Raw genomic sequence first — 56477 nt, 5'->3', positions numbered from 1 at the left:
TCTTGAAGCCGAAGCCGACGAGCATCAGCACCAGCGCGGCGATGACGATCCCCGTCGGGGTCGACAGCGACGACAGCGCGGCGCCGACCTCGGGGATGTTCGTCGAGCCGGTCACCCCGTAGGTGAGGGCGATGCCGTAGAGCAGGATCGCGGAGGAGAAGGCGCCCAGCAGGAAGTACTTGAGCGCGGACTCCTGGGAGACGAGGTCCCGCTTGGCGAAGCCGCTCAGGATGTACAGGGCCAGCGACAGGATCTCGATGGCGATGAAGACCATGATCAGGTCGTTCGCCGACCCGAGGAGGGTCATGCCGGTCGCCGCGAACATCAGCAGCGGGTAGAGCTCGCCGCGGTGGATCTGGCGGTCCTCGAAGTAGGCGAAGCCGATCGGGATCGCCGCCATGCCGGCGAGGCACACGGTGAACCGGGTGAACAGCGCCACGCCGTCCATCGCGACCATGCCGCCGAGGAAGCTGTCGGTGCCGACGAACAGCTGCTGGGGATCGGCGGAGGAGGCGAGGAGCCCGTCGTAGACCGTCCACTGCCAGATGCTGACGCCGAGCGCCGCGGTGAACCCGAGGAAGGCGAGGATCGCCCCGAGCGTGCGGGGCCGGTCCTGCCACAGCCCGGTCAGGGCGAACTGCAGGACGGCGCCCAGCGCGACCAGGCCGGCCAGCAGCGGGACCTGGCTGTCGGGGTCGCCGGAGTTCTGCCAGAACGCGATCCCGCAGCACGCGAGGATCACGCCGCCGATCAGGAACGACGCCTGCAGCTTGTCCTTGCCGGCGGTGTCGAGCAGCAGGGCGAGCAGGCCGACGCCGAAGAGCACCAGCTCGGGGCTCAGCGCCCCCCACGGGAAGTCGGGGATGGTCACGCCCCCGCCGATCTGTGCGAGTAGGACGGTCACTCAGATGCCTCCGAGACGTCGTCACCGGCACCCGCGGCGGCGAGGTCGGCCTCCACCTGGGTCAGGACCTGCTCGACCGACGGGGTGACGCGGTCGTACAGCGGCTTGGGGTACAGCCCGATCACCAGCATGAGGACGAGGAGCGGCGCGACGACGGCCACCTCGCGCGGGGTCAGGTCGGTCATGGTCGCGGCGTGCCCACCGACCGGTCCGTGGAACATCCGCTGGTAGGCCCACAGCAGGTACAGCGCGGCGAAGATCACGCCGAAGGCGGCGGCGACCGCCGCCCACGGCACGGTCTGGTAGGTGCCGATGAGGATCGGGAACTCGCCGACGAAGCCGTTCAGGCCGGGCAGGGCGATGGACGACATGACGGCGAACAGGAACAGCCCGCCGAACACCGGCGTCGACTTCATGAGGCCCGAGTAGTCGGCGATCATCCGCGAGTGCGTCCGCTCGTACATGAACCCGATGAGCAGGAACAGGCACCCGGTGGTCAGGCCGTGGTTGACCATCTGCACCACCGCGCCGCCGGCCGCGGTCGGCTGCAGCGCGAAGATGCCGATCGCCACGAACCCGAGGTGGGCGACGGACGAGTACGCGACGAGCCGCTTGACGTCGGTCTGCACCATGGCGACCAGCGCCCCGTAGAGGACGCCGATGACACCAGCCGCGAGGATCGGGCCGGCGTACAGCTCGGTGGCCTCGGGGAACAGCGGCAGGTTGAAGCGCAGGAAGCCGTAGCCGCCGATCTTCAGCATGACCGCCGCCAGGACCACCGAGCCGACCGTCGGCGCCTCGGTGTGGGCGTCCGGCAGCCAGGTGTGGAGGGGGAAGAGCGGCAACTTGATCGCGAAGGCGATGAAGAAGGTCCAGAACAGCCAGATCTGCTCGGTCCGCGTCAGGTCGAGGGCCATGATCGCGTCGTAGTCGAACGTCCCGCCGGCGGAGAAGCTCAGGTACAGGATCCCGAGCAGCATGAACAGGCCGCCGACCAGCGTGTACAGGAAGAACTTGACCGACGCGTAGCGGCGGTTGGCCCCGCCCCACACGCCGATGAGCGCGTACATCGGGACCAGCATGACCTCGAAGAACACGTAGAAGAGCAGCAGGTCGAGGCCGAGGAACACCCCGATCAGCGCCGACTCGAGGGTCAGCAGCGCCAGGTGGAAGCCCTTGGCCCGCTCGGTCTGCTCCCAGGCCGCGAGGACGACGAGCGGCATGATCACCGCGGTCAGCACCACCAGCAGCAGGCTGATCCCGTCGACGCCGAGGCGGTAGGTGATGCCCCACTGGGGGATCCACTCGACGGACTCCTCCAGCTGGAAGCCGGCCTCGCCGACCTGGAACTGGACGACCAGGACCACGGCCAGCACGAGGGTGACGACGGTCCCGGCGAGGGAGACGAGGCGGAGCTGCGCGGTGTCGCGGGGGCTGAGGAGGGCGAGGACGACCGCGAACGCCGCGGGCACGGCGATCAGCGCGGTCAGCAGTCCGACGTCCACGGTCTACGAACCTCCCAGGTAGGCCGCGGCGACCAGGACGCCGAGGAACGCGGTGCCGGCGAGGATGCCGAGGGCGTAGGACCGGACGTAGCCGGTCTGCGTGCGGCGCAGCAACCCGGCGACGCCGCGGGTCAGGCCGGCGGCGCCGTTGACCAGGCCATCGATCCCCCCGCGGTCGGCGCGGGCGAAGCCCCTGGCGAGCGCACCGCCGCTGCGGACGGTGACGAGCTCGTAGGCCTCGTCGACGTAGAACTTGCGGCGGGCGATGCCGACCAGGCCGGCGCCGGTCCCGACGGTCCCCATGTCGACCGCGCGGTACATGAAGAAGGCCCCGACGACGCCGACCGCGAACGCCGCGAGCGCAGCCGGCACGTGCAGGCCGACCGGGATCCAGGTCTCGACGTGCTCGAACGGCGCGACCGTGCCGGCCAGCCACCCGTGCAGCCAGCCGTCCTCCGGGCTGAGGTTGATCACCCCGCCGACGGCCGACAGCACCGCGAGGACGCCGAGGGGGAGGGTCATCGACAGCGGCGACTCGTGCGGGTGGACGCCGTCCGGCCAGCGCCGGTCGCCCAGGAAGATCAGCATGAACCACCGGGTCATGTAGAAGGCGGTGAGCGCGGCGACCCCGATGCCGAGGATCCAGATCAGCTCCCCGCCGGCGGTCTCGGCCGCCGACGCGAGGATCTCCTCCTTCGAGAAGTAGCCGCTGAGGAACGGGAAGCCGGCGATGGCGAGGACGGCCACGAACGACGTGATCGCCGTGATCGGCAGCTTCCGGGCCAGCCCGCCCATCAGCCGGATGTCGGTCTCGTCGGCCATGGCGTGCATGACCGAGCCGGCGGCCAGGAAGAGCAGGGCCTTGAAGAAGCCGTGGGTCAGCAGGTGGAAGATGCCGGCGGTGTGGTCGCCGACGCCGACGCCGATGAACATGTAGCCGAGTTGGCTGACCGTCGAGTAGGCCAGGATCTTCTTCAGGTCGACCTGCGCGCAGGCGATCGCCGCCGCGACGAACGCGGTCGCGCCGCCCACCCAGGCGACGACCAAGCCGACGTCGAAGGTCGCGGCGGCGGCCTCGAACAGCGGCGACGAGCGGGCGATCAGGTAGACGCCCGCAGTAACCATCGTGGCGGCGTGGATCAGCGCCGAGACCGGCGTCGGGCCGGCCATCGCGTCGGGCAGCCAGACGTACAGCGGGATCTGGGCGCTCTTGCCGGTCGCGCCGACCAGCAGCAGCAGGCAGACGGCGACCAGGGTGCCGCCGGCGGCGGTGCCGACCTGGGGCAGGACCTCGTCGAAGCTCAGCGACCCGAACGTCGCGAACAGGACGAACATCGCGATCATGAACCCGACGTCGCCGATGCGGTTCGTGACGAAGGCCTTCTTCGCCGCGGCGGCGTACTCGCGCTTCTCGAACCAGAAGCCGATCAGCAGGTAGGAGCTGAGCCCGACCAGCTCCCACCCGACGAAGAGGGTGAGGAAGCTCGCGCCCAGGACCAGGACCAGCATCGAGGCGGCGAAGAGGTTGAGGTACGCGAAGAACCGCTCGTACCGCTCGTCGTGGGCCATGTAGCCCAGCGAGTAGATGTGGACCAGCAGCCCCACGCCGGTGACCAGCAACAGCATGACCGCGCTGAGCGGGTCGACCAGCAGCGACCAGTCGACGGTGAACCCGGCGATGTCGAGCCACTGCGCGACCTCGACCACGAAGGTCCGGTCGCCCTCGGGCTGGCCCGACAGGTGGAGGAAGATGAGGACGGCGTGGGTCAGGGCGTAGCCCATCGCGCCGATGGCCAGCCCGGAGGACAGCCGGCCGAGGCGGCGGCCGGCGATCAGCAGGATGCCGGCCATGACCGCCGGCACGACCGGGATGAGCCAGGCCAGGTCGATCGCGGCGACGCCGGCGTCGGTGATGACGTGGCTGAACGGCTCGGCGCCACCCTCGGCGGCCAGGACCAGTGCGGAGGTGCCCATCACGCGCGCAGCCTGTCGGCGTCGTCGGCGTCGATCGAGGCGCGCAGCCTGAAGAGGTTCACGATCAGGGCGAGGCCGACGGTGACCTCGGCGGCGGCGACCACCATCACGAAGAAGCTGAGCACCTGCCCGTCGAGGTTGCCGTTGAGGCGGCTGAACGCGACCAGGGTCAGGTTGACCGCGTTCAGCATGAGCTCGATGCACATGAAGATCACGATCAGGTTCCGGCGGATCAGCACGCCGACCACGCCGATGGAGAACAGAGCGGCGGCCAGCAGCAGGTAGTACCCGGCCGGGATGCCGGCTTCGGGGCTCACGTGGCCTCCTCGTCTGTCGACGTCGGGTCGTCCGCGCCGTCGGGCGCGGGTGTGGTGGTGTGGACCAGCTCGGGGGTCGAGCCCGGGGGCTCGGCCTCGCCGACGTCGACCAGGTCGGCCAGGGAGTCGGTCCGGCGCCCCAGCACCATCGCACCGATCGCGGCGATGACCAGCAGGACGCTGGTCACCTCGAAGGGCCACACGTAGTCGGTGAACAGCAGGCGGCCGATGCCCTGCACGTTCCCGCCTGACTCCGCCGCGTTGACCTCTTCGAGGCCGGCGCACGGCTGGGCGTCCGCCCCCTCCTCCGCGACCGCAGCCGTCACCTGCTCCGAGCGGTTGCAGGCGGAGTCGGTGCCCATGTACGGCCCGGCGATCGTGCCGGTCAGCGCCACGAACAGGCCGGCGCCGAGCAGGATCGCGGCGACCTTCTGCCCGCGCAGTCGCCCTGGCCCCAGCTCGGTCTCGCGGTCCACGCCGAGCAGCATCAGCACGAACAGGAACAGGATCATGATCGCGCCGGCGTAGACGATCACCTGGATCGTCGCGAGGAACTGACCCTCGAGGATCGCGTAGAACACCGCGAACGTGAAGAAGTTCACGACCAGCATCAGCGCGGCGTGGACGGGGTTCTTCAGGATGACGACCGCCAGCGCAGCGGCGAGCGACAGCGGCGCGAGGATCCAGAAGAGCCAGAACTCCGCGGCCCCCGACGAGGTCGTCTGCGCCGCGTCGGCGGCCTGCGCCAGCAGCGCCGCGCTCATCGCCCAACCCCCGTGCTCGCGCACCGGGGTTTCCCCCCGGCCTGTCCAATGACCGCTGACGCGCTCATGCGATGACCTCGTCGTCGCCGTCGTCGCGGGGGTCGACCCCGGCCTCCATCGCGTCCTCCGGCTTGGTCACCGGGTTCGCGGGAGGGTCGGCGGCGAGCAGCCGTCCGTCGCCCGGCTTCTTCCGGCGGGGGTCCGAGCGGTAGCCCTCGGCCTTCGAGACCAGCGGCAGCTGCCCGGCGAAGTTGTGCTCGTAGTACTCGAGACCGCGCGCGGCCACCTCGGCGTCGGTGTGCGGCGTCGGCTGGGCGCCCTCGGGGAGGGGGGCGAGCAGCTGGTCCTTCGTGAAGATCATCGCCTCGCGCGAGTCCTGGCTGAGCTCGTACTCGTTCGACATGGTCAACGCCCTGGTCGGGCACGCCTCGATGCACAGCCCGCAGAAGATGCAGCGCAGGTAGTTGATCTGGTAGTCGACGCCGAAGCGCTCACCCGGGGAGTAGCGGGCGTCCGGGGTGTTGTCGGCACCCTGGACGAAGATCGCATCGGCCGGGCAGGCCCACGCGCACAGCTCGCAGCCGACGCACTTCTCGAGCCCGTCGGGGTGGCGGTTCAGCACGTGCCGTCCGTGGAAGCGCGGCTGGGTGGCGCGCTTCACCTCGGGGTACTGGACGGTGGACACCGGTCTGAACATCGTCTTGAAGGTCAGACCGAAGCCCTTGCGGAGGGCGTTGAACATGATCAGGTCACTCCCGCGGGTCGGGACGTGTCGACGTCGGCATCGTCGTCGGGGAGGTCGTGGGCGTCGTCGGCGCGGCCGGGCTCGGTCACCTGGGAGCCCCCGGGCGCCGTGCCGGGGTCGGTGCGCACCGGCGAGCCGCCGCCCCCACCGCCGCTGCCGCCGCTGCCGGCGGCCGGTTCGACCTCGGCGTCCTCACGGCTCGCGAAGAGGGGGGAGACCAGGTACAGCAGCACCGCGACGCCGATGATGATCGCCGCCCACGTGCCGAGGGTCGGCAGCGGGTCGTCGACGGTGCGGGCCCAGCTGCGGATGACGACCGCGAAGCCGGTCAGGAACACCCAGGCGATGCCGAGGGGCAGCATCACCTTCCAGCCGAGCGTCATCAGCCGGTCGTAGCGGAAGCGCGGCAGGGAGCCGCGCATCCAGATGTAGATGAAGACGAAGACCCAGACCTTCGCGGTGAAGTACACGATCGGCAGCACGATCTGCGCGGTGGTCGCCAGCCAGCCGTCGCCGGCGGGCACCGGCCCGGACGGCCCGCCGAGGAACATCGTGACGATGATGGCGCTCATCGTGATGACGTTCATGAACTCGGCGAGGAAGAACATCGCGAACTTGGCAGCCGAGTACTCGGTGTTGAACCCGCCGACGAGCTCGCCCTCTGCCTCGGGGAGGTCGAAGGGCGGGCGCTGGATCTCCGCGGTCGCCGCGATGAAGAACAGCACGAACGCCGGGAACATGGGCACGAGGTGCCAGGCGGGGATCAGGTTGAGGATCGGGATCGAGTCGGTGATCAGGCTGCCCTGCTGGGCGGCGACGATGTCGCTGACCCGCAGCGAGCCGGTGTAGATGAACACCGCGCCGACCGCGAGGCCCATCGACAGCTCGTAGGAGATCATCTGGGCCGACGACCGGACCCCGCCGAGCAGCGGGTACTTCGAGCCAGACGACCACCCGGCGAGGACGATGCCGTAGACGGCGAGCGACCCCGTGGCGAGGGGCCAGAGCATGCCGATCTCGGGGTCCCAGATCTGCAGGCTGATGTCGCGGCCGGCGAGGGCGAAGTCGCCGCCGATCGGGATCACCGCGAAGGTGACCATCGCGATGATGGCGCTGACGAGCGGGGCGGCGAAGTAGACCGGCTTGTCGACGCCCTTCGGGAGGATGTCCTCCTTGAAGAAGAACTTCGCGCCGTCGGCCAGCGTCTGCAGGATGCCCCAGGGACCGAGCCGGTTCGGGCCGAGGCGCGACTGCATGCGGGCGACGATCCGCCGCTCGGCCCAGATCAGGACCGCCGTGGAGAGGAGGAAGTAGGCCCACCCCACGACGACGACGGCCAGGACGATGAGGAGGTCCCACCCGTCGGTGATGGCATCGACTGGGAGCATCAGGCGTCTCCTGCGGGCACGTCGGGTTCGGGCGGGTGGGGGACGGCGGCGCTGGCGCTGATCGCGACCGGCGGGTTGCCGGGTCCGAGGTCCAGGCGGGTGGAGGTGGGGACGACCACCGTGCCCGGAGCGACCGACGGCGTCAGGTGCAGGTGCAGGTCGACGGCCCCGTCGGGACCCGTGACCGTGACGACCTGGCCGTCGGCCAGCTCCGCACCGGCCAGCGCACCGCCCTGGCCGAGGTCCTGGGGGTTGACCCAGACCCGGTGCGGGGGGGCGCCCGCCGCGAGCTCCTCGGCGCCGGTCAGCATCGTGCCGCCCTGCAGGAGGAACGGCACCGCCACGCTGAGCAGCGGGTGGTCGGCGGTCGGCTCGGCAGAGCGGCGCTGCGGGGCCCCGTCGCCCGAGTCGTCGACACGGGTGGCCGGGCCGCGCTCGTCGGTGGCGGCCATCAGCGGCGCGGCCTCGCGGCGCACGTCGTTGGCGGTCTCCCAGCCCAGGTCGGTGCCCATCGCGCGGGCGACCTGGCGGATGACGTCCCAGTCCTGGAGGGTCTGGCCGACCGCGCCGACGGCCTGCGGCCAGGCCTGGCGCCGTCCCTCCCAGTTGGTGAACGAGCCGACCCGCTCCGGTGGGGCGGCGGCCGGGAACACGATGTCGGCACGGCGGACCGACTCGGTCGGCAACAGGTCGGTCGCGATGACCGTCCCCGCAGCTTCGAGCGCCCGGCGGGCGAGCGCCGGGTCGGCGAAGTCGGTGACGGGGTCGACGCCGATCAGCCAGAGGACCTCGATGGTCCCGTCGGCGACGTCGGCCAGGATGCCGGCGGCGTCGCGGCCAGGGGCGTCGGGCACGCGACCCCACACCTCGGCGACCGGCCCGGGGGCGTCGAGCGGCCGTCCGCCGGGCAGCGTGCCCGGCATGAGGCCGGCCTCGACCGCGCCGCGGGCACCGGGGCGGCGGGGCACCCAGGCGAACCCGGCGCCTAGGCCCTCGGCGAGGTCGCGGGCCGCCGGGAGGGCGCCGGGGCTGGCGCTCAGCCGCTCCCCCGCCAGCACGACGGTGTCGGCGCCGAGCACGTCGGTGATCGGGTCGAGGGCGTCAGCGGACCGGTCGGCGAGCGCGGCCAGGACGTCGGCCTCCCCACCCGGTGCGGTGGGGATCCACTGCCAGGCGATCTCCTCGAGGCGGCCGAGGACCGGCCCCACGACGACGATCTTCTGGCCGCGCCGCCGCCACGCCTTGCGGAGCCGGAGGAACAGCGTCGGCAGCTCCTCGTGGGGCTCGAGCCCGGCGATGACGACCGTCGGCGCCTCCTCGACGCGCTGGTAGGTCACGTCGGTGGTCGCGGCGAGCGTCGGCAGGACCGCCAGGTCGTCGGCGTGCGGATCGGTCCGGAAGTCGACGTGGTCGGTGCCGACCACGTCGCGGGCGAAGCGGCTGACCGCGTACGCGTCCTCGTCGGTCAGGCGTCCGCCGGTCAGGATCGCGACCTTCCCCGGGTCGACCGCGGCGATCGCGTCCGCGGCGCGCTGCACGGCGGTCACCCACGACGCGCGGTGGAGGGCCCCGGTCTCACCCCGGACGAGGGGGTCGGTCAGGCGGTCGGGGCTGTGCACGAACTCGTAGCCGTAGCGGGTCTTGTCGTCGATCCAGGCGTCGTTGACGGCGAGGTTCGTGCGGGCCATGACCCGCTCGATGCGGCCGCGCCGGACGTCGTGGCGGATGTTCGCCCCCGACGCGTCGTGGTAGGCGATGCCGGGGACGCGGCGGAGGTCGAACGGGCGCGCCTTGAACCGGTAGCTGTTCGAGGTCAGCGCGCCGACCGGGCATATCTGGACGACGTTGCCCGAGAAGTAGGAGTCGTACGGCTTGTCCGCGTAGATCGCCACCTGCTCGAGCGCGCTGCGCTCGAACAGCTCGATGAACGGCTCACCGGAGATCTCCTTCGCGAACCGGGTGCAGCGGGCGCAGAGCACGCAGCGCTCGCGATCGAGGGAGATCTTCGCGTTGATCGGCAGCGCCTTGGTGTAGACGCGCTTCTTGTCCCACATCCGGGAGTCGGCGGTGCCGTTCCGGAGCGACTGGTCCTGCAGCGGGCACTCCCCGCCCTTGTCGCACTGCGGGCAGTCGAGGGGGTGGTTGACCAGCAGGAGCTCCATCTGGGACTCCTGGTAGGCCCGCGACAGCTCGCTGACCTCCTGGGTCCGCACGACCATGTCGGGGCGGACCACCTCCGAGCAGGCGGGCGTGGGCTTGCGGGCACCCTCGACCTCCACCAGGCACTGCCGGCAGGCGGCGACCGGGTCGAGCAGCGGGTGGTCGCAGAAGCGCGGGATCACGATGCCGAGCTGCTCGGCCGCGCGGATCACCAGCGTGCCGGGCTCGACGGCGATCTCGGTGCCGTCGATCGTCAGCGTGACCAGGTCCTCTGCACCTTCAGACATGTCCCACCCCCACCATCATCCGCGGTCGGTCGCTCTGGGCGTTGTCGGCGATCGCCGGCGCCCGCGGTTCGAGGTGCTCGGGCAGGCGCCCGTGGGCGATCAGGTGCTCGTACTCGTCCCGGAAGTACTTGAGTGACGAGGCGAGCGGCGACACCGCCCCGTCGGCCAGGGCGCAGAAGCTGCGGCCGAGGATGCTGTCGCACATGTCCGCGAGCGTGTCGAGGTCCTCGGCCATGCCCCGCCCGGCGAGGATGCGCTCGAGGATCTGGCCGACCCAGAACGTCCCCTCGCGGCACGGCGTGCACTTGCCGCACGACTCGTGCTCGTAGAAGCGCATCCAGTTGAGCGTCGCCTCGACCACGGAGGTCTTGTCGCTGAACATCTGCATCGCGCCGGTTCCCATCATCGAGCCGGCCTGGGCGATCGAGTCGAAGTCCATGGGGATGTCGACGTGCTCGTCGGTGAGCAGCGGGGTCGACGACCCGCCCGGGGTCCAGAACCGCAGGGAGCGGCCCGGCAGCATGCCGCCGCAGGCGTCCTCGATGATCTCGCGGGCGGGGGTGCCCATCGGGTACTCGTAGTTCCCCGGCCGCACCACCTCGCCGGAGACGCAGAACAGCTTGGTGCCCGGGGAGCGCTCGGGCCCCCACTGCTTCCACCAGTTCGCGCCGTGCAGCATGATGTGGCCGGCGGCGGCGATCGACTCGACGTTGTTGATCACCGTCGGGCTGGCGTACAGCCCGGCGACGGCGGGGAACGGCGGTCGCAGCCGGGGCTGGCCGCGGCGTCCCTCGAGGGCCTCGAGCAGGGCCGTCTCCTCACCGCAGATGTAGGCACCCGAGCCGTAGTGGAGGGTGATGTGGTGGCTGAAGCCCGAGCCGAGGATGTCCTCGCCGAGGTACCCGTTCGCGTAGGCGGCGGCCAGCGCCTCCTCGATCCGGATGCCGGGGAACAGGTACTCGCCGCGGATGAAGATGAACGAGCGCGGGCTGTTGAGCGCGTAGGCGCTGCAGATGATCCCCTCGATCAGCTGGAACGGGTCGCGCTCCATCAGCTCGCGGTCCTTGAACGTGCCCGGCTCGGACTCGTCGGCGTTGACCACCAGGTAGATCGGCTTGCCGGTGTCCTGGGGGACGAAGCTCCACTTCAGGCCCGTCGGGAAGCCGGCGCCGCCGCGGCCGCGCAGTCCGGAGTCCTTCACCACGTCCCGCATGGCCGCGGGGTCGGAGTCGAGGACCGTGCGCAGCGCCTCCCACCCGCCGGTGCGGGTGTAGCCCTCCAGGGTGTGGGCGTCGGGCTGGTCGTAGCGCTGGGACAGGACCTTCACCTGCGGCATCAGCGGCCCTCCTCGTCGGTGGTGGTGTCGGCGTCGTCGGCGCCCTCCGCCTCGGTCCCCTCGACCGCGGGGTCGCTCCCGCTCGGCGCGGCCTCCTCGGCGACGCGCTCGGCGTCCACGCCCTCTGCGGCCGCGGCCTCCTCGACGGACTCCTGGGTCCCGAGGTCGTCGACGCCGCCGGCGTCCTGCGCGGGCACCTCGTCGGGCTGCTGCCCGTTCCGTCCCGGCGGGGTGAAGGCGACGATCGTCGGGGCGATGCCGGGACCCACGTCGGGCTGCGGCACGGCGCCGTGCTCAGCGGTGGCGAGGCCCAGGCGCTGGCCGGGGCCCTCGGGGTCGATCGGGCCGATGCCGGCCAGGCGGTGCGAGGCCTCGCGCACGCCCGGGGGGATCATGCCGCGGGTCGGCTCGGGGACGTCGCCGGCGCGGATCCGGTCGACGAGCTCGACGGCCTCGTCGACGTCGACCATCTCGTAGTTGATGTAGTCGACGCTGATCAGCGGCGCGCCCTCGCAGTTGCCGAGGCACTCGGCGTGCTCGAGCGTGATCGTGCCGTCCTCGGTCGTCTGGTCGTGTCCGACCCCGAGGTGCTCGCTGACCCGGTCGTAGACCGCCTTGCCGCCGCGCACGGCGCAGGCGAAGTTCGTGCAGATGCTCACCAGGTGGCGGCCCATCGGCTCGCGCTTGTACATCGTGTAGAAGGTCGAGACCGCGGCCACCTCGGCCTTGGTCAGGTCGAGGAGCTCGGCGCACTCGGCGATGCCGTCGTCGGAGACGTAGCCGTCCTGGTGCTGCACCAGGTGCAACAGCGGCAGGAGCGCGCTGCGCTTGACCGGGTAGCGGGCCACCAGGCCTTCGGCCTTCTCTCGATTCTCGGGTGAGAACACGTTGTCGGACTCCTGAGTTCTGAGCGGGTGACGATCACCCGCGACCGTCACCGGTCTGCGCACCTCGCGACCGTCACCGGTCTCTGCGACCTCGCGACCGTCACCGGTCGACGCCACCCATCACCGGGTCGAGGCTCGCCACGGCCGCGATGACGTCGGCGACCAGCAGGCCGCGGGTGATCGCGCCGATCGCGCCGATGTGGATGAAGGATGGGTCCCGGACGCGGACCCGGTAGGGCATGTTGGTCCCGCTCGACGTCACGTGGTACCCGAGCTCCCCGCGGGGGCTCTCGACGGCCTGGTAGGCGGTTCCCCTCGGCACCTCGAACCCCTCGGTCACCAGCTTGAAGTGGTGGATCAGGGCCTCCATCGACTGACCCATGATCTTGCCGATGTACTCCTTCGCGTTCCCCAGGCCGTCGGGGCCGAGGGCCAGCTGGGCGGGCCAGCCGATCTTCTTGTCCTGCACCATCACCGGGCCGCCGGGCAGCCGGTCGAGGGCCTGCTCGACGATGCGGAGCGACTGGCGCATCTCCTCGATGCGGACCAGGTAGCGGCCGTAGCAGTCGCAGGTGTCGGTGGTGGGGACGTCGAAGTCGTACTGCTCGATGCCGCAGTAGGGGTGGGTCTTCCGCAGGTCGTGGGCCAGCCCGGTCGAGCGGAGCACCGGCCCGGTGACGCCGAGGTCGAGGCACTGCTCGCGGGTCAGGATCCCGACGCCGACGTTGCGCTCCTGCCAGATCGGGTTCTCGGTGATCAGGTCCTCGAACTCGCCGATCCGCGTGCGGGTGCCCGCGACGACCTGGCGGGCCCGCTCGACGAAGTCCTCGGGGACGTCCTGGGACACGCCGCCGGGCCGGATGTAGGCGTGGTTCATCCGCAGGCCGGTGACGAACTCGAAGATGTCGAGGATGTCCTCGCGGTCCCGGAACCCGTAGATCATCGCCGAGGTGCTGCCGAGCTCCATGCCGGTGGTCGCCATCGCGATCTGGTGGGAGGCGACGCGGTTCAGCTCGGTCATGATGACCCGGATCGCCTGGGCGCGCTCGGGCACCTGGTCGGTGATGCCGAGGAGCTTCTCGACGGCCAGGCAGTACCCGAGCTCGTTGTGCAGCGGGGACAGGTAGTCCATCCGCGTCACGAACGTGACGCCCTGGGTCCAGGGGCGGTACTCGGTGTTCTTCTCGATCCCGGTGTGCAGGTAGCCGATCACCGGCTGGTTGTCGACGACGGTCTCGCCGTCCATCGTCAGGACCATCCGCAGCACCCCGTGGGTCGAGGGGTGCTGGGGCCCCATGTTGATGACCATGAGGTCGTCCTCGACGGCGTCGGGCAGGTTCTGCCACTCGCCGACCGCGGACACGGTGTACTCCCCGCCGTGGGGCTCGAGGGTGCCGGTGCGCGCCGGCGTGACGTCCTCGGTCTCGTCCGCCCAGCCGCCCGGGGTGTTGGTGTCAGACATGTGCTCGTGCCTCAGTACGTGCGCTCGTCGGGCGGCGGGATCGTCTTGCCCTTGTACATGACCTCCACCCCGCCGAGGGGGTAGTCCTTGCGGTGGGGGTGGCCCACCCAGTCCTCGGGCATGTGGATCCGCGTGAGCCCGGGGTGGTCGTCGAAGATGATCCCCGCCATGTCGTAGACCTCGCGCTCCATGAAGACCGCGGACGACCACAACCCGGCCGCGCTGGGCAGCGACGAGCCCTCGGCGTCCGGCACCCGGACGCGGACCCGGAACCAGTGGTGGAGGGTGGCCGACCGCAGGACGTAGTTGACGTCGAAGCGGCCCTCCGCGACCTCCTCGGTGAACTCCGGCCAGCCGGTCGTCTCCTGCAGGTTCTCCCGGATGAGGCCGCCGGGCCAGTGCACGGCCGACAGGTCGCTCAGAAGCTCGCAGGACACCCGCTCGTCGTCGCGGCAGAACGTCAGGACGTCGAGCAGCGCCTCCGGCGCCACCTCGAGGGTCAGCTCGCCGCGGTGCTCGGTCGCGCGGGTGCCGGGCAGCGCGTCGGTCAGGACCTCGCGGAGCTCCTGGAGCTGCAGCGACAGACCGGACGCCCCGGCGGTGTCCTCGCGACCCTCGGTGTAGGCGCCGCTCAGGCCTTCGCTCTGTCCGGTGGTCTCCGACCCGGTCATCGGGCGTCGTCCCCGTCGAGGACCGCCCACGACGAGCCGGGCTTGCCCTGGGCCTGCAGGCGCTGGCGTTCGAGGACCACGTCCGAGCGGGAGGAGCGGCCGCCGACGACGGCCTCCTTCGGCATGATCCGGTGCAGCGCCGGTGCGGTCATGTCCGGCTCCTCGACGGTCTCGCCGTCGACCCAGCCGGTCCGCTTCCGGAAGTCCGCCATCGACTCGCCCTCGCGCGGGCGCTCGACGAGCTGCTCGTTCCGCATCTTGTCGTGCAGCTTCAGGATCCCGTCGAGCAGCAGCTCGGGGCGCGGGGGGCAGCCGGGGACGTACATGTCGACCGGGACGACGTGGTCGACGCCCTGGACGATCGCGTAGTTGTTGAACATGCCGCCCGAGGACGCGCACACGCCCATGGCGATGACCCACTTCGGGTCCGCCATCTGGTCGTAGAGGTTCCGCAGGACCGGGGCCATCTTCTGGCTGACCCGCCCGGCGACGATCATCAGGTCGGCCTGTCGGGGGGAGGGGCGGAACACCTCCATGCCGAAGCGCGCCATGTCGTAGTTGGCGCCGCCGGTGGTCATCATCTCGATCGCGCAGCACGCCAGGCCGAAGGTCAGCGGCATCGGCGAGCCGGCCCGGGCGTTGCCGATCAGCTTCTCGACCGTGGTCAGCAGGACGCCGTTGGGGAGCTTCGACTCTATTCCCACTCGAGACCCCCCTTCCGCACGACGTAGAAGAACGACTCGAGCAGCAGCGCGAGGAACACGCCCATCACCGCGAGCCCGTACCAGGACAGCTCGCCCAGGACGGTCGCCCACGGGTACACGAAGACGGCCTCCACGTCGAAGATGATGAACAGCATCGCCACCAGGTAGAACTTCACCGGGAAGCGCTGGCCGGCAACCGCCGTCTCGGGGTCGGGCAGGATGCCGGACTCGTAGGCGGCGCTCTTCGTCGGGTTGGGGTTCTTGGGCCCGAGCTTCGCGGAGACCAGGACGCTCGCGACGACGAAGACCGTCGCCACGGCGAAGAGCAGCGCGATGGGCAGGTACTCAACCAGCACTTCTGCGACTCACTTCCTCGGTCGGGATCGGGGCTCACCGGCGCAGTGGGGCCACCAGTCTGCGTGCCCGGGGTCGACCTGCAGCGGAGCCCGTGCAGGGCGGGGCCGCAGCCTAGCAGCCGCCCCTCGCCATGTGAAAGGCTTCACAAGCCCTCCGGGCGGTTCGGACGGGGTGGTGGATCGGTAGCCTCCACGGCGATGGGGCACCCCGCCGACACCTCCGACAGCCCCCAGGACCCCCCTGGTCGCCGCGCCGACGATCCCGCCCTCGCCCGCCCGCTGAGCCTGTGGGACGACGCCGAGGAGCCCCCTCCCCCACCGGACCTCCAGGCGGCCGGGGGACCCCACGGGCCGTACGGTCCGGGTGGGGACATGCCGCTGCCATCCGAGGCCGAGGCCCGGCGCCGCGCCGCACGGGCCGCGTCCCGACCCACCGCACGTGCCGGCCGCGCGGTCCGGCAGCGGGTCAGCGAGCTGTTCGGCGCCGGCGGACCGGCGTTCAGGACCCTCGCGAACGCCCACGCCGCCTCCACCGCCGGGGACACCCTGGTCGCGGTGGCCCTGGCCAACTCGCTGTTCTTCCAGGTGCCGTCGGCGGAGGCGCGCGGCAACGTCGCGCTGTACCTCCTGCTGACCGTCGCGCCGTTCGCGGTGATCGGGCCGCTGCTCGGGCGGGTGTTCGACCGGGCCGGCGCCGAGCGGGCCATCCTGATCGGGTCCTCGCTGATCCGCGTCGTGGCCGCGGCGGCGCTGGTGCCGCTCGCCGACGGCATCTGGCTGTTCCCCCTCGCCTTCACCTTGCTCGTCCTGTCGCGGGTGCACGGCATCAGCCGGTCGGCGCTGCTGCCCCAGGCCCTCACGAACGCCATCGCGCTGGTGACCGCGAACGCGAAGCTGGCCCAGATCAGCGTGATCGGGGGCGCGCTGGCCGCCCCCATCGGCGCGGGGCTGGCGCTGGTGTCCTCCCAGGCGGTGCTGGTGGCCGCCGCCCTCGTCTTCGGCGTGGCCACGTGGCAGTCGATGGCCCTGCCGACGGTGGACGTCACGCCGGAGGACGACGAGGGCGACCCCGAGCCGCCCCCCCTCCCCCTGCGGACCGCGACGCCGCGCACCCAGCGCCTCGCCGACCTCCCGCAGGCCACCCGGGAGGAGGGCGGGGGGGCCGACGTGGAGGTCGAGGGGGTCGACGGGTCCCGACCCGACCCGCGGGTGACCACGCAGCTCCGGTTGGCCCGGTTCGCCACGGCGGTCGTACGGCTGCTCAACGGGTTCCTCGTCCTCCTGCTCGCCTTCGCGTTCCGCGACGTCGAGGCGCCGCTGGCCGACTTCGGCGCGGTGCTGGCGGCCGCGGGCGGCGGGTACGGGCTGGCCGCCCTGGTCGCGCCGGTGCTGGAGCGCGCGCTGCGGGAGGAGCCGATGGTGGTCGCCGCGCTCGCGGTCGAGGCGGCCGCCGCCTTCGTCGCCGGGCAGTTCTTCGGGCTGCCGGCCGCGGCGTTCCTGTCCCTCGCGGCGGGCTACGCCTGGGGCACGGCGAAGTTCGCCTTCGACGGCCTGCTGCAGACGATGGTCGCACCGCGCGACCGCGGCCGGGCGTTCACGCGGTCCGAGACGATCTTCCAGCTCGCGTGGGTCGCCGGCGCGGTGGTGCCGACCGCGCTGACGATCGAGGCCCACATCGGCCTGGTCATCGCCGGCGTGGTCGCGCTGGTCGCCCAGACCCTGTACGTGTCCAGGCTGCTGCAGCGGGTCTGACCGCCGGGGCGGAGCCCCCCGGGACCGCTACCGTGGAGGGGTGTCCACCATCGCCCCGTCGCCGGGGTTGGGGTCGCCTCGCCGTTGGGCGGTGTTCACCGCCGGTCTGTGCTGCCTCATCACCGGCATCGCCCTCACCATGGCCGCCGACCTCGGCGTCGGGTCCTGGCAGGTGCTCGAGACCGGCCTGGTCGAGCTGACCGGCGCGAGCTTCGCCGCCGTCGCCGTCGTCGAGTCGCTCATCGTCCTCGTCGTCGCCTGGGTGTGGCTGGGGCAGCGCCCGTGGATCGCGACCGGCGTGCTCGCCTGCGCGGGCCTCGGCATCGGGGCGCTGCTCGAGGTGCTCGGCACGCCGGAGACCGTCGCCGGCCGGGTGGGCCTGATGGGCGTCGGCATGGCGCTGCTCAGCATCGGCGTCGCGTTCTACCTGGCCTCCGACCTGGGCGCCTCCGCGCAGGACTCGATCTTCGTCGGGCTGTACCGGCGCTACCGGCTCCGCCCCGGCCTCGTCCGCTTCGGGCTCGACGCCGGCCTCGTCGCCGTCGGCGTCGCGATGGGCGGCCAGTTCGGCCTGGGCACCCTCGTGGTGACGCTCGCCCTGCCGCTCGTCATCGAGCCCGCGCTGCGGCTGGGCCACCGCCTGGCCGACACCCCCCTGCCGGAGTCCCTCCGCACCTGATCGGCGTGCCCTGACCCGCGGGCACGATCGGGGCCTTCTTCGCCGTGAGGCGAGAGAGGCCCCGATCGGGGTCCCCGTCGGCGGCCGCCCGTGCGGTCGGTATCGCGCTCGACCACGTCGGGTAGGGCGTGTGCCATGGACGGCGACCCCACCGACCGCGACCGCGATGACGCAGCCCCCGGCGACCACCCGCCGAAGGCCGACCGCCCCGGCGGACCCGGCCAGACGGGCATGAACCCCGTCGGCTCGGGCCAGGAGACCCCTGCGCCGGCCGGCGACGCCCCGCAGGAGGACGAGACCACCCGGGAGCGTCGGTCGCACCTGCGGGAGAAGGGCGGGGAGTAGGCATGCGGACCCAGCACGTCGACGTGGCCGTCCTCGGCGCCGGTTCAGGAGGGGAGCGGCTGGCCACCGAGCTGGCCGGCCGCGACGTCGACGTCGCCGTCGTGGAGCGGCGGCTGGTCGGCGGCGCCTGCCCGTTCGTCGCCTGCATCCCGTCCAAGGCCATGCTGGTGAGCGCCGCCGCGCGGGCGACGGTGGGCGCCGCCGAGGACCTGGGCGCGACGGGCGGCCCGATCGTCCTGCAGCCGGGCGCCGAGGCGTTCCTGCGGGCCGTCCGCCGTCGCGACGAGGCCGCGGCGGGTCACGACGACGGCGACCACGTGAAGAGCCTGCACGACGCCGGGGCGCAGCTCATCCGGGGGGAGGGCCGCGTCACCGGCGCCGGCTCCCTCGAGGTGGTGGGACCGGACGGCACGACGCAGGTGGCCTTCGACCACCTCGTGATCGCGACCGGTTCGCAGGCCGTCGTCCCCGACGTGCCCGGCCTGGCCGACGCCACGCCCTGGACGTATGAGGAGGCGTGGACGGCGCGTCGCCGTCCCCGGTCGATGCTCGTCCTCGGCGGCGGACCGGTCGGGTGCGAGATCGCCCAGGCGTACGCGCGGTTCGGGGCCGACGTCACGCTGGCGGACGCGTCCTCGCTGCTGGGGGGCGCCGAGGAGCCCGAGATCGCCGCCGACCTGCGGCGCGCGCTCGAGGACGACGACGTCACGGTCCTCGAGGGCGTCGACCTCGACCGCGTCGAGCCGGCGGACGGCGGCCACGTCGCGGTGTTCGGTGACCGGCGTGTGGCCGTGGACCAGATCGTCGTGGCGATCGGCACGCGGCCCCGCACCGGCGGGCTCGGGCTCGAGCGCCTGGGCATCGACCCCGACGACCTCCGCACCGACGACCGCTGCCGCGTGGAGGGGGCGGATGACGTCTGGGCCATCGGCGACGTGACCGACGTCGCGCCCTTCACCCACACCGCGAACTACCAGGCGGCGATCGCGGCGGCCAACCTCCTGGGCGAGGACGCGACCGCGGACTACCGGGCCATCCCGCGGGCCGTCTACACCTCCCCCGAGGTCGCGGCGGTCGGGCTGACCCGCGAGCAGGCCGAGGAGGCGGGGATCGATGCGGTCTCGGTGGCGTTCGACCTCGGCGCCACCGCCCGGGCGAGCGTGGAGGGTGTCGCGGCTGGACGGCTCGTGCTGGTCGGCGATCGCAGCGACCGGACGCTCGTGGGCGCGTCGCTGGCCGGGCCCTCGGCCGGAGAGTCCGTCAGCGAGTTCGCGCTCGCGATCAAGGCGCGGGCGACCGCGGACCTCCTCGCCGACCTCGTGCACCCGTTCCCCACCTGGACCGAGGGGTTCGGTCCGGCGATCGAGGACCTGTGCGATGCCCTCGACCGCGGAGCCCTCGACCGCTGACGTCGCGGCCGGCGGGGCACACTGGCCCCATGCCGACCTCCGTCGAGATCACCGGGGACACGATCAAGCTCGGCCAGCTCCTCAAGCTGGCCGACGTCGTCGACCAGGGCGCGGACGCGAAGGCGCTGCTGGCGGAGGGGCGCGTCACGGTCAACGGCGAGGTCGAGGTCCGGCGTGGTCGTCAGCTGTCGCGAGGCGACGTGGTGGCCGTCGACGGGACGGCGCTGACCGTCGGCTGAGCGGACCGCCGGGAGGTCAGGCGGAACGGATCAGACGGCGGGGACCACGCGGCTCAGGGTGTTGATCACCACGTCGGTGACGTTCCGGTTCGAGTCGTTGACCAGGTGGGCCATCGTCCGGAACACGAAGTCCATCAGCCGCCGTCGCGGCATCCCGTAGGTCGTGCACAGCCGCATCACGGTCGGGTTGGCCATGACCTCGAGGAAGATCCGACCGAGCTGGAAGTAGCCGCCCCACGTCGCGCGCAGCTCGGCGGGGTAGGCGGCCAGGGCGGCGTCGTCGCCGGTGCGGAGCGCGCGGTCGATCGCGCGGGCCGCCATCTCCGCGGCTTCGATGGCGTAGCTGATCCCCTCGCCGTTGAAGGGGTTGACCATGCCGCCGGCGTCACCGACCAGCACCGCGCCGCGGACCACGTGGGGGTGCCGGTTGTGCCCCATCGGCAGGCCGGCGCCCTTGACCCGCCCCTCCCGGGTGTCGGGGCCCATCCCCCACTCCGGCGGGAAGCTCGCGACCCAGTCGTCGAGGACCTTGCGGTAGCTGGTCGACTGGAAGTGCTCGGACGTGGAGATCAGCCCCCAGCCGACGTTCACCAGCCCGTCGTCGAGCGGGAAGATCCAGCCGTACCCGGGCAGCAGCTCGCCGTCGGGGTTCCGCATCTCGAGGAACCCCTCCATGTGGTCCATGTCCGCGCGGGGGCTGCGGTAGTAGGCGCGGACCGCCGCACCCATCGGGCGGGTCTCGTCGCGGTGGACGCCGAGCTCGATCGCCATGCGGGACGAGCCGCCGTCCGCCAGCACGACCGAGCGGGAGCGGATCGCCCCGAGGCTGCCGTCGGCCCGCTCGAAGACCACGCCGGCGACCCGGTCCTCACGCGCCGTCGCGTACAGGGGTGCGATGGCGCGGGTCTGCTCCCACACGTGGGCGCCGGCGCTGGCGGCGTTCTTCGCCAGGGTGTGGTCGAACAGCGCGCGCGTCGCGGTCACCGAGTGGGTCGGGAAGCGCTCGGTCTCGGGCCACGGCATGTTCCAGGTGACCCCGCCGCCGTACATGCGCAGGCCGATCTGGCGGGCCCACCCGTCGGGGGTGCCCTCGGCCTCCTCGCGCAGGTCGAGCAGCCGCAGGGCGTGGACGGCGCGGGGGGTCAGACCGTCCCCGCAGACCTTGTCGCGGGGGAAGGACTCCTTCTCGAGCACGATGACGTCGTGGCCGAGTCGGGCCAGGAAGTACCCCGCCGCCGCGCCACCCGGCCCCGCCCCGACGACCACGACGTCGGCGGCCTCGATCGGACCGGTCAGCTGGTGCGGGGTGTGCGGCATCACGGTGACCATCACGTCCGAGGGTACCCAGGCGCGCGGGCCAGGAGCGCCCGGACCGCGACCGCGTCCATCGCCGACGTCCCGACGGACTTGTAGACCGTGATCGCCTCCGCGGGCCGTGCTGCGCGGACCCGTCCGGTGACGAGCTCGGGCAGGTCGGCGGTGACCGCGTCGGCGGTGATGGCGCCCTCGGCGATGGCGAGGAGGACGTCGCCGGCCTCGTGCGCCGCGGCGTCCCGGTCGTCGACGACGATCACGTCGGCGGCGGCGAGGAGGTCCGCGGCGAGCTCCCGCGTGTCCGGCGTGAACGCGCCGATCGCGGTGACGTGGGTGCCCGGCCCGATGTCGGCGGCACCGAGGAGGGGTGTGGGGCTGTTGGTGCAGGCGCACACCACGTCGGCACCGGCTGCCGCTGCCCCCGGGGTCGCGGCGGTCGTGGCGGCCAGGCCCAGCTCGTCAGCCCCGCGCGCGGCCATCGACTCGGCCCGTGCCGGTGTCCGGTTCCAGACCCTGACCGCCGTGATCGGGCGCACCGCCATGGCGGCGAGGAGGTGCGCCCAGCCCTGCGCACCGGCCCCGAGGATCGCCGCGGTGGCGGCGTCGGGGCGGGCGAGGAGGTCGATCGACAACCCGCTGTGCGCGGCGGTGCGGACCGCGGTGACCGCGGCGGCGTCGACGGTGGCGAGGGGCGTGCCGGTGGTGGCGTCGAGCACCAGCACCAGACCGTCGACGGACACCTCGGCGTCGGGGAAGACGCCGACGACCTTGGTCGTGAAGATCGCCGGGTCGGTGCCGTCCGCCGGGAGGTGGCAGGGCATCACCCCGATCTGGCCGGGCATCCCCGCAGGCCGGTGCCAGGTCCGCTCGGCGGCGGACACGCCGCCGGCCGCCACGGTCGTCGCGGTGCGGCGCGCGACCGAGACGGCCACGGCGGGCGGCAGCAGCCGGTGGACGTCGGCGGCGGTCAGGTGCAGGGGTGCGTGGCCGGTCACCCCGCCAGTGTGTCGGTAGCGTGCCCCACATGGCCGACGAGACGACGCCCGCCCACGCCGAGCTCGAGCAGCGGGTGATCGCGCTGGCGACATCGCTCGACCCCGACGTCGAGGTGATCCGGATCGACCCGGACCTCGCCGACACCGCGGCGTTCTGCGACGCCTACGGGTACGAGCTCGAGGAATCCGGCAACTGCATCCTCGTCAGCGCCAGGACCGGCGAGGCGGCCCACGCCGCCTGCCTGGTGCAGGCCACCCGGCGCCTGGACCTGAACCGGCACTCACGGCTGGTGGTGGGGGCGCGCAAGGCGAGCTTCGCGACCCCCGAGGACACCGTCGCGGTGACCGGGATGATCCCGGGCGGGGTGACGCCGATCGGGCTGCCGCCCGGTCTGCCGCTGTTCATCGACGCCCCGATCACCGAGCTCGACCGCGTGATCGTCGGCGGCGGGGGCCGAGCGGTGAAGCTGCGGCTGTCCCCCGCCGCGCTGGTCGACCTGCCGGGCGCGACCGTGGCGGACATCGGTCGGGATTGACAGCGGGCTGCGAGGGGCCCCTCCCCGCCGTGTCGGCCGCTCGCGGCGACGGCGGCGGGGCGGAGCTGCGGGCAGGACCTTCGGCCCGGGTGGACCGGGCCGGGCGTCACTCAGGTGGCGCACCCGACCGGCCGATGGGTCGGGTGCGGGGGATCCGACGCACATGGAGCTCAGCATGTCCCCGAGAACGCCCCGTCGCAGCCTCCGCACCACCATCTCCGCTGGCTTCGTGGTGGTCGCGGTGGCGATCATCGCCACGATCGGCACCGCCTCGTGGCTGCAGCTGTCAGAGGTGGAGGGGACGGTCGAGTCCCTCGTCGACGACGGCATCACGCCCCTCCAGTCCCTGGGCCGGGCGAGGGAGTCCATGGTCTCGACCGAGATGGTCCTGCACGACCTGATGGTGGCCATCGCCACCGGAGAGGACGGCGGCGGCATGGACCAGGAGGTCCGCGACCACCTGTCCGACGCGCGGTCGGCGATCGAGGCGATCGACGTCCCCGCCCTCGCACCGCAGCGCGAGGACTTCCTCGACGAGTGGACGACCTACGCCGCGATCATCGAGGGCGAGATCCTGCCGCTGCTCACCTCCGGCGACGTCCAGTCGGCCGCCGAGACGATGTTCGCCGAGTCCGACAGCCACCTCGACGCCGCCACCACGGCGGTGCACGAGATGGATCGGCTGACCGCCGCGCGAGCCGACGCGCAGCGGGTCGACGCGGCAGCGCAGTTCGACCGGACCGCCGCGGTCCTGCTCGGGATCGCGATCGGTGCCGTCGCCCTGGCCGTCGCCGCGGCCCTCGTGATCGCCACACGGGTCACCCGCCCGGTCACCGCCGTCGTCGCCGCGCTCAGGAGGGTCGCGGGCGGCGACCTCCCCGCGCGGGTGGCCACCGACTCCGACGACGAGATCGGCGACCTGGGTCGGGCGCTCGGCGACACGCTCGACGCGACCTCGAGCGCCATCCGCACGATCGGGGTGAACGCCACCGCGCTGGCGGCCTCCTCGGAGAGCCTGCTGGGGATCGCCGGGCAGGTGTCGGGCGGCATGCACTCCGTCAGCGCCGCCGCCACCCAGATGGGCTCGTCGATCCAGGAGATCGCCGCCTCCTCGAGCCGCGCCGCGGAGGTCGCCGCCCGGGCGGTGGGCAGCGCGGGCGAGGCGACCACCACCGTCGCCCAGCTCAGCCGCTCGTCCGAGGAGATCGGCGAGGTGCTCCGCCTCATCACCTCCGTGGCCGAGCAGACCAACCTCCTGGCCCTGAACGCGACCATCGAGGCGGCGCGCGCGGGTGAGGCGGGGAAGGGGTTCGCCGTCGTCGCCGACGAGGTCCAGGAGCTCGCGAAGACGACCACGGCCGCGACCGAGGAGATCGCCGGGCGGATCGCGGCCATGCAGGGCGACGCCCACGCCGCGTCGACGGCGATCGCCCGCATCGCCGAGGTCGTCGAGGAGATCAGCGCCCTCCAGACGACCATCGCCGCGGCCGTGGAGGAGCAGACCGCCGTCACCGACGGGATCGCGCACGCCGTCGTCGCCTCCTCGGACGGCGCCGAGCACACGCTCGCGTCCGCCGAGGACCTGGGCCGGATGGCGGCCGAGCTCGAGCAGGTGGTCAGCCGGTTCGTCACCGACGAGCGTCGCGAACCCGCCCCCGCGTGAGGCCAGCGCGCGCGGCGGGTCAGCCGGTGTTCTGCAGCGCCGCCGCGATCCCGTTCATCGTCAACATCAGCACCTGACGGTCCTCGTCGGTCGCGTCCTCGCCCCGGGCCACCCCGAGCCAGCGCAGCTGCACCGCGCTCAGCACGTCGAGGTAGGGGTTGCGCAGCGCGGTCGCCTGGGCGACGACCTCCCGCCCCTCGAGCAGGGCGGACTGGCCGGTGACCGCCAGCACCATCCGGGTGGTCAGGGCGAGCTCGTCGAGGATCCGCTGGGCCAGATCGGGACGCTCCCCCAGGGCCAGGGCCTCCGACGCCGACCGGGCATCGGCCTTGACGAGGCTCATCTCGGCGTTCTCCATCAGCGTCGCGAAGAACGGCGACGTGGCGTGCAGCTCGCGCAGGGCCGCCAGGCCGTGGGCCTCCTCCGCAGCCTGCAGACCCGTCCCGAGGCCGTACCAGCCGGGCGCGTTGATCCGGCACTGCGCCCACGCGAACGTCCACGGGATGGCCCGGAGCCCCTCGAGCCCCCCGCTCGACCGTCGCTTGGACGGCCGGGACCCCATCTGCAGGGCCCCGATCTCCTCGATCGGCGTCACCGCGCGGAAGAACGCCGGGAAGCCGGGGGCCTCGACCAGGTCCCGCCACGCCGCCTCCGACGCGGTGGCCATGGCCTCGAGCATCGCGCCGTCCTGGGCGAACGCGTCGACGACCTCCCGCCCGGGGGCGCTCGCGATCAGCGTGGCGCTGGTGATCTGCTCGAGGTGCCGCGTCGCCAGCGTCCCGTTGCCGTAGCGCTGGTTGATCACCTCGCCCTGCTCGGTGACCTTGAAGCGGCCGGCGACCGCGCCGGGCGGCTGGGCCAGCACCGCCCGGTTCGTGGGACCGCCGCCCCGACCCAGCGCGCCGCCCCGCCCGTGGAAGAGGGTGAGCCGGACGCCGGCCTCCGACGCCCAGGCGACCATCCCCCGCTGGGCGCGGTAGAGGGCGAGGTTGGCGGCGAGGAAGCCCGCGTCCTTCGCCGAGTCGGAGTAGCCCAGCATGACCTCGAGCTCGCCCGGCCCCGGCCCGTCGCCGCGGCGCTCGGCGACCCACTGCTCGAGCACGTGCGGCGCGGCGTCGAGGTCCGCGCGGGTCTCGAACAGCGGGATCACGTCCACGTCGACGCCGGCGATGGCGGCCAGCGCCTCGACCCGCAGCAGGTCGACGAGGCCGGTGGTGAAGCTGATGACCCACCGGTGGCACGCGCGACGGCCGAAGCGCCGCTGGATCGCGGCGACCACCCGCATGGTCGCCAGCACGTCGCCCGCCGGGTCGGCGTCGGCGACGTCGGTCGGTGAGAGGTCGCGCTCGGGTGCCGAGGCGACCGCGACGGGGTCGGGGGGCTCGGGCCACTCGAGGTCGTCCGGGGCCGGCGGGGGGTCGGCGATGACAGCGCGGAGGGCGTCGAGGTCGTCGGGGTCGATGCCCAGCCGCCGCAGCGCCTCGGCGTGGACGTCGGTGTGCTGTCGGACCTCCAGAGAGGCCAGGTGGAAGCCGAACGAGCCGACCTGCCACGCCAGGTGCTGCAGCTCGCCGTAGGCCAGCCGCGGCGCCCCTCCGGCGGCGAGGGACGCCTGAGTCAGGGCGATGTCGGCGGCGAGCTCGTCGGGGCCGTCGAAGGCCATGTCGGCGTCGGTCCCCTGTCCCGTCCGCGTGGCCGCCAGCCGCTGGGCGGCGATCGCCATCAGGCGGCGGTGGGGGGACCGTGCCGCGCGCTTGTGCTGGGCGGCGGCGACGACGGGGTAGCGCGCCTCGAGCTCGGCCAGCCGCGCCAGCAGGTCGGGCGAGGCCGGCGTGATCTCCTCGGTGGCCGACAGGGTCCGGGCGATGCGCCGGGTGGCGTTCTCGAGCCCCCGCAGGACCCGGTCGGCCATGAGGGCGGCCGTCTCCGCGGTCACCGTCGACGTGACCCGCGGGTTGCCGTCGCGGTCCCCGCCGACCCAGGAGCCGAAGGTCAGGAACGGCGGGGTCCCCGGCGGCACCGCGCCGACATCCTCGCCGTGGAGGGCCGTGTCGACCGCGCGGTAGAAGTGCGGCAGGACCAGGAAGACGGTGGCGTCGAAGACCGCCATGAGCTTGCGGACCTCGTCGACCGGCGTGGGCCGCGACGTCCGGATCTGGGCGGTGCGCCACAGGATCGCGATCTCCTCGCGCAGGTGGCGGCGGATCGACAACTCCTCCGTCGCGCCGAGCAGCGCGGCGTCGAGCCGCTCGAGCTGGGCGTCGATGCGCCGCAGGCTGTCGACGACGGCGCGGCGGCGGGCCTCGGTGGGGTGGGCGGTCCACACGGGGTGGACCCGCAGGTCCGCCAGCAGGTCCCCGACGGCGGCGGCGCCGATCCGCTCGACCGCGTCGCCCACGGAGTCGGCGACCGGTCGGTCCCCGGTGTCGCGCTCGCGCAGCGCCCGCACGCGGGCGCGCTGCTCCGCCAGGTTCGTGAGCTGGAAGAAGATCGTGAACGCGCGGGCGACCTGCTCCGCCTGGTGGGTGTCGAGCCCCGCCACGACGTCGACGACCGCGTCCGGGTCGCCGCCGTCGCGGTGGTGGGCGACCGCGGCGACGCGGAGCTGCTCGACGCGCTCGTAGACGTCCTCCCCGGCCTCTTCGGCGATGATCTGGCCGAGGAGGCGGCCGAGGAGGCGGATCTCGTCGCGGAGCCGGTCGGGGAGTTCGATGGTCGACACGCCGGGGACCCTACCGGCCGCGTGTTGCGACCGGGTTGCCCGGCGGCGCCGCGACGGACCCGGTCAGTCGCGGTCGGCGCGGCGACGGCGGCGACGGCGGAGGAGCCACACGAGGGCCAGCAGGCCCAGGAGCCCACCGGCGGTCCTCTTGACCTCGTCGGGGTGCGTCTCGACGTAGGCGGTGGCCTTCTCCTGGACCTCCTGGCCGGTCTGCTTGGCCTGCTCCGCCGCGCGGCCGGCGTCGCGCTTCAGCTGCTCGACGTTGCGCGAGGCGACCTGGCGCGGATCGATCCGCTCCGCGATGGCGTCGACGGTGTCGACCAGGGCCTCGCGGGCCTCGCCGATCTCGCGCTCGAGCTCGTCGCGCTCCTGGGTGGTGGGGTCGCTCGTGCTCACAGCCCACCCCCCGCGCCGACGCGCCGGGGGTGCCCCCCGGCCTGTCCGGTGACCACTCTCGGGTTCGTGCTCACAGCTTGATCTCCTTCGCGGCCTGGACGGTCTCGCGTGCCTGGCGGGTGGTGCGCGGCGCCGGCGGCGGGATCTCCTGCGCCTTCTTCCGGCCCATCAGCGCGGCGATGCCGGCGATGACCAGGTAGAGCACGCCGACCGCGGCGAAGCCGAGCCATTGCCACCCCTCGCCGACCGCCCGACCCACCCCGAAGCCCGCGGCCATCGACAGCAGGAGGATGGCGATGAGCGCCATGACCCCTGCGGCGCTGAACAGGCTGATGCCGGCGACGGCGTCCTGCACGTCCTCCCGCAGCTCGCTCTTGGCGAGGGCGATCTCGTCGCGCATCAGCGTCGACATGTGCTCGGTCGCCTCGCGGGTCAGGTCGCCGAGGCTGGCCTCGGGTCGTGAGGGACGTAGGTCCGCGTCCATGGGGGTCTCCTGGGTCGTGGCGGGTCCCCGACGCCCTACCCCCGACACCCCGTCGGAGAACACGACGACGGGCCGCCCCGTGGGACGGCCCGGTGCTGCTCCCGGACGCCGTGGCGTCCGGGAGGGTTCAGTAGCGCTTCTTCTTGCCGCCGCCCTGGCGGACCTTGAAGCGCGGGTTCGTCTTGTTGATCACGTAGACGCGACCCTTGCGCTTCACGACCTGGCAGTCGGGGTGGCGCTTCTTCAGGGTGCCGATCGAGTTGACGACCTTCATGGTGGAGCTCCCGTGGGGTGGTGGGTCCTGGCGCCCTCGGTGGGGCGCGGCGCGCGCACGCCGGAACAGGGGCGCGTCAGCCGGGCACACGACTGTAGCAGGGCCGCCACGCGGTGACTCCCCGCGGGGACCTGCGGTGTGGTCAGGCGGCGTGATCAGGCGGGCGTGCGGGCGTGGTGGACCGCCACGATGCCGCCGGTGAGGTCCTGCCACCGCGGTCGGACCAGCCCCGCGTCCGCCATCCAGGCGGCCAGACCGGCCTGGTCGGGCCAGGCGAGGATCGATTCGGCCAGGTAGCGGTAGGCGGCGGGGTCCGACGTCACCCAGTCGGCGATGCGCGGCAGCGCGCCGACGAGGTAGTCGGCGTACACGGTCCGCAGCAGCCGGTTGGTGGGGGTGGAGAACTCGAGGACGACGACGCGACCTCCGGGCCGCACGACCCGGGCGAACTCGGCCAGCCCGGCCCGGGGATCGGGCAGGTTCCGCAGGCCGAAGCCGATCGTGGCGGCGTCGAAGGTGTCGTCGGCGAAGGGCAGGCGCGTCCCGTCCCCGTTGACCCAGTCGAGGCGCCGGTCACCGGAACGCCGCTCGGCAGCCGCGCCGACGGCGAGCATGTTCCATGAGAAGTCCAGCGCCACCGGCACCGCGCCGGTCGCCTGGACCTCGCGGGCCAACCGGCCGGTCCCCGTCGCGACGTCGAGGACCCGCTCGCCGGGGCGCAGGTCGAGGGCGCGGACCGCGCAGCGGCGCCAGTGCTGGTCCGAGCCGAAGCTGAGGACCGCGTTCCCGAGGTCGTAGCGGGCGGCGACCCGGTCGAACATCCCCTGGACGAGGGCGGCGTCCTTGTCACTCGTGGGGCGCGGGTCGGGCAGGCTCACCGCCCACCCCCCTCGCTGGCTCGCCGGGGGTGCCCTGCGGCCTGGCCACCCTCAGATCTGAGCAGTGCCTCCGCCGGCGGGGTGAACTCCCAGATCTGAGAGACAGGTCCGGCCTGTCCACCCTCAGATCTGAGCCCCACCTCCGCCGACGGCGTCAACTCCCAGATCTGAGAGACAGGTCCGGCCTGTCCTCTGACCACTCGCGGGCTCGTGCTCACAGGTCGTCCTTCCACTCCTCGAGGGCGGGCCACGGCTGGTCGGCGTCGGCCCGGCGGGACTTGCGGAGGCCGCCGAGGACGGTCAGCACCTGCCGGCCGGTGCCGCGTCGGATCAGGTCCGCGTACACGGTGTCCACACCGGTGTCGAGCGACACGCCCAGGAGGTCGGCCCGACGGCCGGGCTCGAGCACGCCCGCGACGTCGCCGAGGCCCACCGCTCGCGCGCCGTCGACGGTGGCGAGGCGGATCGCGGCCTCCTCGAGCTGGATCGGCCCGGCGGCGGACGGCCAGAAGAACAGGTCACGGCGGCGGGCGACCTCCACCCAGGCCGCGGCCTCGGCCAGCAGGTCGGCGTCGCCCGCCGCGGCGGCGCTGCCGGTGCCGAGCGCCAGGGGCACGCCGGCGTCGGCGAACCGCTCCAGCGGTGCGTCGCCGACCCCGAGCATCCCGTTCGCGCGGGGGCAGCAGACGACGCCGACGCCGTTCGCCGCCAGCGACCGCGCCTCGGCGAGGTCGACCCAGACGCCGTGGGCGATCGTGGTGCCGGGCCGCAGCAGCCCGAGGGACTCGAGGTAGCCGATGGCGCCCCGGCCGGTGCCGCCGTCGGCCCACTCGACGTCGAGCCCGACGTCGGCGACGAGGTCGACCAGCGGGCCGTCGCCGGTGCGCAGTGCCGCGATCTCGGCGTTGGACTCCGCCGCGCGGATCTGGAGGGGCCGTCCCCGCGCGGCGGCGAGCGCCCCGAGGGCCTGCAGCACGCCCGTGCCCAGGGTGTAGGGCGAGTGGGGGGCCACCCCGACGGTGCGCCCGGGGGCGGGCCGGTCGAGGGACGTGGCCACGGCGGCGAGGACGTCGTCGTGCTGGTCGGCGTCGACAAGCATCACCTGGACCAGGGAGTGACCCGCCAGGCCGGCGCGGCTGGCGGCGGGGACCCCGGGGCCGCGGAGGACCGAGTCGACGACGGCCGTGACGCCGTGGCGGAGCGCGTCCTGGACCCCGCGGTGCGCCGAGCGCGTCCACCGCTCCGCATCCCACCCGCTGGTGTAGCCGAGGACGGCGCGCAGCCACACGTGGAACGGGCCGGGCCGGGCGATCTCGCGGACGTCGGAGTGCTCGAGGACGGTGTGCCCGTCGACCAACCCGGGCAGCAGGACGCCGTCGACGTGGTGCTCTCGGTCCGCGGAGGGTCGTAGGTCCGACCGGGTCCCGAGGGCCATGATCACCCCGTCGGTCACCAGGACGGCGCCGTCGGCGAGCGGCGGTCCGGACATCGGGCAGACGACGGACGCGGAGTAGAGGACAGACGGCACCGAACGTTGGAGTCTACGCACGATGGCTGAGCACCTCGGACACAGGAGCGGACGACGGCGTCGCAGCGCCCGGCGAGGACGGGTTCCGGGCGACCACCAGGGGGACCGCTGCGACATGTGCGGGCGGACCGTCACCGTCGACGCCGAGGGGCGCTGCGCCCTCGGCCACCAGGCGATCCCGCCCGACGAGGCAGCCGCACGCCGCCGCCACCGCGAGGAGCGGCGCGGTCGGGGTGCCGCGGGAGGGGAGGCCGAGGGCAGATATCCCCAGGGCAGCGACGCCGAGGAGGCGGACGTCATCGCCAGCTGGACCGAGCCCAGGATCGGCTTCTCGACGCGCGCCGCACCCCCTCCCCTCGCCCCCGCCGAGGCGCTCCCGGTCATGGACCCGGTACCCGAGGTGCCCGCCGATGGGACGACCCCGCCGGCGGACGCCGACCCCCTCCCCCTGCGGATCCCCGAGCGGCTGCGCCGTCCCCTAGACGCGCCGTCGGCCGTGGGCCCGATCGCCTCCGCGCTCGATGCCGGGATCGAGGACGCCCACCCCCAGCCGGCAGCGGTGGCGGTGGCGGACCTGACCCCCTCGGCGGTGTCGGTGCTCGACGTCGCGATCCCCCGGCCAGGTCGACACGAGCCGACGCCGACCGTCGACGTGGCGACGGACCCGACCCCCGCCCGGTCGGAGGTGCCGGACGTCGAACCGCCCCGGTCGTGGACGATCCGGCTCGCCGCGACGGCGTTCGTGGCCGTGCTGCTCGCGGTCGCCTGGTACCTCGCCACCGCGATCTGACCGTCCGAGCGGCCGCTCGGACGGTTCGAGTGCCCGCTCCTACCGTGGGTCGGGGCGATACCGCGTCGAGGAGCTCGCTGACGTCGCCGACGTCAGCGTGGACACCATCCGCTACTACCAGGCCATCGACCTGCTGCCGGCGCCCGAGCGGGAGGGGCGGGCGGCCTGGTACGACGACGGGCACCTGTCGACGCTGCGGCGGATCCGCGAGCTGAAGGACCAGGGCTTCACCCTCGCGATGATCGCCCGGGTGCTCGCCGGCCAGCTCGACGCGGGGGAGGAGGCGCTGGCCGCCGCGATCGTGGCGCGCGACGAGACCGCCCCGGAGGTGCCCGCCGCGATGACCCTGCCGGAGCTGAGCGCCCACACGGGCGTGTCGGAGACCGTCCTGGCCGCGGTCGCCCGACAGGGCATCCTGATCGGCCCGGAGTCCGACGAGGCGCCCTACACCCCAGCCGACGCCGAGGCGGTCCGCGCGGGGCAGGCGCTCCTCGACTCCGGGGTGCCCATCAGCGAGCTCCTCGCCCTCGCCCGCGAGCACGACGCGGCGATCGGGGGGATCGCCGAGCAGGCCGTCGACCTGTTCGCCCGGTTCGTGCGCGATCCGATCCGGGCGCGGGAGCCCGACGAGGAGCGGGCGGCCGCGGAGATGGTCGCCGCCCTCCAGACGATGCTGCCCGCCGCCACCGACATCATCGCCCACACCTTCCGCCGCCGCCTGCTGCAGGCCGCCCGCGAGCGGATCGAGGCGGACGCGGCGGCGGAGGGTGAGGTGTCGACGTGACCGTCGGCGCGCTGCGCGACCCCGACGGGTACGCCTTCACGACCGAGGGGGCCGGCTGGGTCGGGAACGGGGTGCGGGACCGCTTCACCCCGTCGGGTCCGACGCGGTTCGCCGACGCCGCGGCGTGGGCGTCAGAGGCCCTGGCGCCCGACGACGTCGCCTTCGCCGCCTTCACCTTCGACGGGTCGCCGGGCAGCGCTCTGGTCGTCCCCGAGGAGGTCCACGCGGTGCGCACCGACAGCGCCCCGCCGCCGGACCTCGGCCGGGTCGACGGCAGGATCCGCTACGCCGGCTCGTCGGTCGACGAGGTCGCCTGGATGGAGGCCGTCGCCACCGCCACGACGCGGATCCGGGCGGGGGCGTACGAGAAGATCGTCCTCGCGCGCGACCTGCAGGTGTGGGCGGCCGACGAGCTCGACCCGATCGGCCTGGCGGCCCGGCTCGCGCGGCGCTTCCCGAGCTGCATGACCTTCCTCCACGAGCGGTTCGTCGGCTCCACCCCCGAGCTGCTGCTGCGCCGCGACGGCCGGCGCGTGACCTCGGTGGTGCTGGCCGGCACCGCCGCGCCGGACCCCGCGAGCGGCCGGGCGCTGCTCGCGAGCGCGAAGGACCAGGCCGAGCACGCGTTCGCGCGGGACTCCGCGCTCGCCGCGCTGGCCCCCTCCTGCGTCGAGCTGCACGCCGACGCCGAGCCGTGGCTGCTCCGCCTGGACAACCTCCAGCACCTCGCCACCCGCGTCACCGGCCTGCTGGACGCGGACCACCACGTCCTCGAGCTGGTCGGGGCGATGCACCCGACCGCGGCGGTCGGCGGCACGCCGCGCGACGTCGCGGTCGCCGACATCCGCCCCCTCGAGCAGATGGACCGGGCCCGCTACGCCGCCCCGATCGGGGTGGTCACGGGGTCGGGCGACGGGACCTTCGGGATCGCCCTGCGGTGCGCGCAGCTCGACGGCAACCGCGCCAGGCTGTTCGCCGGCTGCGGGATCGTCGCCGACAGCCTGCCCGACGACGAGCTCGAGGAGACGCGGCTCAAGCTGCAGGCCATGCAGTCGGTGCTGGCCGCCTGAAGGTGGCGGCCGGCCCGTCGGGGACGACCGCGTCAGGTGTGGGAGGTCTCCGCGGTGATCGTGTGCACCGGCAGCTCGAAGCGGCGGGCCAGGAGCGCCGGCAGGTCCGCGTGGAGCCACTGGGACATGTCGGGGCTGAGGGTCGTCAGCACGATCTCGTCGATCGGCTCGTCCGCGATGGCCCGGGAGGCGGCGACGACCGGGTTGGGGTCGGCGACGCGCCCGTGGGCGGCGATGCCGAGGTCCCGCAGGATCTCGATCGCCGTGCGCAGCCGGAACCGCGCCTGGGCGACCCCGACGTCGTCCGTCCGGTCCCTGAGCCCGCGGTCAGGCGACGCGAGCCTCCCGCCGCCGGGGGCGCTGGCCAGGTGGGCCGACGGGGTGGCCGGGACGACGACGAACACCGCGACCCGGTCGTGGGACGCCACCCGATCCGCCATCACCTCGCGCAGGGCGTCGGACCCGATGCCCTGGTTGGCGAGCAGCAGGATCGTCTGCACGCCGTCGTCGCCGGCCAGCGACCGGTACAGCGGCTCGGCGGCGTGGACCCCGGGGTAGGCCATCTGCTCGAGGAGCGCGTGGGGCACGTGGTGGTCGTGCTCCATGTGGTCCGCGAGCTCTGCGCGGTTCGTGAACCGCAACGGGCAGCGGGTGCAGGTGTGGATGCTCAACGCACGTCACCTCTCAGCTGTTCGGTGCTGCACCGCTGATCGTACGCGAGGATGGGCCCCCATGGACACGCACACGGGTGAGGGCGCACGGGACGGCGGTTGGTGGTGGTGCCTTACCCACGAGACCGTCGAGCAGGGGTCGACCTGCCGGGCCCAGGACCGGCTGGGGCCGTACCCGACCGCCGACGCCGCACGTGACTGGAAGGCCCGCCGGGACGCCCGGGAGGAGGCCTGGGAGGCCGAGGACGAGCGCTGGGAGTCCTGAGGCCCGCGGAGCCCCGGCCGGACGACCCCGCCACCCCAGCCGGCTAGCGCCCCCGGGGGTCGACGGCGGCGGCGATCGCCCGCCGGGTGCGGTGGTACCTGGCGGTCTCGGCCGGCGTGTCGGTCCGCACCTCCACCAGGGTGACGTCGGGGGTCGCCCAGGCGTCGGCGAGCACCTGGCCCAGCTCGGCCGGGTCGTCGACGTGGGTGTAGCCGACCCCGACGGTCATCGCGAGCCCGTGCAGGCTGACGCCGTGCGGGGTCGCGAAGAGCCGGCGGAAGGTGACCTCGTCGAGCGCCTCGCCGTACGGCAGGAGGTGGAAGATCCCTCCTCCGTCGTTGTTGAGGACGACCACGGGGAGGGAGGGGCGCGGCTCGTCGGGCCCCATCACGAGACCGGTGAGGTCGTGGACGATCGAGAGGTCGCCGGCCAGGGCGACCGTCGGCCCGCCGGCGCCGAGCGCGACCCCGATCGCGGTCGAGGTGAACCCGTCGATGCCGGACGCGCCGCGGTTGCCGACCACGTGGATCGGGGCCGGGACCATCGCCTCGTCCAGGTGGCGGACCGGCAGCGACGACGCGACGACGAGGTGCCCGCCGGCGGGGACGGCCGCGGCGACGTCGCGGGCGGTGCCCAGCTCGGACATGCCGGCGTGGCGGTCCAGCTCGTCGTCGAGCACCGCGGCGGCCCGGCGGTCGGCGTCGCGCCAGGCGGACAGGACCGCGCCGTCGGCATCGGGCAGGTCCGCGGTCCAGGCGTCGAAGGTGCGCCGGACGAGGTGGGTGGTGTGGCGGCCGGGGTCCCAGCCGCGGTCCCACGGATCGATCGTCACGACCTCCTCGGCACCGGCGACGAGGGCGCTGGTGGGCCGGCTCAGCACCGGCCGGCCGAGCTGGACGACCACCTGGGGGCGCATGGCCGCCACGAAGGCCTCGGACGCGGCCAGCCAGTGCCCGCACCGCAGGGCCGTGCCCCGGCGCAGGCCGCTGGTCGGCTCGGCGATCACCGGCAGCCCGAGGCGCTCGGCGGCGGCGAGGATCCGGTCCGCGTCCGGGATGTCCAGTCCGGTGTCGGCCAGCAGCGGGCTCGGGCCGGCCAGCGCCCCCTCCCCGGCGACGAGGACCGCGGGGCGACCGTCGAGGACGGCATCCGGGCGGATCCCGGCGGGCCGCTCCTCGACCGGTCGCGGCGGCAGGCCGCGGACCCAGGACGCGCCCTCGCCGGCGCCGGGCGGACCGGTGCGGAGGGTCGGCGGCGGCCGGTCGGGGTCGAGCAGCGGCTCGCGCAGCGGGATGTTGAGGTGGACCGGGCCGGGGTGGAGCCCGTCGGCGTGGTCGACGGCGGTCGCGACCAGGCCGCGGAGGGCGCGCTCGTCGCGGTCCGCGCCGCGCTCGACCACGTCGGCGGCGAACCGCACCGCGTCGCCGTACAACCCGACCTGGCGGATGGTCTGGTTCGCCCCGGTCCCCCTCGCCTCGGGTGGCCGGTCGGCGGTGAGCACGATCAGCGCGACCCCGGCGGCATCGGCCTCGATGACGGCCGGGTGGTAGTTCGCGGTGGCCGTCCCCGAGGAGCACACGACCGCGGCCGGGCGACCGCTGCCGCGGGCGAGGCCGAGGGCCAGGAACCCGGCGCTGCGCTCGTCGACCCGCACGTGCAGGCGCGGGACGGCGGCCGCCGCCGCGAGGGCGATCGGCGCGCTGCGGGACCCCGGCGAGATCACCACGTCGGTGACGCCCTGCCGGACGAGGGCGTCGACGAGGACCGTCCCGATCTCCGTCGCGCTCAGCACGTGGGCACCTCGGTGGTGGCGGCGCGGGCTGCCTCGGCGGTGTGGGCTGCCTCGGCGGCGTCGTAGCGGGTGAGGTCCGCGGCCGGGTCGGTGGCCGACCAGCGCTGCAGCAGGTGCACGTCGGGCGTGACCGGGCGGACCGCGAGGTGGCCGCCGACCGGGGCGAGCGGGTCGTCGGTGACGTCCCCGGCCAGCAGCGTCGCCGTGCCGAGGCCGCAGGCGTACGGCAGCTCGGGCAGTGCGGCGGCGAGCGCGAGGCCGGCGGCGAGGCCGACGGAGGTCTCGACGGCCGAGGACACCACGGCGGGCAGGCCGGCCGCCTCGACGACCTGCAGGGCCCGCCGGACGCCGCCGAGGGGCTGGACCTTCACGACGACGACGTCGGCGGCCTCGAGCCCTGCGACCCGCAGGGGGTCCTCGGCGGTGCGGATCGACTCGTCGGCGGCGAGGCGGACGTCGACCCGACGGCGGAGGGCGGCCATCTCCTCGAGGGTCGCGCAGGGCTGCTCGGCGTACTGCAGGCCCCCGGCCGCGGTGTCGAGGGCGCGCAGGGCGGTGATCGCGTCGTCGACGTCCCAGGCCCCGTTGGCGTCCACGCGGACGTGCCCGTCCGGCCCGAGCGCGTCGCGGACGGCCTCGACCCGGGCGATGTCGTCGGCGAGGGCCTGGCCCGGCTCGGCCACCTTCACCTTCGCGGTGGCGCAGCCGCTGGCGGCGACCATGGCGTGGGCGGTGGAGGGGTCGACGGCGGGGACGGTCGTGTTCACCGCGACGGCGTCCCGGACCGGCACGGGCCAGCCCTCGGTCGCCGCCTCCTGCGCCGCAGCCCACCACCAGCGGGTGACCGCCGGGGGGTACTCGGGGAACGGGCTGAACTCGCCCCACCCCGCCGGCCCCCGGACCAGCACGGCCCGGCGCCGGTCGACCCGGCGGAACCGGGTGACCAGCGGGATCTCGACGACGTGCAGCTCGGTGGCCATGGGTGGGCCAGAACCCTACCGGCCGGCGAGCACCAGCCCGATGGCGAGGGCGACGGCGAAGACGAGCTGGACGCGGGCGGTGCCTGCCAGGACCTGGATCAGGGCGGGGCCGCGGGCGCCCTCGCGAACCAGTCCGAGCGGCCTGGCGGACAGCGGGACGGCCACGGCGGCGACGACGGGCCACGGGGACCTGGCGCTCAGCGCGATCACCCCGATGAACCCGAACGCGACGACGAAGAGGGCGAGGAAGAGGGTGCGGGTCGGCCCCTCCCCCAGCGCGATGGCGAGGGTGCGCTTGCCGGCCGCGGTGTCGGTGGGGATGTCCCGCAGGTTGTTGGCGACCAGGATGGCGACGGCGAACAGGCCGACGGGGACCGCGGCGATGACCGCGGTGCGGATCACCTGCTCGTCCTGGACGAAGGCGCTGCCCACCGTCGCGACCAGACCGAAGAAGACGAAGACCATCACCTCACCCAACCCGAGCGATGCGTACGGCTTCGGCCCCCCGGAGTACCCGAGCGCCGCGGCGAAGCACACCGCCCCGACCGCGACCAGCCACCACGTGGTCGCGGCGGCCAGCGCGATCCCCGCCGCGGCGGTCACCCCGAGCGCGATCGCGATCGCACGCTTCATCGCCGCCGGTGCGACGAGGCCCGACGCGACCGCCCGGCGGGGGCCGACCCGCGCCTCGGTGTCGACGCCCTTGACGCCGTCGAAGTAGTCGTTCGCGTAGTTCACCGCGACCTGGACGCTCACGGCGACGACGAGCGCCGCGACGGCCCGCCAGGCGATGAACCGGTCGGCGGCGGCCGTGCCCACGAGCACCGGCGCGACGGCGGCGGCCAGCGTCTTGGGCCGGGCGGCCTCCACGTACGGGTTCACGTCGCTCCTCGATCTCTGCCGGACGGGCGGCTCGGTACCGTAGCGCGGTGCCAGACGCCGACGACCAGCCGGACGACCAGCCGTCACGCCTCCTGCTCGCGGTCGAGGCGACCCCCGAGGCGCTGCTGCCGCGGCTCCGCGACGCCTGGGACGGCGGTCCGGCGGTCCTCCCCCTCGACCCGCGCTTGCCGCCCCGCGCCCGCGGCGCGCTCGTGGCGGCACTCAAGCCGGGCGCGGTCTCCAAGCCCGGCGGGCTGGTCTCCCTGCCGGGCGCCACCCCCGTCGCCGACGACGTGGTCGCGGTCGTGGCGACCAGCGGCTCGACCGGCCCGCCGAAGGGGGTGGAGCTCACCCGCCACGCGCTCGCGGCCAGCGTCGACGGCGGCTTGTCCCGCACCGGAGCCGACCCGGAGGTGCCGTGGGTCGCCTGCCTGCCCGTCAGCCACGTCGGCGGGCTGCTGGTGCTGCTCCGGGCGATCACGACCGGCACGGCGCCCGTCGACGTCGACGGGTTCGACGCCGACCGGATCGCCGCGCTCGGACACCCGGTGCACCTCGCGGTCGTCCCGACCATGCTGCGCCGCCTGCTGGCCGCCGGCGCCGACCCCGAGCGCTGGGCCACCGTCCTGGTCGGCGGGGCGCGGCTGCCCGACGACCTCCGCAGCGCCGTGCCGCACCTGACGACCACGTACGGGATGACCGAGACGTCCGGGGGGTGCGTCTACGACGGCGTGCCGCTGCCCGGCGTGACCGTGTCGGAGGCCGACGACGGCCGTCTCCGGATCGGCGGCGCGACCCTGATGCGGGGCTACCGGCGGCTGGCCGGCCCCTCCCCGACCCCTCCCCCGCCGGCGGGGTTGGACCCGGACGGGGCGTTCACGCCCGCCGACCTCGGCACGGTCGACGACGACGGCCGCGTGACCGTCCTCGGGCGGGCCGACGACGTGATCGTGACCGGCGGGGAGAAGGTCGTGGCCAGCCAGGTCGCCGCGCGCCTGGAGGCCCACCCCGCCGTCGCGGAGGCCGAGGTGCTGGGGGTCCCGGATCCCGAGTGGGGGCAGCGCGCCGTCGCGGTCGTCGTCCCCGCCGAGGTGGGCGCGATCCTGTCCCTCGCCCTCCTCCGCTCGTTCGTCGCCGACGAGATGCCGCGCTACGCCGCTCCCCAGGACCTGGTCGTCGTCAACGCCCTCCCGCGCCTGGCCACCGGGAAGGTGGACCGCGTGGCGCTGCGACGGGCCCTCTCCGGGCGCTGACGCGGACGTCCCGGCCGGGCGGGTCCGACGGGCAGTCCCGGAGGACGTGCATGATGGGGGGCATGCAGACCCAACCCGCGGACCCGACGAGCCCGGTCCTGGCCAACGCGGTCGTGGTGGCCGGCTTCGCGGTGATCTTCACGACGTTCGTCTTCGACACGCCCTGGTCGGTGGCCATCGGCGTGGCCATGGTCCTGGCCGGCGGCCTCTGGGCGGGGTTCAGCGGGACCGGGTTCGCCGGCATCGCCGACCCGGTCCCCGGCACCCCGGAGCCGCCGGCGGTCGAGGGGGCGCGGGCGACGCGCGAGGGCGCCGAGGGCCACCCGAAGCCGGAGTCCGGCCGCGTGGAGCAGACCGACGGACGCACCGCCTGAGCCGCGCCGCCGCGTGCAGCGGCGGGACCCGGACGACCAGCAGGGGTGGGGGGACGTCCCCACCTCGGCGCTCGAGCACCCGTACGTCCGGCTGCTGCAGGTACTCGCCTTCGCGCTGGTCGTGTTCCTCGGCCTGAACCAGCTGGGTCTGCTCGACGACACGCCCGACGCGCTGCGGACGACGAGGATCACCGGCGAGGACCCCGTGAGCGCCGCGGCGTCGGTCGCCCGCCAGAGCCACGGCGGCGGCGCGCCGACGGTCGTGCTCGCCGGGATCGACGCGCTGGCCGACGGCGTGGTCGCGACCGGCCTCGCCGGCGCGGTGGGCGCACCGATCCTGCTCAACGAGTCGGGAGGGTTGAACCCGCAGACCCGTGACGTGCTCCGCGAGCTCGACACCGAGCGGGTGTTCCTGATCGGCGGGACGAACGCCCTGAGCGCCGACGTCGCGCGGGTGCTCGAGGAGGACCTCGACCTCGAGGTGGTCCGCGTCGCCGGGGGGTCCCGGTTCGACACCGCCTCGCGGGTCGCCGACCTGGTCGCGGCCGAGACCGAGCCGGCGGAGATAGACGGGTTGCGGTCCGCGCTGGTCGTGCCGGCCGAGGACGTCGCCGCAGCGCTCGAGGCCGGGTCGATCGCAGCGTCCCGGGCCACCCCGATGCCGGTGCTGATCAGCCAGGGGGGCCGGCTGCCCGAGCCGACGGTGGCGGCCATCGAGCGGCTGGGCATCGAGCAGCTCGTCGTCGTGGCGGGCACCGGGGCCGGCGCGGGGGCCGTGGAGCAGGACTTCGACGGCCCGGTCCGGGTGGTCGAGGGCGTCAACGGCGCCGCCGACCTGGCGATCGACATCCGGGACTTCCGGCCGCCGAGAGCCGTGGTGGTCCCCGCCGGCGACCAGGCGCGGACGCTGATCGCCGGGCCCCTCGCGGGCCGCGAGTCCGGCGTGATCCTGACCGCCGACACCGCCCAGTCCTGGCTGGCGGAGAACTGCGGCACCCTCGGCGAGCTGTTCGTCGTCGGCGAGGAGGACGAGGTCACGGACGCCCAGGTCGAGGCCGCCGAGATCGCCGCGACGGACTGTGGCGAGGACGCGTGAGCGCCTCGGCGTCGCGGCCGTCACCGCGGCGCTGGCCCTCGGCGCGGTCGCGTGCAGCGGCGGCGGCCGCGAGCTGACCGGACCCCCGTCCGGCCAGGAGGACGACGTGCCGGCGGACGCCCCCACCGGCTTGTACGTCGAGGGGGAGGACGAGCCGGAGCCGTCGCAGGGCCCGCTCCTGCAACCGGGGTCGTGACCGGCTGGCCGACGGGTCTGGCCCCCTGCGGGCCGAAGGTCCCCCGCGTCCCCGGACGTTCAGCCTTCCGCTCGGGACGCTGCGCCCCCATGATGGTCACCATCGGATCACGCCCGGTGATCAGGTCGTGGACGACGAGGAGGTCCTGATGTCGGTCAAGGAGTGGATGGCCATCGACCCGGTGGTGGTCGGGCCGGACGTCGAGGTGCGACAGGCCCGCAAGCTGCTGGCCCAGCACGGCATCCGGCACCTGCCGGTCGTCGACGACGGCGTGCTGATCGGGATCGTGAGCGACCGCGACGTGAAGATCGACGACCGCTCCCTGCACCGCCTCGAGGCGCTCGAGCGCATCGGCGAGGCCGTGGGCGAGGGCAAGCCGGTCGAGGCGGTGATGAGCGGATCGGTCCACACCATCGGACCGGACGACAGCGTCGGCGACGCCGCACGGCTGATGCTGTCGCGGCGCGTCAGCGCCCTGCCCGTCGTCGACGACGAGCGGGCCCTGCTCGGGATCATCACCACCACCGACTGCCTGCTCGCCGCGCTGACGTGCAACCCGGACCTCGAGCACCCGCTCCTGTTCACGGGATCCACCGACGCGGAGTAGCCGCCGACCGGGATCGGGGCACGCCACAGGAGGGTCCGATGGCCACGGAGACCGCGCAGAGGGCGCTCGAGCCGCTGACGGTCGAGGAGTGCATGGCGCTGCTCGACCGCACCTACCTGGGACGGCTGGCGTACGTCGCCGACGGGCGCCCCCGGATCGTCCCGCTGAACTTCCTCTACGACCGCGGGACGGTCCTCGTCCGCATCGGCTACGGCACGCTCCTCGACGCCGTCCAGGGCGCGCACGTGGTGTTCGAGATCGACGGGGTCGACCCGCTGTCGCACACCGGCTGGAGCGTGATCGTCACCGGGGTCGCGGAGGAGGTGTGGCAGCCCGACCAGCTCGACGTCGTCCGCGACCTGCCGCTGCGCCCGTGGGCCCCGGGCGAACGGGACCACTACGTCCGGATCGCCCCGTCGGCGATCACCGGTCGCCGCATCGGCCGCCGGACCTGACCGCGGCTGCTTCCGACCGCGGCTGGGGCCTCCCGGCTAGGAGGCGGTGAGCGCGGCGGTCACGACGCTGACGAGGGCCTCGGCCCCGCGGTCGCTGACGTGGACCCCGTCCCCGCCGAAGTAGGCGGGGGTCGCGTCCGAGGCGCCGTTCCAGTCGGCCAGCACGGTGTTCGGCCAGCGGCCGGTGGCGCCGCTGAGCGCGCGGTTGACGGCCGTCTCCCAGGGCCGGGGGACCCGGACGTTCACGAGCACGACCCGGCTGGCGTCCTCGAAGTGGCCGAGGACCTCGTCGATCGTCGCGGTGTTCGTGGCACCGTTGCTGCCCAGGTGGATGACGACCGCGTCGTCGGGACCGGGCACGCGGTCGTCGTCGACGAGCTCGTGCCACTGCCGGCCGATGCGGGCGTCGACGGTCACGCTCGGGCCCATCGCCTCGAAGTGCGGGGCCGCGCCGACGATCACCGAGTCGCCGTACACGTAGATCTGGTCGTACCGCTGTGACAGCGCCGTCGCCGTGGCGGGATCAGCTGGCGCCTCCCCGGGCTCCGGCGCGGACCGGTCACCGGTCCGGGACGGGTCCCCGTCATCCACCGGGTGCAGCGGCACCGGCTCGACGGCGGGCTTGGCGGCCGTGCTGACCGGTGCCGGCGTGGCCGCCGCGGCCGCGTCGACGGGCAGCTGGGCGTTGCCGACGGCGACCATCGCCAGCACCGAGAGCGCGGCGACGGCGCTGCCCCGCTTGAGGGCCGCGGTCTCGGGGGCCGCACGCCGGAGCGCGCGGAGCTGCTCGAGGAACCGGCCCTCGCGGATCGGCTGCTCGATGTAGGTGTAGGAGATCTCGGCCAGCGCGACGGTGGCGCCGAGCCGGACGAGCGTCAGCCACGGGTCGCCGACGATCGTGTCGACGCCCGGCCGCAGCACCATGAACAGCGGCCAGTGCCACAGGTACATGCCGTAGGAGCGCGCGCCGATCCAGCGGAGGGGCCGCCACGACAGCGGGACGCTGAGGAACGACCCGGGCGTCACGACGGCGGCGAGGACGGCCGCGGTGGCGAGCGCCACGACCGCGAACCCGCCCTGGTAGAGGCGGGCGTCGTAGGCGCCGAGCACGACGAACTGGCTCACGAGCACCGCCGCGCCGACGACGCCGACGAGGTCGGGGATCGCGGCGGTGCGCACCTTGCCGACGCCGAGGGTCGCCCAGGGCCGCCAGACCATGGCGAGGGCCACGCCGATGAGGATGCCGGCGGCCCGGGTGTCGGTGCCGTAGTAGAGCCGGGACGGGTCGACGGCCGGATCGAACCAGCGCCACATCAGCGCGGTCGAGGCCACCGCGCCGACCACGGCCGCGGCGAGCGTCAGGCGACGTCCGAGCAGCCGGCGCCCCGCGAGGAACAGCAGCGGGAAGACCAGGTAGAACTGCTCCTCGATCGCGAGGGACCACAGGTGCTGGAGCAGCGGCGGGCGGCCGAAGGACTCGAAGTACGACTGCTCGGTCGCGATCAGCGACCAGTTCATGACGTAGCCGAGGGCCGCGGCCACCTGTCCGCCCAGGTTCCCGAGCGCGTCGGTCGCGGTGAACGCCGCCAGCACCGCCACGCCCGCGAGCACGACACCGAGGGCCGGGAGCAGCCGGCGGGCCCGGCGCTTCCAGAAGGTCAGCAGGTCGATGCGCCCCGTCCGCTCGTACTCGGTGATCAGCAGGGCGGTGATCAGGTACCCGCTGATGGTGAAGAACACCTCGACGCCCAGGTAGCCGCCGCCGAGCCACGCCTCGTCGGCGTGGTACGCCATCACCGCCACCACGGCGATCGCGCGCAGCCCGTCGAGGGCCGGGAGGTACGGCAGTCGCCGCACGGGGCCCATGCTGAACGACAGGCCGTGTCTGGCGGGGAAGCTCACGTCCGGGGGTGCTCCGAGGCGAGGTCGACGAGGGTGATCCGGGCGGCCGGAACCGTACGCGCGAGGGTACTCCCGCGCGGTGTGCGTGTGGACGGGTCAAGTCGAGGTCGAGGGTTGCGCGGAGGTCCGTCGGTCGCGCCGGCTCTAGGATCCGACGGCCGACGTCGACGACCCTGGAGCTGAGGTTGATGCCCGAGCACGTGTCCTACGCCGTGGCCGGCGGGGTGGCGACCCTGACCATGGACCACGCCGAGACCCGCAACGCCCTCACCGCGGAGCTGGTGAACGGCCTGGGTGATGGCCTCGCCCGGGCCGAGGCGGACCCGGACGTCCGGGTGGTGGTCCTGACGAACCGGGGGGCGGCGTTCTGCGCCGGCGCCGACCTGAAGGGCGTGTCGCAGGAGGAGCCCCGCTACACCCTGGTGGAGCTGCTCGACGCGATCCAGACGTCCGCGACCCCGGTCGTGGGTCGCATCGCGGGGCACTGCACCGGCGGGGGGGTCGGTCTGGCGGCCGCGTGCGACGTGTCGCTGATGGTGGCCGACGCGGTCATGGGCTTCACCGAGGTCCGCATCGGCGTGGTGCCGGCGATCATCAGCGTCGTCTGCCTGCCGAAGATGCGCCGCGGTGACGCGATGGAGCTGTTCCTGTCCGGCGAGAAGATCGCCGCCGCCCGCGCGGCAGAGGTCGGGCTGGTGACCCGTGCGGTCCCGCCGGAGGCGCTCGACGGGGCGGTCGCCGGCGTCGTGGGCGCGATCGCCCGAGGCGGTCCTGAGGCGCTGGGACTGGCCAAGCGGCTGGTGAACGAGGTCCCCGCCATGGACCGTCAGGCGGCGTTCGCCTGGACCGCGGAGATCTCCGCCGAGCGCTTCGCCTCGACCGAGGCGGCGGAGGGCATCGCCGCGTTCCGCGAGCGGCGCGACGCTGCGTGGGTGTCCGCAGACGGTGGCGCGGGGAGGTGACACGATCGGGGCCTGCGTCGCCTGACGGCGATCGAGGCCCCGATCGTGGCGGATGTCGTCGGGTCCTCAGCGCGAGGAGGCGGAGAACCGCGCGAGCTGGCGGGACTGGACCACCAGGCGACCCTCGCCGTCGTGGACCAGCGCGTCCTCGTCGAGGAACCCGTCGCCGACGTGGTTGGTCGTCGCCCGCACCGTCAGCGGTCCGGCGGCCGGCCGGGCGCGGACGTGGGCGGTCAGCTCGACGGTCGGCACCCAGCCGGTGACGCCCATGGCGGCCCACACGGCCGGTGGGGTGATGTCGCAGGCGATCAGCGCGGCGAGCTGGCCGAGCCGGGCGTCGGTCGACTCGAGGTCGGTCACCACGCGGATCTCGGCGACCTCGCCCGTCCGGCCCTCGGTGAACCCGGTCGTGGCCGTGTCGAGTCGCATCCCGACGCGCCGGGAGACCCGTGGGGCCGGGAACGCCACCTCGTCGGCGTCCGCCCGCGGGCTGAGCGTGGCGCTGTCGGGGTCCCAGGGGGCGGCGGCATGCCACGACGGGCCCTCGATGGTCGTGCGGTCACCCACCGAGGCCATGACCGCGAGGACCGGCTCGCCCTGCTGGGTGCCGGTGGCCGTCACGGTGGTGAACCGGCGGCTGCCGCCCACCCGAGAGACGGCGAAGGCGATGGGGCCCATGGCGGCCTTGCGTAGGTAGTGCGTCGTCGTCGTGAACAGGTCCGGCTGCCCGGTGGCCGCGAGGACCGCCGACCCGGCCAACGCCGCCAGGTAGCCCCCGTGGGGGATGCCGTGGACGTCGAAGCCGTCGTGGACGGTCGCGGTCCAGACGTCGCCGTCGGCCCGGACGGCCAGCGCCTCGCCCAGCGGGATCTGCTCGGTGTCCTCCATGGCTGGGTCAGGCTACCGGCGTCGGGCTGGCCGGGGACCGGGTTGCAGCGGCGTTGGAGGAACGTTGCAGCCCCGTCCCGTCGTGCCCACCGCAGGCCCGCACGTCCATAGGGTGCCGTCCACCGCGGGCCGGATGGTCGTGCCCGCCCGGAATCCGAGGTTCACATGTTGCGAGTACGACGGGGCACGCGGGTCGAGGTCCGCGCGCTCCTCGCCGCCACCGCGCTGGTCGCGGTGCTGGCTGCCCTGATCCCCTCCGCGGCGAGCGCCGCGGTCGTCCAGCGCCTCGAGGGCGACGACACCGTCTCGGCCGCGCTGGCCTGGTCGCAGTTCGCCTACCCCGACGGGGGCGTCACCACCGCCCTGCTGGGTCGCGCCGACGACTTCCCCGACGCGCTGTCCGCCGGCGGCCCCCAGGGCCAGGCCGAGACCGGCGCGCCGCTGCTGCTCACCCCCACCGACGCCCTCGACCCGGCGGTCGCCGCCGAGCTCGAGCGCCTCGGCGTGACCGACGTCGTCATCCTGGGCGGGGTCAACGCGATCTCCGCCGACGTCGAGGCCGCCCTCACCGAGGCCGGCTACACCGTCACCCGGCTCGAGGGCCCCGAGCGCATCGCGACCGCCGTGGCCGTCGCCGAGGCGACCTACCCCCAGGCCACCGCGGCGGTCCTCGCCCGCGCGCAGGCCGACGCCGAGGACCCCAGCCGGGCGTTCGCGGACTCCCTGGCGGCCGGCGCGCTGGCGGCCTCGCTGCAGGCCCCCGTGCTGCTCACCCCCACCGGTGAGCTGGACGCCGACGTGCTCGCCTACCTGACCGAGGCCGGCGTCGAGACCGTCTACGTCATCGGCGGCGAGCTCGCCATCTCCGCCGACGTCGAGGCCGCCCTGACCGAGGCCGGCTTCACCGTCCAGCGCGTGGGTGGCGACAACCGCGCCGCCACCGCCGTCGCGGTCGCCATGACCCAGTTCACCCAGGGCCCGCCGAACGCGGTCGCCCTGATCGAGGGCAGCGGACCCGACGCGTGGGCCTCCGGCCTGCCGGCTGCCGCCGCCAGCGCCACCCAGGGCATCGCCCTGCTGCTGACCGCCGGCGAGACCCTCCCGCCGGAGACCGAGGGCACCCTGGCCCAGCTCGGCGGCGCCCCGGTCGTGTGCGGCCCGCTGGTCGACCCCGCGGCCTGCGATGCCGCCGACGCGCCGCCGCCGGAGCCGCCGGGCACCGTCGTCACCGAGGGCCTCGCAGGTCCCCGCGACGTCGAGATCGGCCCCGACGGCGAGGTCTACGTCACCATCCAGAACTTCGGTGGCGAGGACTGCATCGACAGCCCCGACGGCGAGCTCTGCTTCGGTGAGACCAGCCAGGTGGTGTCCGTCGACACCGAGTCCGGGGAGACCACCCCGGTCGTCGACGGGCTCAGCTCCCTGAGCTTCGGCGTCGGTGCCAGCGACGTGGCGGTCGACGCCGAGGGCACGTTCCACATCGCGATGGGGCTCGGTGCGCCCCCCGAGGCCCGCGAGGGCTTCCCCGAGTCCGGGGCCCAGCTCGGAACCTACGTGCAGTCGAGCGAGGGCGAGACGACCGTCGTCGCCGACATCGCCGGCCACGAGGGTGAGGACGACCCCGACGGCGCCGGCGCCGACTCGAACCCCTACGCGATCGCCCTGGCGACCGACGGCGGCGTCGTGATCGCCGACGCGGGCGGCAACAGCTTGGTCCGCGTCGACGAGGAGGGGGCGATCACCACCCTGGCGACGTTCCCGGAGGTCGAGACCGAGGAGGGCCCCCGCCAGGCGGTGCCGACCTCGATCGCGGTCGGCCCCGACGGCGACTACTACGTCGGCGAGCTCGGCGGCGAGCAGCCCGGTGCCGCGCGCATCTGGCGGGTCCCGGCCGAGGGCGGTGAGCCCGAGGTGTACGCCGAGGGCCTGACGTTCGTCATCGACCTGGCGTTCGACGGCGAGGGGAACCTCTACGTCCTGAGCCTGTTCCCGACCGGGGTGCTGACCCGCATCTCGCCGGACGGCGAGCAGGTCGTCCTCAGCGAGGGCGACCTGGTCGAGCCGCTGGGCCTGGCTGTGGCCGAGGACGGCCTGTACGTCGTCAACTGCGGGCTGAGCTGCCCCGACGGCGGCCAGCTGCTCTTCGTCAGCTTCGACGAGCTGGCCGAGATGTTCGCCGGCGCGACGCTGGACCGCGGTGAGCCCGAGGGCTACACCTCCCCGGTCCACGAGGCGTGGGGCGACAGGATCGGTCCGCGCTAGCCCGGTGACGTGACGCAGCGCAGGGGCGGGTCGCATCGCGGCCCGCCCCTGTCGTGTCAGCCCACCCCACCGACCAGCTCCTCCCCCCGAGGTCCCCGATGTCGACTCGACCCCTGTCCCGCCGCCGGCTGCTCGCCACCGGGGCCGTGGGCGCCGCCGCCCTGGCCATCCCCGGACGGGCTGCCGCCCCCGCTGCCGCGGGGGTGCTGCCGCCGTGGTGCTCGATCCCGCTCGCGGGCTTCGCCGCGACACCCGAGGCGCTGCTGCCCGAGCTGTTCGCCGCCGAGCTGCGGGTCCCGCCGGTGGCGGTGCCGGTCGAGGACGCCGGCGGCGTGGACCGCTACCGGATCGCGGTGGTCTGCGCGACCGCGGAGATCCTCCCGGGACGCGAGACCGACCTGCTGACCTACGACGGCACCTGGCCGGGGCCCACGATCCGCGCGGTCCGGGGTCGCCCGGTCGAGGTGGAGGTCACCAACGGCCACGACGCGCCGGTGGTCGTGCACCTCCACGGCGGGGTGACCGCCCCGGAGCACGACGGCCACCCCCTCGACCAGATCGCCCCGGGCGCGCGGCGCACCTACCGCTACCCCAACGACCAGCCGGGCGCGACGCTCTGGTACCACGACCACGTGATGCACGCGACGGCCCGCAACGTCCACGCGGGGCTCGCCGGGGCGTACGTGCTCACCGACCCGGCCGAGGACGACGCCCTCGGGCTGCCCGATGCCGACCACGACCTGCTGTGGCTCCTGTCCGACCGCACCTTCGACGCCGATGGCCAGCTGGCGTACGACCCCGGCCCGACCCACGACGGCGTGCCCGGCGACGTCCTGTGCGTCAACGGCGTGCCGCACCCGTCGACCCGGCTGGACCGGGCGACGTACCGGGTGCGCGTGGTCAACGGTTCGAACAACCGGCCCTTCGGGCTCCGCCGCGCCGACGGCGTGCCGTGGACCCAGATCGGCGGGGACCAGGGGCTCCTCCCCGCCCCGGTCGAGCGGGACCAGCTCGACCTGTGGCCCGGTGAGCGCGCCGAGCTGGTGATGGACCTGGCCGCGGTCGCCGCGGGGACGTCGGTCACCATCGAGGACGTCGTCGCGCCCGAGGCCCGTCGCGGGCTGCTCCGCATCGCCGTGGGCGAGGCGACCGGGCCGGCCGTCGCCGTGCCCCGCGCGCTGCGGCCGATCGCGGCCACGGCGGCGCCGACGGCCACCCGCGAGGTGCTGCTGTCCTTCGCGAGCGACACCTGGCGGCTCAACGGCAACGCCTTCGACGCCGCCCGGATCGACGCGACGCCCCGCGCCGGCGCGCTCGAGCGGTGGCGCTTCCGCAACCCGTCGGCCGCCACGCACCCGATGCACCTGCACCAGGCGCACCTGCGGCTCGTGTCCCGGACGTCCCGGCAGGGCCAGGCCCTGACGGTCCAGCCGTGGGAGGAGGGGTGGGCCGACACCGTGCCCGTCCACGCCGGCCAGACCGTCGAGGTCGACGCCCGCTTCGCCCACATCCCGGGCACCTTCGTCTACCACTGCCACATCCTCGAGCACGAGGACCACGACATGATGGCCCAGCTCCGCGTCGTCGGCGCCCGGCGCCTGGCGGGGGCCGGCCGGGTCGAGACGGCCGTCGAGGTGTCCGCCACGACCTCCCCCGCCGACGCGCCGGTGGCGTGGGTCTGCAGCGCCGACGGCTTCGCCGACGCCCTCGCCGCGGGTCCGGCGGCGGCGGCGACCGGCGGGCCCGTGCTGCTCACGGGGCGCGACGCCCTGCACCCGGCGACCGCCGCGGAGCTGCGCCGCCTCGTGCCGGAGCGGATCGTCGTGGTCGGCGGCCCCTCCGCCGTCAGCGAGGCGGTCGCCCAGGCGCTCGCCGCGATCGCGCCGGTCGCGCGGCTGGCCGGCCCCTCCCGCCACGCCACCGCGGCGGCGGTGAGCGCCGCGACGTTCGCGTCGGCACCGGTGGTTCACCTCGCGACCGGCGACGCCTTCCCCGACGCGCTGGGCGGTGGCGCCGCGGCGGTGGCCGTCGGCGGTCCGCTGCTGCTGGTGTCCCGCGACGCGCTGCCGGCCGAGACCGCCGCCGAGCTGGCCCGGCTGGCCCCCGGGCGGGTGGTGGTGCTGGGCGGCACCGGCGCGATCGGCGAGGCGGTCGCGGCGGCGGCGGGCGAGGCCGCCGGGGCGCCGGTCGAGCGGATCGCCGGGCCGGACCGCCACGCCACGGCCGCCGCGCTGTCGGCGGCCACGTTCGCGCCGCGACCGGACGGCGTGGTCGTCGTCGCCACCGGCCAGGCGTTCCCGGATGCGCTCGCCGCCGCGCCGCTGGCGGGCGGGCGGGGCCCGCTGCTGCTGGTCCCGCCGACCGGCGTGCCGGACGTCGTCACGGCCGAGGTCAGCCGCCTGCAGCCCCGCGACCTGTTCGTGGTCGGCGGGGCGACCGCGGTGCCCGACGCCGTCGTGGCCGCGCTCGAGGCCCTCCTCGACGCCTGACCGCGCGGGCGGGCTCAGCCCGCGCCGAGGACCTCGTGGATCGGCACGGGCTCGGGCTCGGCGAGCTGCTCGGTCGAGCAGGACCCCGGCTCGCGGTCGGGTCGCCAGCGCAGCATCTTCGTGGTGCCGCGGAACCGCCCGGCGGTGGCCCAGGTGTAGCTGACCTCGACCACCCGCTCGGGGCGGAGCGGGATCCACGAGTGGTCGCCACCCCGGGCGCCGCTCCACCGGTTCGGGGCTCCGGGCATCGAGCCGTCGGCGTTGGCCTCGGCGTCGAGCCAGGCCGACCACGGATGGCCACTGAAGTCCTCCATGACCAGCGGGGCGACCTCGTCGAGCAGCTCCCGGCGCCTGGCCGCGGTGAAGCTGGCCGCCACCCCGACGTGCCACAGCTGCCCCTCGGGGCTGTAGAGGCCGAGGATCAGCGAGCCCACCCCGTCGCCGGACTTGTGGATCCGGTAGCCCGCCACGACGCAGTCGGCGCTGCGGACGTGCTTGAGCTTGAACTGGGTGCGCTTGTCGAAGGTGTAGGGGTCCCCGAGGGGCTTGACGATCAGGCCGTCCAGGCCCGCACCCTCGAACGCGTCGAACCACTCCATGGCCACGGCGGGGTCGCGAGTCGCGGGTGCAAGGTGGATCGGGGGGTGGAACCCGCCGGCGATGTCCTCGAGGACGGCGCGGCGCGCCTCGAACGGCTGGCTGATCAGCGACTCGTCCCCCAGCGCGAGCACGTCGAAGGCGACGAACTCCGCCGGCGTGCGCTCGGCCAGCATGGCGACACGGGACTCGGCCGGGTGGATCCGCTGGCCCAGCGCGTCGAAGTCGAGTCGGCCGTCGATGGCGACGAACAGCTCCCCGTCGACGACGCAGCGCTCGGGGAGGGCGTCGAGCAGCGGCGCGCGCATCTCCGGGAAGTACCGGTCCAGCGGCTTCTCGTTGCGGGAGCCCAGCACGACCTCGTCGCCGTCGCGGAAGACGATGCAGCGGTAGCCGTCCCACTTCGGCTCGTACGACATCGGGCCGTCCGGCAGGGCCTTGACGGGCTTGGCGAGCATGGGCTTGACGGGCGGCATGACGGGCAGGTCCACGTCGGCGAGCGTACCGGCCGCGATCGGGGTGACGTCGTGCGCGAGGCTCGAGAGGGGTAGAGGTGTGGCCATGGCCCGCTCGGCACGTCACCGCGCCGTCGTCGGGACCGGCGTGCTGCTGGTCGCCGTCGTGGCGGTCGTCAACGCGATCTCGCTGCCGTCGACCGCGCCGGCCGACGTCGACGGCGACTACGTCGTGACGGCGGCGTGGAACCTGGCGACCGAGGGCGTCTTCTCGACCTCCCGCGACGACGGGCCGCTCGATCACCACCCGGGCCGCGAACCCCTCTTCCCCGCCCTGCTCGCCGGGGCGATCCTCGTCGACGCCGTGGTGCACGGCGGCGGAGTGGTCGACGACCTCGACGTGGACTGCGTCGTCGAGGGCACGTCGCCGGCGTGTCGTGCGCCGAACGCGCGCTGGAAGCTGCTGAACGGCGTGCTGCTCCTCTGCCTGGTCGGGTTGACCTGGGCCACCGCCCGGCTGTGGCTGCCGCCCGCCTGGGCCCTCGCGCCGACCGCGGTCGTGGCGACGTCCACCAGCGTGCTGGGCTACGTCGACACCTACTACACCGAGGTCCTGGCGGCGCTGCTGCTCCTGGCCGCCAGCGCGGCGTCGGTGCAGCTCCAGCGCAGCGGTCGTCGGCGCTGGGCCGTCGCGGGCGGCCTGTCCCTCGGGCTGCTCGCGCTGACCAAGGCCATCTTCCTCTACGTGATCCCGCTCGTCGCGGCGGTGGTGTGGCTGGTCGGTGACCGGACCACCCGTGACGCCCGCACCGCGCACGGCCGGGTGGTCGCCGTACTGGTCGTGGCCGCGCTGTCGCTGCCGGTGGCGTGGATGGCCCGCAACGCGGTCGCCGGGGAGGGGTGGGTGATCACCCGCGGTGCGGACGCGGTCCTGATGACCCGGCTGTCCTACGACACCCTCACGGCGCGGGAGGCCGGCGCGGCGATCCTCTACTGGGCCACCCCCACCCACGGCCCCGACCTCGCGGCCGCGCTGCTGCCCGAGGACGCCCACGCCCGCCTCGACCGCGACGACCCGGACGGCTACTACCAGGGCCACGAGCGGGTGCGCGACGAGGTCGACCGCGACGGCCTGGGGACGGTGCTGGCGCGCCGAGCCGTCCCGCACGTCGTCCTCACGCCCCTCCTCCTCTACCGCGGGGCCGTCCCCTGGGCGCAGTTCGACGTCGACGGACCCGCCGTGCACGTCGGGGATCTCGCCGCCGAGCTGATCGGTCGCACGTACCTGCCCGCCATGGCGGTGCTGGCGTGGTGGGGGTGGCGCCGCCGCCGGTCCTCCCTGGCGCTGTTCGTCACGCCCGCCCTCGCGTCGTTCGCCCTCTACGCGGGCATGACCCACTTCATGCCCCGCTACAGCGTGCCGGCGGTCGGGGTCGGCGCGATCGCCGTCGCCGTCGCCGCCCACGCGCTGTGGCGGCGCGGACGGTCGGAGGACCGTCGTGCCACCGGGGCGGCGCCCCCGCCCTCCCCCGTGGCCGAGGACGTGTCGGCGTGAAGAGCCTCGGGCTGCTGGCGAGCGCCATCTCCGATCAGCGGCAGCGGCGGAACCTGCGGGTGGTCGTGCGACTGCTGGTCCTCCTCGTCGTCCTGACGGTGGCCTACGCGGCGGTGTTCCACCAGCTGATGGCCCTCGAGGACCGCGAGTTCTCCTGGACCACCAGCTTCTACTGGGTGCTGACGGTCATGTCGACGTTGGGGTTCGGCGACATCACCTTCGAGGGCGACGCGGGCAGGGCCTTCTCGATGCTGGTCCTCGCCACCGGCGCGGTGTTCATCCTCGTCCTGTTGCCGTTCGCGGTCATCAAGTTCGTCGTCGACCCGTGGATGGATGCGCGCGAGCGGTCACGCGCCCCACGGGAGCTCGACGACCGCACCGCGGGCCACATCATCATCACCCAGCTGGACGCGATGACCGACGCGCTCATCGATCACGCCCGCGCCGCGTCCATCCCGTACGTCGTGCTGGTGGACGACGTCGACGAGGCGCTGCGGCTGCACGACCGTGGCTACGCGGTGATGCGCGGCGAGCTGGACGACCCCTCGACGTACGTCGAGGCGCGGGCGGCACAGGCGGCGCTGCTGGTCACCACCCGCTCGGACGCGGCGAACACCAACGTCGCCTTCACCGTCCGCGGGGTGGACGAGGACGTCCCGATCGTCGCGACCGCCACGGCCGCCGCATCGGTCGACGTCCTCGAGCTGGCCGGCTGCGACCGGGTGCTGCAGATGGGCCAGCTGCTCGGGGAGGCCATGGCGCGACGCGTGCTCGGTCGGGACCGCCGCGCCCACGTGATCGGCTCGTTCGGCGTGATCCTCATCGCCGAGGCGACCGTCGCGGGGACCGACATGGTCGGTCGAGCGCTGGCGGAGGTGGACATGCGCCGTTGCGCCGGCGTCAACGTGATCGGCGTGTGGGGCGGTGGGACGTTCCGGCGGCCGACGCCGGACGAGGAGCTGGCGGAGGCGGACGTGCTGATCCTCGCCGGCACCGAGGAGCAGCTCGACGCGTACGACCGGATCCACGCGGCCGACGACCCCTACGACCTGTCGGTGCTGGTACTCGGCGGCGGGAGGGTCGGCCGGGCCGCCGCCACGGCCCTGGCGGAGCGGGGCATCGCCGCGACGGTCGTCGAGCAGGACCCGGACCGGCCCCGCGTCGACGGCGGCCGGTACGTCATCGGTGACGCCGCCGACCTCGAGGTGCTGCGCGAGGCGGGGATCGACGACGTCGGGGCCGTCCTGATCACCAGCCACGAGGACGACCGCAACGTCTTCCTGACCATCTACTGCCGCCGCCTCCGCGAGGACCTGCAGATCATCGCCAGGGCGACCCGCGACCGGAACACCGCGACGCTCCACCGGGCCGGCGCCGACGCGGTGCTGGGCTACGCGAGCCTCGGCGCCATCCGCATGTGGAACGTGATGGGCGACGACGACCGGCTGCTCGTGGTCGAGGGGGTGCAGCTGTTCCAGACCCCGGTGCCGCCGGGCCTCGCCGGCAGGAGCCTCGCGGACGCGGACGTCGGGGCGGAGACGGGGTGCACCGTGGTGGCGATCGAGGAGGGCGGGCAGGTGCGGGCCACCCCCGACCCCGAGACCCCGCTGCCGGCCGACGCGGACCTGGTGGTCATCGCCGACGACGAGTCCGAAGCGCGGTTCCGGGAGCGGTACCCGGCGCGCTGACGGTCGCGCCGACGGGGACCGCCCGTCGCCATGTCACACCTCCCCCCTAACCTTGATCGGTTGTGCCAAACTTCGGTCATGCCGAAGTTCGTCAACCGTGAACAAGAGCTCCGCGCGCTCGAGCGGGCCTGCGGGCCCGGCATGGCCGTGGTCAGCGGGCGGCGGCGGGTCGGGAAGACCGCGCTGCTCGACGCGTTCGCCGGCAGCCGACGGGCGATCTTCCTGCCCGGCACCCGTGCGCCGGTCGCCGAGGCCATGCGCCGCCTGGAGGAGCGCGTCCGGACCGTCGCCCCGCCCCAGCCCGGCGACCTGCTGGACCTCGGGCACCTCGAGTCCTGGGACGCCGCGCTCGGCTACCTCCTCGCCCGGGCGGCCGAGGAACCGCTGCTGCTGGTCCTCGACGAGTTCCCGTACCTGTGCGAGACCGACCCGTCCCTCCCCTCCACCCTCCAGGCCCGCTGGGACCACCGGGGCGACAGCCAGCTGTCGATCATCCTCGCCGGCAGCCACGTCGGGCTGATGGAGGAGCTGGTCGCCTCCGACGCCCCGCTCTTCGGCCGGCCGGACATGCACCTCCGGCTGCAGCCGTTCAGCTGGCGCCACGCACCGCTGCTCGTCGGCGGGGAGGATCCGGAGGTGTGGCTCGAGGCGTTCGTCACCGTCGGGGGCATGCCGCGCTACCTGGCCCTGTGGGATCCCCGCCACGACGCCGCCGCCAACCTGGCAGCGATGCTCGACGGCGCCGGCGCGCCCCTGGGCGACGAGGGGACCGTGGTCCTCCAGGAGCTCACCCCGGGCTCGGCCGCCGCCCGTGTGCTCGAGCTGGTGGCCCTGGGGGCCGGGTCGTTCACCGCGATCCGCGATCGCGCGGGGTTGGCGCCGGCGACCACGTCGGAGGCGCTGAGCGCCCTCGAGCGGCTCGGCCTCCTGGACCGGCTGACGCCCGTCGGCGAGGACCCGCGCCGCACGAAGCGGGTTCGCTACCAGGTGCGCGACCCGTTCCTCCGCCTGTGGCTCGGCGTGGTCCTCCCCCACCGGGATGCCTTCGAGCTGGGCCGTGGCGGGGCGGTCCTGCGACGGGCCGCCGACCGGATCGCCGCGTCGCAGGCGTCGGCCCTGCGGGGGGTCGTCGCCGACTGGCTGGCGGACCGCACCGGCGTCGCCTGCGGCGAGTGGTGGGGCGGCCCGGGAGAGGACGACGTCGACGTGATGGCGGTCGAGGGCCCCCACGTCCTGCACGCGGTCAGCTGCCACTGGGCAGCGGGGGTGGAGGGGAGGGTGTGGGCGGACCGGATCCGACAGGCCCTGGAGCGGCGACCGGAGGAGGTCGACGTCGTGGCGCGGAGCGGCTCGGGGGTGCTGACGCCCGCCGCGCTCTACGCCGACGGCGGATCCGGGTAGCGTGAGCCACATGGGCTTCGTCACGAACGATCCGAAGAAGGCCGACGAGAAGACCCCGGGCGGTCACGGCCTGGTCGTCGACCTGCAGCTGCGGGTCTGCCCGGAGTGCCGCCGCGAGGTGCCCGAGTGGCAGGACGAGTGCCCGCGCTGCGGCGTCGCGGCCGTCCCGCAGGCGTCGCTGCCCCCGACGATGCCGGACATCCCCGCCCACCTGCTGGTGGACGAGGACGCCGAGGACGCGCCTGAGGGGGGCGCGTCTGCAGACGGGTCCGACGGCGGGTCCGGCGCCGGCTGAGTCAGGCCGAGGGCGCCAGGCGGCCCGTCCGCCGCACCAGCTCGTCCGGCAGGGCGGCGAGGGGCACGACCGCGGGGGGGGGGGGGGGGGGGGG

51 protein-coding genes and 2 pseudogenes (1 of these 53 running past the window's edge) are annotated in these 56477 nt (G+C 74.2%); 24 read left to right on the top strand and 29 right to left on the bottom strand.

The features are described from left to right. From ACEQ2X_RS18560 to ACEQ2X_RS18495, 14 genes and pseudogenes are all read right to left on the bottom strand, one after another. Positions 1 to 904 carry the 5' portion of an NADH-quinone oxidoreductase subunit N gene (locus ACEQ2X_RS18560; RefSeq protein WP_370327345.1) on the bottom strand. Its footprint begins 818 nt before the window's first position, so only the first 904 of its 1722 coding nucleotides appear in the window; the start codon lies at positions 902 to 904; its stop codon lies beyond the left edge, outside the window. Then, entirely contained in the window at positions 901 to 2409 is a 1509-nt protein-coding gene (locus tag ACEQ2X_RS18555; RefSeq protein WP_370327344.1) for an NADH-quinone oxidoreductase subunit M, read from the bottom strand. Before ACEQ2X_RS18555 ends, ACEQ2X_RS18560 begins: the two co-directional genes overlap by 4 nt. 3 nt (positions 2410 to 2412) lie before the next feature. After that, positions 2413 to 4383 carry an NADH-quinone oxidoreductase subunit L gene (gene nuoL, locus ACEQ2X_RS18550; protein ID WP_370327343.1) on the bottom strand — a complete coding sequence of 657 codons (1971 nt, stop codon included), beginning with the start codon at positions 4381 to 4383 and terminating at the stop codon, positions 2413 to 2415. Beyond that, on the bottom strand, positions 4383 to 4700 hold the full coding sequence (nuoK, locus tag ACEQ2X_RS18545) for an NADH-quinone oxidoreductase subunit NuoK (protein ID WP_370327342.1): 318 nt from the start codon (positions 4698 to 4700) through the stop codon (positions 4383 to 4385). Before nuoK ends, nuoL begins: the two co-directional genes overlap by 1 nt. After that, positions 4697 to 5464 (bottom strand): NADH-quinone oxidoreductase subunit J, encoded by a 768-nt coding sequence (locus ACEQ2X_RS18540; protein ID WP_370327341.1) that lies wholly within the window; start codon positions 5462 to 5464, stop codon positions 4697 to 4699. The genes nuoK and ACEQ2X_RS18540 overlap by 4 nt, the downstream gene beginning before the upstream one ends. 64 nt (positions 5465 to 5528) lie before the next feature. Next, positions 5529 to 6206: an NADH-quinone oxidoreductase subunit NuoI gene (gene nuoI, locus ACEQ2X_RS18535; protein ID WP_370327340.1), complete on the bottom strand. Its 678-nt coding sequence runs from the start codon at positions 6204 to 6206 to the stop codon at positions 5529 to 5531. Positions 6207 to 6208: 2 nt separating this feature from the next. After that, a complete protein-coding gene (locus ACEQ2X_RS18530; RefSeq protein WP_370327339.1) occupies positions 6209 to 7597 on the bottom strand; it encodes an NADH-quinone oxidoreductase subunit H in 1389 nt (462 codons plus the stop codon). Then, positions 7597 to 10044, bottom strand: a complete 2448-nt coding sequence (locus ACEQ2X_RS18525) for an NADH-quinone oxidoreductase subunit G (protein ID WP_370327338.1) — start codon at positions 10042 to 10044, stop codon at positions 7597 to 7599. The genes ACEQ2X_RS18530 and ACEQ2X_RS18525 overlap by 1 nt, the downstream gene beginning before the upstream one ends. Beyond that, on the bottom strand, positions 10037 to 11380 hold the full coding sequence (nuoF, locus tag ACEQ2X_RS18520; RefSeq protein WP_370327337.1) for an NADH-quinone oxidoreductase subunit NuoF: 1344 nt from the start codon (positions 11378 to 11380) through the stop codon (positions 10037 to 10039). Before nuoF ends, ACEQ2X_RS18525 begins: the two co-directional genes overlap by 8 nt. Then, a complete protein-coding gene (locus ACEQ2X_RS18515) occupies positions 11380 to 12267 on the bottom strand; it encodes an NAD(P)H-dependent oxidoreductase subunit E (protein WP_370327336.1) in 888 nt (295 codons plus the stop codon). The genes nuoF and ACEQ2X_RS18515 overlap by 1 nt, the downstream gene beginning before the upstream one ends. 100 nt (positions 12268 to 12367) lie before the next feature. Then, complete coding sequence (locus tag ACEQ2X_RS18510; protein WP_370327335.1) at positions 12368 to 13729, bottom strand: NADH-quinone oxidoreductase subunit D; 1362 nt, start codon at positions 13727 to 13729, stop codon at positions 12368 to 12370. 11 nt (positions 13730 to 13740) lie between these two features. Continuing rightward, positions 13741 to 14400: an NADH-quinone oxidoreductase subunit C gene (locus ACEQ2X_RS18505; RefSeq protein WP_370327334.1), complete on the bottom strand. Its 660-nt coding sequence runs from the start codon at positions 14398 to 14400 to the stop codon at positions 13741 to 13743. 191 nt (positions 14401 to 14591) lie between these two features. Then, positions 14592 to 15104, bottom strand: a pseudogene (locus tag ACEQ2X_RS18500) (NADH-quinone oxidoreductase subunit B family protein); the annotation flags it as partial. Then, positions 15095 to 15460 carry an NADH-quinone oxidoreductase subunit A gene (locus tag ACEQ2X_RS18495; protein ID WP_370327333.1) on the bottom strand — a complete coding sequence of 122 codons (366 nt, stop codon included), beginning with the start codon at positions 15458 to 15460 and terminating at the stop codon, positions 15095 to 15097. The gene ACEQ2X_RS18495 and the pseudogene ACEQ2X_RS18500, both read right to left, overlap by 10 nt. Before the next feature lie 198 nt (positions 15461 to 15658). Between ACEQ2X_RS18495 and ACEQ2X_RS18490 the strand changes: the two genes are divergently transcribed. The 5 genes from ACEQ2X_RS18490 to ACEQ2X_RS18470 all read left to right on the top strand — a co-directional run bounded on the left by ACEQ2X_RS18490 (position 15659) and on the right by ACEQ2X_RS18470 (position 19884). After that, positions 15659 to 17212, top strand: a complete 1554-nt coding sequence (locus tag ACEQ2X_RS18490) for a hypothetical protein (RefSeq protein ID WP_370327332.1) — start codon at positions 15659 to 15661, stop codon at positions 17210 to 17212. A gap of 40 nt (positions 17213 to 17252) precedes the next feature. Then, on the top strand, positions 17253 to 17891 hold the full coding sequence (locus ACEQ2X_RS18485; RefSeq protein WP_370327331.1) for a YitT family protein: 639 nt from the start codon (positions 17253 to 17255) through the stop codon (positions 17889 to 17891). Between the two features lie 135 nt (positions 17892 to 18026). Then, positions 18027 to 18236 (top strand): hypothetical protein, encoded by a 210-nt coding sequence (locus ACEQ2X_RS18480; protein WP_370327330.1) that lies wholly within the window; start codon positions 18027 to 18029, stop codon positions 18234 to 18236. Positions 18237 to 18238: 2 nt separating this feature from the next. After that, the gene (locus tag ACEQ2X_RS18475; protein ID WP_370327329.1) at positions 18239 to 19645 is read left to right on the top strand and encodes an NAD(P)/FAD-dependent oxidoreductase; all 1407 of its coding nucleotides are present in this window, start codon (positions 18239 to 18241) and stop codon (positions 19643 to 19645) included. A 29-nt stretch (positions 19646 to 19674) separates the two neighbouring features. Next, entirely contained in the window at positions 19675 to 19884 is a 210-nt protein-coding gene (locus ACEQ2X_RS18470; RefSeq protein ID WP_370327328.1) for an RNA-binding S4 domain-containing protein, read from the top strand. A 30-nt stretch (positions 19885 to 19914) separates the two neighbouring features. On the opposite strand, the gene ACEQ2X_RS18465 is transcribed toward ACEQ2X_RS18470, so the two are convergent. Together ACEQ2X_RS18465 and ACEQ2X_RS18460 are read right to left on the bottom strand one after the other, a co-directional pair. Continuing rightward, entirely contained in the window at positions 19915 to 21213 is a 1299-nt protein-coding gene (locus tag ACEQ2X_RS18465; protein WP_370327327.1) for an NAD(P)/FAD-dependent oxidoreductase, read from the bottom strand. Next, positions 21213 to 22193 carry an ornithine cyclodeaminase family protein gene (locus ACEQ2X_RS18460; RefSeq protein ID WP_370327326.1) on the bottom strand — a complete coding sequence of 327 codons (981 nt, stop codon included), beginning with the start codon at positions 22191 to 22193 and terminating at the stop codon, positions 21213 to 21215. Before ACEQ2X_RS18460 ends, ACEQ2X_RS18465 begins: the two co-directional genes overlap by 1 nt. Before the next feature lie 29 nt (positions 22194 to 22222). Between ACEQ2X_RS18460 and ACEQ2X_RS18455 the strand changes: the two genes are divergently transcribed. Together ACEQ2X_RS18455 and ACEQ2X_RS18450 are read left to right on the top strand one after the other, a co-directional pair. Continuing rightward, entirely contained in the window at positions 22223 to 22729 is a 507-nt protein-coding gene (locus ACEQ2X_RS18455; protein WP_370327325.1) for a YbaK/EbsC family protein, read from the top strand. 175 nt (positions 22730 to 22904) lie between these two features. Further along, entirely contained in the window at positions 22905 to 24392 is a 1488-nt protein-coding gene (locus ACEQ2X_RS18450) for a methyl-accepting chemotaxis protein (protein ID WP_370327324.1), read from the top strand. Positions 24393 to 24411: 19 nt separating this feature from the next. On the opposite strand, the gene ACEQ2X_RS18445 is transcribed toward ACEQ2X_RS18450, so the two are convergent. From ACEQ2X_RS18445 to ACEQ2X_RS18420, 6 genes are all read right to left on the bottom strand, one after another. Further along, on the bottom strand, positions 24412 to 27114 hold the full coding sequence (locus ACEQ2X_RS18445) for a phosphoenolpyruvate carboxylase (protein WP_370327323.1): 2703 nt from the start codon (positions 27112 to 27114) through the stop codon (positions 24412 to 24414). A gap of 63 nt (positions 27115 to 27177) precedes the next feature. Continuing rightward, positions 27178 to 27510 (bottom strand): DUF3618 domain-containing protein, encoded by a 333-nt coding sequence (locus tag ACEQ2X_RS18440; protein WP_370327322.1) that lies wholly within the window; start codon positions 27508 to 27510, stop codon positions 27178 to 27180. Between the two features lie 70 nt (positions 27511 to 27580). Next, entirely contained in the window at positions 27581 to 27994 is a 414-nt protein-coding gene (locus ACEQ2X_RS18435) for a phage holin family protein (protein ID WP_370327321.1), read from the bottom strand. Positions 27995 to 28121: 127 nt separating this feature from the next. After that, the gene (ykgO, locus tag ACEQ2X_RS18430; protein WP_370327320.1) at positions 28122 to 28268 is read right to left on the bottom strand and encodes a type B 50S ribosomal protein L36; all 147 of its coding nucleotides are present in this window, start codon (positions 28266 to 28268) and stop codon (positions 28122 to 28124) included. Between the two features lie 155 nt (positions 28269 to 28423). After that, positions 28424 to 29140: a ubiquinone/menaquinone biosynthesis methyltransferase gene (locus ACEQ2X_RS18425; RefSeq protein WP_370327365.1), complete on the bottom strand. Its 717-nt coding sequence runs from the start codon at positions 29138 to 29140 to the stop codon at positions 28424 to 28426. 220 nt (positions 29141 to 29360) lie between these two features. Continuing rightward, a complete protein-coding gene (locus tag ACEQ2X_RS18420) occupies positions 29361 to 30674 on the bottom strand; it encodes an amidohydrolase family protein (protein ID WP_370327319.1) in 1314 nt (437 codons plus the stop codon). A 115-nt stretch (positions 30675 to 30789) separates the two neighbouring features. Between ACEQ2X_RS18420 and ACEQ2X_RS18415 the strand changes: the two genes are divergently transcribed. The 3 genes and pseudogenes from ACEQ2X_RS18415 (at position 30790) to ACEQ2X_RS18405 (ending at position 33318) form a co-directional block, all read left to right on the top strand. Further along, positions 30790 to 31464 (top strand): hypothetical protein, encoded by a 675-nt coding sequence (locus ACEQ2X_RS18415; RefSeq protein WP_370327318.1) that lies wholly within the window; start codon positions 30790 to 30792, stop codon positions 31462 to 31464. Positions 31465 to 31534: 70 nt separating this feature from the next. After that, positions 31535 to 32248: pseudogene (locus ACEQ2X_RS18410) on the top strand (MerR family transcriptional regulator); the annotation flags it as partial. Further along, entirely contained in the window at positions 32245 to 33318 is a 1074-nt protein-coding gene (locus tag ACEQ2X_RS18405) for an isochorismate synthase MenF (protein ID WP_370327317.1), read from the top strand. The pseudogene ACEQ2X_RS18410 and the gene ACEQ2X_RS18405, both read left to right, overlap by 4 nt. Positions 33319 to 33350: 32 nt before the next feature. Here ACEQ2X_RS18405 and ACEQ2X_RS18400 read toward each other — a convergent pair whose 3' ends face one another. After that, positions 33351 to 33989: a hypothetical protein gene (locus ACEQ2X_RS18400; RefSeq protein WP_370327316.1), complete on the bottom strand. Its 639-nt coding sequence runs from the start codon at positions 33987 to 33989 to the stop codon at positions 33351 to 33353. A 61-nt stretch (positions 33990 to 34050) separates the two neighbouring features. Here ACEQ2X_RS18400 and ACEQ2X_RS18395 point away from each other — a divergent pair, with 61 nt between their 5' ends. Then, positions 34051 to 34254 carry a hypothetical protein gene (locus ACEQ2X_RS18395; RefSeq protein ID WP_370327315.1) on the top strand — a complete coding sequence of 68 codons (204 nt, stop codon included), beginning with the start codon at positions 34051 to 34053 and terminating at the stop codon, positions 34252 to 34254. 43 nt (positions 34255 to 34297) lie between these two features. Here the strand turns inward: ACEQ2X_RS18395 and menD are convergent, their stop codons facing one another. The 3 genes from menD to ACEQ2X_RS18380 are packed head-to-tail and all read right to left on the bottom strand — an operon-like array spanning position 34298 to position 37995. Continuing rightward, positions 34298 to 36046: a 2-succinyl-5-enolpyruvyl-6-hydroxy-3-cyclohexene-1-carboxylic-acid synthase gene (gene menD / locus ACEQ2X_RS18390; RefSeq protein WP_370327314.1), complete on the bottom strand. Its 1749-nt coding sequence runs from the start codon at positions 36044 to 36046 to the stop codon at positions 34298 to 34300. Further along, the gene (locus ACEQ2X_RS18385) at positions 36040 to 37026 is read right to left on the bottom strand and encodes an o-succinylbenzoate synthase (RefSeq protein ID WP_370327313.1); all 987 of its coding nucleotides are present in this window, start codon (positions 37024 to 37026) and stop codon (positions 36040 to 36042) included. Before ACEQ2X_RS18385 ends, menD begins: the two co-directional genes overlap by 7 nt. Positions 37027 to 37041: 15 nt before the next feature. Next, positions 37042 to 37995, bottom strand: a complete 954-nt coding sequence (locus ACEQ2X_RS18380; RefSeq protein WP_370327312.1) for a 1,4-dihydroxy-2-naphthoate polyprenyltransferase — start codon at positions 37993 to 37995, stop codon at positions 37042 to 37044. Here ACEQ2X_RS18380 and ACEQ2X_RS18375 point away from each other — a divergent pair. From ACEQ2X_RS18375 to ACEQ2X_RS18350, 6 genes are all read left to right on the top strand, one after another. Then, positions 37956 to 39161 carry an AMP-binding protein gene (locus ACEQ2X_RS18375; RefSeq protein ID WP_370327311.1) on the top strand — a complete coding sequence of 402 codons (1206 nt, stop codon included), beginning with the start codon at positions 37956 to 37958 and terminating at the stop codon, positions 39159 to 39161. The two genes, ACEQ2X_RS18380 and ACEQ2X_RS18375, sit on opposite strands and share 40 nt — an antisense overlap. 62 nt (positions 39162 to 39223) lie before the next feature. After that, entirely contained in the window at positions 39224 to 39535 is a 312-nt protein-coding gene (locus ACEQ2X_RS18370) for a hypothetical protein (RefSeq protein WP_370327310.1), read from the top strand. A 13-nt stretch (positions 39536 to 39548) separates the two neighbouring features. After that, a complete protein-coding gene (locus tag ACEQ2X_RS18365) occupies positions 39549 to 40631 on the top strand; it encodes a cell wall-binding repeat-containing protein (RefSeq protein WP_370327309.1) in 1083 nt (360 codons plus the stop codon). Continuing rightward, the gene (locus ACEQ2X_RS18360) at positions 40615 to 40827 is read left to right on the top strand and encodes a hypothetical protein (protein WP_370327307.1); all 213 of its coding nucleotides are present in this window, start codon (positions 40615 to 40617) and stop codon (positions 40825 to 40827) included. Before ACEQ2X_RS18365 ends, ACEQ2X_RS18360 begins: the two co-directional genes overlap by 17 nt. Positions 40828 to 40954: 127 nt before the next feature. Then, the gene (locus tag ACEQ2X_RS18355; protein ID WP_370327306.1) at positions 40955 to 41434 is read left to right on the top strand and encodes a CBS domain-containing protein; all 480 of its coding nucleotides are present in this window, start codon (positions 40955 to 40957) and stop codon (positions 41432 to 41434) included. A 38-nt stretch (positions 41435 to 41472) separates the two neighbouring features. Next, positions 41473 to 41889 carry a pyridoxamine 5'-phosphate oxidase family protein gene (locus ACEQ2X_RS18350; protein ID WP_370327305.1) on the top strand — a complete coding sequence of 139 codons (417 nt, stop codon included), beginning with the start codon at positions 41473 to 41475 and terminating at the stop codon, positions 41887 to 41889. 36 nt (positions 41890 to 41925) lie between these two features. Here ACEQ2X_RS18350 and ACEQ2X_RS18345 read toward each other — a convergent pair whose 3' ends face one another. Continuing rightward, positions 41926 to 43746: an acyltransferase family protein gene (locus ACEQ2X_RS18345; RefSeq protein ID WP_370327304.1), complete on the bottom strand. Its 1821-nt coding sequence runs from the start codon at positions 43744 to 43746 to the stop codon at positions 41926 to 41928. A 233-nt stretch (positions 43747 to 43979) separates the two neighbouring features. On the opposite strand from ACEQ2X_RS18345, the gene ACEQ2X_RS18340 reads away from it, so the two are divergent. Further along, a complete protein-coding gene (locus ACEQ2X_RS18340; RefSeq protein ID WP_370327303.1) occupies positions 43980 to 44753 on the top strand; it encodes an enoyl-CoA hydratase/isomerase family protein in 774 nt (257 codons plus the stop codon). Between the two features lie 66 nt (positions 44754 to 44819). Here the strand turns inward: ACEQ2X_RS18340 and ACEQ2X_RS18335 are convergent, their stop codons facing one another. Next, positions 44820 to 45641: a thioesterase family protein gene (locus tag ACEQ2X_RS18335; protein WP_370327302.1), complete on the bottom strand. Its 822-nt coding sequence runs from the start codon at positions 45639 to 45641 to the stop codon at positions 44820 to 44822. 165 nt (positions 45642 to 45806) lie between these two features. Between ACEQ2X_RS18335 and ACEQ2X_RS18330 the strand changes: the two genes are divergently transcribed. Beyond that, positions 45807 to 47903: a ScyD/ScyE family protein gene (locus ACEQ2X_RS18330; protein ID WP_370327301.1), complete on the top strand. Its 2097-nt coding sequence runs from the start codon at positions 45807 to 45809 to the stop codon at positions 47901 to 47903. A 98-nt stretch (positions 47904 to 48001) separates the two neighbouring features. Further along, positions 48002 to 50392 carry a cell wall-binding repeat-containing protein gene (locus ACEQ2X_RS18325; RefSeq protein ID WP_370327300.1) on the top strand — a complete coding sequence of 797 codons (2391 nt, stop codon included), beginning with the start codon at positions 48002 to 48004 and terminating at the stop codon, positions 50390 to 50392. A 14-nt stretch (positions 50393 to 50406) separates the two neighbouring features. Here ACEQ2X_RS18325 and ACEQ2X_RS18320 read toward each other — a convergent pair whose 3' ends face one another. Then, a complete protein-coding gene (locus ACEQ2X_RS18320; RefSeq protein ID WP_370327299.1) occupies positions 50407 to 51480 on the bottom strand; it encodes an ATP-dependent DNA ligase in 1074 nt (357 codons plus the stop codon). A 70-nt stretch (positions 51481 to 51550) separates the two neighbouring features. On the opposite strand from ACEQ2X_RS18320, the gene ACEQ2X_RS18315 reads away from it, so the two are divergent. From ACEQ2X_RS18315 to ACEQ2X_RS18300, 4 genes are all read left to right on the top strand, one after another. Continuing rightward, positions 51551 to 52999, top strand: a complete 1449-nt coding sequence (locus ACEQ2X_RS18315) for a hypothetical protein (protein WP_370327298.1) — start codon at positions 51551 to 51553, stop codon at positions 52997 to 52999. Continuing rightward, a complete protein-coding gene (locus tag ACEQ2X_RS18310; protein ID WP_370327297.1) occupies positions 52996 to 54687 on the top strand; it encodes a TrkA family potassium uptake protein in 1692 nt (563 codons plus the stop codon). The genes ACEQ2X_RS18315 and ACEQ2X_RS18310 overlap by 4 nt, the downstream gene beginning before the upstream one ends. A 78-nt stretch (positions 54688 to 54765) precedes the next feature. Continuing rightward, positions 54766 to 56088: an ATP-binding protein gene (locus ACEQ2X_RS18305; RefSeq protein ID WP_370327296.1), complete on the top strand. Its 1323-nt coding sequence runs from the start codon at positions 54766 to 54768 to the stop codon at positions 56086 to 56088. A gap of 10 nt (positions 56089 to 56098) precedes the next feature. Then, the gene (locus ACEQ2X_RS18300) at positions 56099 to 56383 is read left to right on the top strand and encodes a hypothetical protein (RefSeq protein ID WP_370327295.1); all 285 of its coding nucleotides are present in this window, start codon (positions 56099 to 56101) and stop codon (positions 56381 to 56383) included. Positions 56384 to 56477: the final 94 nt, after the last annotated feature.

It is taken from the genome of Euzebya sp. (assembly GCF_964222135.1).
Classification (GTDB): domain Bacteria; phylum Actinomycetota; class Nitriliruptoria; order Euzebyales; family Euzebyaceae; genus Euzebya.
This window is presented reverse-complemented; position numbering and strand designations above follow the sequence as displayed.

Bases quoted from the DNA above. Each gene is read 5' to 3' on its own strand.
- ACEQ2X_RS18490 (WP_370327332.1), top strand. From the start codon at position 15,659: ATGGGGCACCCCGCCGACACCTCCGACAGCCCCCAGGACCCCCCTGGT.
- ykgO (WP_370327320.1), bottom strand. From the start codon at position 28,268: ATGAAGGTCGTCAACTCGATCGGCACCCTGAAGAAGCGCCACCCCGAC.
- ACEQ2X_RS18350 (WP_370327305.1), top strand. From the start codon at position 41,473: ATGGCCACGGAGACCGCGCAGAGGGCGCTCGAGCCGCTGACGGTCGAG.
- ACEQ2X_RS18480 (WP_370327330.1), top strand. From the start codon at position 18,027: ATGGACGGCGACCCCACCGACCGCGACCGCGATGACGCAGCCCCCGGC.
- ACEQ2X_RS18330 (WP_370327301.1), top strand. From the start codon at position 45,807: ATGTTGCGAGTACGACGGGGCACGCGGGTCGAGGTCCGCGCGCTCCTC.
- ACEQ2X_RS18315 (WP_370327298.1), top strand. From the start codon at position 51,551: ATGGCCCGCTCGGCACGTCACCGCGCCGTCGTCGGGACCGGCGTGCTG.
- ACEQ2X_RS18340 (WP_370327303.1), top strand. From the start codon at position 43,980: ATGCCCGAGCACGTGTCCTACGCCGTGGCCGGCGGGGTGGCGACCCTG.
- ACEQ2X_RS18325 (WP_370327300.1), top strand. From the start codon at position 48,002: ATGTCGACTCGACCCCTGTCCCGCCGCCGGCTGCTCGCCACCGGGGCC.
- ACEQ2X_RS18530 (WP_370327339.1), bottom strand. From the start codon at position 7,597: ATGCTCCCAGTCGATGCCATCACCGACGGGTGGGACCTCCTCATCGTC.
- ACEQ2X_RS18475 (WP_370327329.1), top strand. From the start codon at position 18,239: ATGCGGACCCAGCACGTCGACGTGGCCGTCCTCGGCGCCGGTTCAGGA.
- ACEQ2X_RS18385 (WP_370327313.1), bottom strand. From the start codon at position 37,026: ATGGCCACCGAGCTGCACGTCGTCGAGATCCCGCTGGTCACCCGGTTC.
- ACEQ2X_RS18465 (WP_370327327.1), bottom strand. From the start codon at position 21,213: ATGGTCACCGTGATGCCGCACACCCCGCACCAGCTGACCGGTCCGATC.
- ACEQ2X_RS18415 (WP_370327318.1), top strand. From the start codon at position 30,790: ATGTGCGGGCGGACCGTCACCGTCGACGCCGAGGGGCGCTGCGCCCTC.
- ACEQ2X_RS18435 (WP_370327321.1), bottom strand. From the start codon at position 27,994: ATGGACGCGGACCTACGTCCCTCACGACCCGAGGCCAGCCTCGGCGAC.
- ACEQ2X_RS18300 (WP_370327295.1), top strand. From the start codon at position 56,099: ATGGGCTTCGTCACGAACGATCCGAAGAAGGCCGACGAGAAGACCCCG.
- ACEQ2X_RS18525 (WP_370327338.1), bottom strand. From the start codon at position 10,044: ATGTCTGAAGGTGCAGAGGACCTGGTCACGCTGACGATCGACGGCACC.
- ACEQ2X_RS18470 (WP_370327328.1), top strand. From the start codon at position 19,675: ATGCCGACCTCCGTCGAGATCACCGGGGACACGATCAAGCTCGGCCAG.
- ACEQ2X_RS18510 (WP_370327335.1), bottom strand. From the start codon at position 13,729: ATGTCTGACACCAACACCCCGGGCGGCTGGGCGGACGAGACCGAGGAC.
- nuoF (WP_370327337.1), bottom strand. From the start codon at position 11,380: ATGCCGCAGGTGAAGGTCCTGTCCCAGCGCTACGACCAGCCCGACGCC.
- nuoL (WP_370327343.1), bottom strand. From the start codon at position 4,383: ATGGGCACCTCCGCACTGGTCCTGGCCGCCGAGGGTGGCGCCGAGCCG.
- ACEQ2X_RS18305 (WP_370327296.1), top strand. From the start codon at position 54,766: ATGCCGAAGTTCGTCAACCGTGAACAAGAGCTCCGCGCGCTCGAGCGG.
- ACEQ2X_RS18335 (WP_370327302.1), bottom strand. From the start codon at position 45,641: ATGGAGGACACCGAGCAGATCCCGCTGGGCGAGGCGCTGGCCGTCCGG.
- ACEQ2X_RS18540 (WP_370327341.1), bottom strand. From the start codon at position 5,464: ATGAGCGCGGCGCTGCTGGCGCAGGCCGCCGACGCGGCGCAGACGACC.
- nuoI (WP_370327340.1), bottom strand. From the start codon at position 6,206: ATGTTCAACGCCCTCCGCAAGGGCTTCGGTCTGACCTTCAAGACGATG.
- ACEQ2X_RS18395 (WP_370327315.1), top strand. From the start codon at position 34,051: ATGGACACGCACACGGGTGAGGGCGCACGGGACGGCGGTTGGTGGTGG.
- ACEQ2X_RS18505 (WP_370327334.1), bottom strand. From the start codon at position 14,400: ATGACCGGGTCGGAGACCACCGGACAGAGCGAAGGCCTGAGCGGCGCC.
- ACEQ2X_RS18450 (WP_370327324.1), top strand. From the start codon at position 22,905: ATGTCCCCGAGAACGCCCCGTCGCAGCCTCCGCACCACCATCTCCGCT.
- ACEQ2X_RS18455 (WP_370327325.1), top strand. From the start codon at position 22,223: ATGGCCGACGAGACGACGCCCGCCCACGCCGAGCTCGAGCAGCGGGTG.
- ACEQ2X_RS18370 (WP_370327310.1), top strand. From the start codon at position 39,224: ATGCAGACCCAACCCGCGGACCCGACGAGCCCGGTCCTGGCCAACGCG.